Origin of the sequence: Micromonospora rifamycinica (genome assembly GCF_900090265.1) — a bacterium.
Taxonomy (GTDB): Bacteria; Actinomycetota; Actinomycetes; order Mycobacteriales; family Micromonosporaceae; genus Micromonospora; species Micromonospora rifamycinica.
Genome location: NZ_LT607752.1, coordinates 6032944 through 6090614 on the forward strand (window position 1 = coordinate 6032944; position 57671 = coordinate 6090614).

At 73.5% G+C, this 57671-nt stretch carries 48 protein-coding genes and 1 riboswitch (2 of these 49 only partly in view); of the genes, 23 read left to right on the top strand and 25 right to left on the bottom strand.

The genetic code is table 11. The annotated features are described in order from the left end of the window. Nucleotides 1–499 carry the 5' portion of a DsbA family protein gene (locus tag GA0070623_RS25575; RefSeq protein WP_067309392.1) on the bottom strand. 47 nt of this gene lie to the left of the window's left edge, so 499 of the gene's 546 nt are visible here — the first part of the coding sequence; it begins with the start codon at nucleotides 497–499; the stop codon falls past the left edge of the window. Then, nucleotides 496–993 (bottom strand): redoxin domain-containing protein, encoded by a 498-nt coding sequence (locus GA0070623_RS25580; protein WP_067309389.1) that lies wholly within the window; start codon nucleotides 991–993, stop codon nucleotides 496–498. The genes GA0070623_RS25575 and GA0070623_RS25580 overlap by 4 nt, the downstream gene beginning before the upstream one ends. Nucleotides 994–1296: 303 nt before the next feature. Here GA0070623_RS25580 and GA0070623_RS30635 point away from each other — a divergent pair, with 303 nt between their 5' ends. Together GA0070623_RS30635 and GA0070623_RS25595 are read left to right on the top strand one after the other, a co-directional pair. Next, nucleotides 1297–3270, top strand: a complete 1974-nt coding sequence (locus GA0070623_RS30635) for a hypothetical protein (RefSeq protein WP_067309386.1) — start codon at nucleotides 1297–1299, stop codon at nucleotides 3268–3270. A 176-nt stretch (nucleotides 3271–3446) separates the two neighbouring features. Next, nucleotides 3447–6221, top strand: coding sequence for a cellulose-binding domain-containing protein (locus GA0070623_RS25595; RefSeq protein WP_067309383.1), 2775 nt, complete (start codon nucleotides 3447–3449; stop codon nucleotides 6219–6221). 293 nt (nucleotides 6222–6514) lie between these two features. Here the strand turns inward: GA0070623_RS25595 and GA0070623_RS25600 are convergent, their stop codons facing one another. Continuing rightward, nucleotides 6515–6913, bottom strand: coding sequence for a hypothetical protein (locus tag GA0070623_RS25600; RefSeq protein ID WP_067309380.1), 399 nt, complete (start codon nucleotides 6911–6913; stop codon nucleotides 6515–6517). Nucleotides 6914–7058: 145 nt separating this feature from the next. Further along, the gene (locus GA0070623_RS30135) at nucleotides 7059–7202 is read right to left on the bottom strand and encodes a hypothetical protein (protein ID WP_157517555.1); all 144 of its coding nucleotides are present in this window, start codon (nucleotides 7200–7202) and stop codon (nucleotides 7059–7061) included. 343 nt (nucleotides 7203–7545) lie between these two features. Here GA0070623_RS30135 and GA0070623_RS25605 point away from each other — a divergent pair, with 343 nt between their 5' ends. After that, nucleotides 7546–7908 carry an STAS domain-containing protein gene (locus GA0070623_RS25605; RefSeq protein WP_067309377.1) on the top strand — a complete coding sequence of 121 codons (363 nt, stop codon included), beginning with the start codon at nucleotides 7546–7548 and terminating at the stop codon, nucleotides 7906–7908. A gap of 209 nt (nucleotides 7909–8117) precedes the next feature. Further along, nucleotides 8118–8591, top strand: coding sequence for an SRPBCC family protein (locus tag GA0070623_RS25610; protein ID WP_231932546.1), 474 nt, complete (start codon nucleotides 8118–8120; stop codon nucleotides 8589–8591). A 59-nt stretch (nucleotides 8592–8650) separates the two neighbouring features. On the opposite strand, the gene GA0070623_RS25615 is transcribed toward GA0070623_RS25610, so the two are convergent. From GA0070623_RS25615 to GA0070623_RS25630, 4 genes are all read right to left on the bottom strand, one after another. Further along, the gene (locus GA0070623_RS25615; protein WP_067309374.1) at nucleotides 8651–9709 is read right to left on the bottom strand and encodes a coiled-coil domain-containing protein; all 1059 of its coding nucleotides are present in this window, start codon (nucleotides 9707–9709) and stop codon (nucleotides 8651–8653) included. Between the two features lie 3 nt (nucleotides 9710–9712). Beyond that, a riboswitch (cyclic di-AMP (ydaO/yuaA leader) is annotated at nucleotides 9713–9844 on the bottom strand. A 209-nt stretch (nucleotides 9845–10053) separates the two neighbouring features. Next, nucleotides 10054–10968, bottom strand: coding sequence for a cation diffusion facilitator family transporter (locus GA0070623_RS25620; RefSeq protein WP_067309425.1), 915 nt, complete (start codon nucleotides 10966–10968; stop codon nucleotides 10054–10056). A gap of 111 nt (nucleotides 10969–11079) precedes the next feature. Next, a complete protein-coding gene (locus tag GA0070623_RS25625; RefSeq protein WP_067309371.1) occupies nucleotides 11080–13197 on the bottom strand; it encodes a HelD family protein in 2118 nt (705 codons plus the stop codon). 346 nt (nucleotides 13198–13543) lie between these two features. After that, entirely contained in the window at nucleotides 13544–14509 is a 966-nt protein-coding gene (locus GA0070623_RS25630; protein ID WP_067309422.1) for an alpha/beta fold hydrolase, read from the bottom strand. A gap of 135 nt (nucleotides 14510–14644) precedes the next feature. On the opposite strand from GA0070623_RS25630, the gene GA0070623_RS25635 reads away from it, so the two are divergent. Continuing rightward, a complete protein-coding gene (locus GA0070623_RS25635) occupies nucleotides 14645–15259 on the top strand; it encodes a carbonic anhydrase (RefSeq protein ID WP_067309368.1) in 615 nt (204 codons plus the stop codon). 275 nt (nucleotides 15260–15534) lie between these two features. Here the strand turns inward: GA0070623_RS25635 and GA0070623_RS25640 are convergent, their stop codons facing one another. After that, nucleotides 15535–15864 (bottom strand): hypothetical protein, encoded by a 330-nt coding sequence (locus GA0070623_RS25640; RefSeq protein WP_067315918.1) that lies wholly within the window; start codon nucleotides 15862–15864, stop codon nucleotides 15535–15537. Between the two features lie 319 nt (nucleotides 15865–16183). On the opposite strand from GA0070623_RS25640, the gene GA0070623_RS25645 reads away from it, so the two are divergent. Both GA0070623_RS25645 and GA0070623_RS25650 read left to right on the top strand, forming a co-directional pair. Further along, nucleotides 16184–16672, top strand: coding sequence for a DUF3145 domain-containing protein (locus tag GA0070623_RS25645; protein WP_067315921.1), 489 nt, complete (start codon nucleotides 16184–16186; stop codon nucleotides 16670–16672). 656 nt (nucleotides 16673–17328) lie between these two features. Then, entirely contained in the window at nucleotides 17329–19059 is a 1731-nt protein-coding gene (locus GA0070623_RS25650; protein ID WP_067314433.1) for a glycoside hydrolase family 3 protein, read from the top strand. A 69-nt stretch (nucleotides 19060–19128) separates the two neighbouring features. Here GA0070623_RS25650 and GA0070623_RS25655 read toward each other — a convergent pair whose 3' ends face one another. After that, complete coding sequence (locus tag GA0070623_RS25655; protein WP_067314431.1) at nucleotides 19129–21822, bottom strand: sugar-binding protein; 2694 nt, start codon at nucleotides 21820–21822, stop codon at nucleotides 19129–19131. A 418-nt stretch (nucleotides 21823–22240) separates the two neighbouring features. Here GA0070623_RS25655 and GA0070623_RS25660 point away from each other — a divergent pair, with 418 nt between their 5' ends. The 8 genes from GA0070623_RS25660 (at nucleotide 22241) to GA0070623_RS25695 (ending at nucleotide 32035) form a co-directional block, all read left to right on the top strand. Next, on the top strand, nucleotides 22241–23404 hold the full coding sequence (locus GA0070623_RS25660) for an ROK family protein (protein ID WP_067314428.1): 1164 nt from the start codon (nucleotides 22241–22243) through the stop codon (nucleotides 23402–23404). Between the two features lie 42 nt (nucleotides 23405–23446). Further along, nucleotides 23447–24490: an extracellular solute-binding protein gene (locus tag GA0070623_RS25665; protein WP_067314426.1), complete on the top strand. Its 1044-nt coding sequence runs from the start codon at nucleotides 23447–23449 to the stop codon at nucleotides 24488–24490. A gap of 179 nt (nucleotides 24491–24669) precedes the next feature. After that, nucleotides 24670–25743, top strand: coding sequence for an ABC transporter ATP-binding protein (locus GA0070623_RS25670; protein WP_067314423.1), 1074 nt, complete (start codon nucleotides 24670–24672; stop codon nucleotides 25741–25743). Continuing rightward, nucleotides 25740–27506 (top strand): ABC transporter permease, encoded by a 1767-nt coding sequence (locus tag GA0070623_RS25675; RefSeq protein ID WP_231932547.1) that lies wholly within the window; start codon nucleotides 25740–25742, stop codon nucleotides 27504–27506. Before GA0070623_RS25670 ends, GA0070623_RS25675 begins: the two co-directional genes overlap by 4 nt. Further along, a complete protein-coding gene (locus GA0070623_RS25680) occupies nucleotides 27503–28546 on the top strand; it encodes a creatininase family protein (RefSeq protein WP_231932548.1) in 1044 nt (347 codons plus the stop codon). The genes GA0070623_RS25675 and GA0070623_RS25680 overlap by 4 nt, the downstream gene beginning before the upstream one ends. Then, nucleotides 28543–29553 (top strand): amidohydrolase family protein, encoded by a 1011-nt coding sequence (locus GA0070623_RS25685; RefSeq protein WP_084261508.1) that lies wholly within the window; start codon nucleotides 28543–28545, stop codon nucleotides 29551–29553. The genes GA0070623_RS25680 and GA0070623_RS25685 overlap by 4 nt, the downstream gene beginning before the upstream one ends. Before the next feature lie 9 nt (nucleotides 29554–29562). After that, a complete protein-coding gene (locus GA0070623_RS25690) occupies nucleotides 29563–31014 on the top strand; it encodes a lyase family protein (RefSeq protein WP_067313072.1) in 1452 nt (483 codons plus the stop codon). A gap of 103 nt (nucleotides 31015–31117) precedes the next feature. Next, nucleotides 31118–32035 carry an ROK family protein gene (locus GA0070623_RS25695; protein WP_231932549.1) on the top strand — a complete coding sequence of 306 codons (918 nt, stop codon included), beginning with the start codon at nucleotides 31118–31120 and terminating at the stop codon, nucleotides 32033–32035. Nucleotides 32036–32297: 262 nt separating this feature from the next. Here GA0070623_RS25695 and GA0070623_RS30140 read toward each other — a convergent pair whose 3' ends face one another. The 9 genes from GA0070623_RS30140 to GA0070623_RS25735 form a co-directional block, all read right to left on the bottom strand. After that, nucleotides 32298–32453 carry a hypothetical protein gene (locus tag GA0070623_RS30140; protein WP_157517612.1) on the bottom strand — a complete coding sequence of 52 codons (156 nt, stop codon included), beginning with the start codon at nucleotides 32451–32453 and terminating at the stop codon, nucleotides 32298–32300. A 181-nt stretch (nucleotides 32454–32634) separates the two neighbouring features. Further along, nucleotides 32635–33861 carry a beta-ketoacyl-ACP synthase II gene (fabF, locus tag GA0070623_RS25700; protein WP_067313074.1) on the bottom strand — a complete coding sequence of 409 codons (1227 nt, stop codon included), beginning with the start codon at nucleotides 33859–33861 and terminating at the stop codon, nucleotides 32635–32637. Between the two features lies 1 nt (nucleotide 33862). After that, nucleotides 33863–34102 (bottom strand): acyl carrier protein, encoded by a 240-nt coding sequence (locus GA0070623_RS25705; RefSeq protein ID WP_067313076.1) that lies wholly within the window; start codon nucleotides 34100–34102, stop codon nucleotides 33863–33865. A gap of 75 nt (nucleotides 34103–34177) precedes the next feature. Continuing rightward, nucleotides 34178–35122, bottom strand: a complete 945-nt coding sequence (locus tag GA0070623_RS25710) for a beta-ketoacyl-ACP synthase III (protein ID WP_067313078.1) — start codon at nucleotides 35120–35122, stop codon at nucleotides 34178–34180. Further along, nucleotides 35119–36291 (bottom strand): acyltransferase domain-containing protein, encoded by a 1173-nt coding sequence (locus tag GA0070623_RS25715; protein ID WP_067313080.1) that lies wholly within the window; start codon nucleotides 36289–36291, stop codon nucleotides 35119–35121. The genes GA0070623_RS25710 and GA0070623_RS25715 overlap by 4 nt, the downstream gene beginning before the upstream one ends. A gap of 134 nt (nucleotides 36292–36425) precedes the next feature. Then, nucleotides 36426–37616, bottom strand: a complete 1191-nt coding sequence (locus tag GA0070623_RS25720; protein WP_172898560.1) for a PucR family transcriptional regulator — start codon at nucleotides 37614–37616, stop codon at nucleotides 36426–36428. 194 nt (nucleotides 37617–37810) lie between these two features. Next, nucleotides 37811–38890 carry a cellulose binding domain-containing protein gene (locus GA0070623_RS25725; RefSeq protein ID WP_157746993.1) on the bottom strand — a complete coding sequence of 360 codons (1080 nt, stop codon included), beginning with the start codon at nucleotides 38888–38890 and terminating at the stop codon, nucleotides 37811–37813. A 119-nt stretch (nucleotides 38891–39009) separates the two neighbouring features. Then, complete coding sequence (locus tag GA0070623_RS25730; RefSeq protein WP_067313111.1) at nucleotides 39010–39696, bottom strand: response regulator; 687 nt, start codon at nucleotides 39694–39696, stop codon at nucleotides 39010–39012. After that, a complete protein-coding gene (locus GA0070623_RS25735) occupies nucleotides 39693–40889 on the bottom strand; it encodes a sensor histidine kinase (protein ID WP_067313091.1) in 1197 nt (398 codons plus the stop codon). The genes GA0070623_RS25730 and GA0070623_RS25735 overlap by 4 nt, the downstream gene beginning before the upstream one ends. A gap of 190 nt (nucleotides 40890–41079) precedes the next feature. Here GA0070623_RS25735 and GA0070623_RS25740 point away from each other — a divergent pair, with 190 nt between their 5' ends. Further along, nucleotides 41080–41619: a hypothetical protein gene (locus GA0070623_RS25740; protein ID WP_067313095.1), complete on the top strand. Its 540-nt coding sequence runs from the start codon at nucleotides 41080–41082 to the stop codon at nucleotides 41617–41619. A gap of 103 nt (nucleotides 41620–41722) precedes the next feature. Further along, entirely contained in the window at nucleotides 41723–42079 is a 357-nt protein-coding gene (locus tag GA0070623_RS25745; RefSeq protein WP_067313097.1) for a hypothetical protein, read from the top strand. Between the two features lie 53 nt (nucleotides 42080–42132). On the opposite strand, the gene GA0070623_RS25750 is transcribed toward GA0070623_RS25745, so the two are convergent. Next, nucleotides 42133–42792, bottom strand: a complete 660-nt coding sequence (locus tag GA0070623_RS25750; RefSeq protein ID WP_067313099.1) for a hypothetical protein — start codon at nucleotides 42790–42792, stop codon at nucleotides 42133–42135. 223 nt (nucleotides 42793–43015) lie between these two features. On the opposite strand from GA0070623_RS25750, the gene GA0070623_RS25755 reads away from it, so the two are divergent. Continuing rightward, complete coding sequence (locus GA0070623_RS25755) at nucleotides 43016–43624, top strand: copper resistance CopC family protein (RefSeq protein WP_067313102.1); 609 nt, start codon at nucleotides 43016–43018, stop codon at nucleotides 43622–43624. Nucleotides 43625–43669: 45 nt separating this feature from the next. On the opposite strand, the gene gltX is transcribed toward GA0070623_RS25755, so the two are convergent. From gltX to GA0070623_RS25770, 3 genes are all read right to left on the bottom strand, one after another. Further along, complete coding sequence (gene gltX, locus GA0070623_RS25760; RefSeq protein ID WP_067313105.1) at nucleotides 43670–45040, bottom strand: glutamate--tRNA ligase; 1371 nt, start codon at nucleotides 45038–45040, stop codon at nucleotides 43670–43672. A 241-nt stretch (nucleotides 45041–45281) separates the two neighbouring features. Further along, on the bottom strand, nucleotides 45282–46559 hold the full coding sequence (locus GA0070623_RS25765; RefSeq protein WP_089004184.1) for an MFS transporter: 1278 nt from the start codon (nucleotides 46557–46559) through the stop codon (nucleotides 45282–45284). Beyond that, nucleotides 46556–47881 (bottom strand): GH1 family beta-glucosidase, encoded by a 1326-nt coding sequence (locus GA0070623_RS25770; RefSeq protein WP_067314622.1) that lies wholly within the window; start codon nucleotides 47879–47881, stop codon nucleotides 46556–46558. The genes GA0070623_RS25765 and GA0070623_RS25770 overlap by 4 nt, the downstream gene beginning before the upstream one ends. 182 nt (nucleotides 47882–48063) lie before the next feature. On the opposite strand from GA0070623_RS25770, the gene GA0070623_RS25775 reads away from it, so the two are divergent. Then, nucleotides 48064–48510 carry an SRPBCC family protein gene (locus GA0070623_RS25775; protein ID WP_067314624.1) on the top strand — a complete coding sequence of 149 codons (447 nt, stop codon included), beginning with the start codon at nucleotides 48064–48066 and terminating at the stop codon, nucleotides 48508–48510. 187 nt (nucleotides 48511–48697) lie between these two features. Here GA0070623_RS25775 and aceE read toward each other — a convergent pair whose 3' ends face one another. Next, nucleotides 48698–51442 (bottom strand): pyruvate dehydrogenase (acetyl-transferring), homodimeric type, encoded by a 2745-nt coding sequence (aceE, locus tag GA0070623_RS25780; protein ID WP_067314626.1) that lies wholly within the window; start codon nucleotides 51440–51442, stop codon nucleotides 48698–48700. A gap of 173 nt (nucleotides 51443–51615) precedes the next feature. On the opposite strand from aceE, the gene GA0070623_RS25785 reads away from it, so the two are divergent. Beyond that, on the top strand, nucleotides 51616–52020 hold the full coding sequence (locus GA0070623_RS25785) for a YjbQ family protein (protein ID WP_067314628.1): 405 nt from the start codon (nucleotides 51616–51618) through the stop codon (nucleotides 52018–52020). 89 nt (nucleotides 52021–52109) lie between these two features. On the opposite strand, the gene GA0070623_RS25790 is transcribed toward GA0070623_RS25785, so the two are convergent. Continuing rightward, a complete protein-coding gene (locus tag GA0070623_RS25790; protein WP_067314631.1) occupies nucleotides 52110–53777 on the bottom strand; it encodes an alkaline phosphatase D family protein in 1668 nt (555 codons plus the stop codon). A 199-nt stretch (nucleotides 53778–53976) separates the two neighbouring features. On the opposite strand from GA0070623_RS25790, the gene GA0070623_RS25795 reads away from it, so the two are divergent. The 3 genes from GA0070623_RS25795 to GA0070623_RS25805 form a co-directional block, all read left to right on the top strand. Continuing rightward, a complete protein-coding gene (locus GA0070623_RS25795; RefSeq protein WP_089004185.1) occupies nucleotides 53977–56769 on the top strand; it encodes a thiamine pyrophosphate-dependent enzyme in 2793 nt (930 codons plus the stop codon). 113 nt (nucleotides 56770–56882) lie between these two features. After that, nucleotides 56883–57320: a DUF3052 domain-containing protein gene (locus GA0070623_RS25800; protein ID WP_067315614.1), complete on the top strand. Its 438-nt coding sequence runs from the start codon at nucleotides 56883–56885 to the stop codon at nucleotides 57318–57320. A 92-nt stretch (nucleotides 57321–57412) separates the two neighbouring features. Continuing rightward, nucleotides 57413–57671: the 5' portion of a peroxiredoxin gene (locus GA0070623_RS25805; RefSeq protein WP_067315611.1), read on the top strand. Its footprint extends 209 nt past the window's final position; only the first 259 of its 468 coding nucleotides appear in the window; it begins with the start codon at nucleotides 57413–57415; the stop codon falls past the right edge of the window.

Here is a 57671-nt window from a genome sequence, read left to right on the forward strand (position 1 = left end):
AACCGCCCTCGTGGCGGTGGCCGTCGATGAACAGGGTGGGAGTGCCGTTCACCCCGCTGCGGATGCCCCCGGTGAAGTCGTGCCGCACCCGGTCGCCGTAGGCGTTCCGGTCGACCTCCGCGCCGATCTCGTCCGGCGGCAGCCCCACCTGCTCCACGCCGAGCGACAGGTGCACCGGGTCGAGTTGGTCCTGGTGTTCGTAGAGCCAGTCGTGCATCTCCCAGAACCGGTCCCGCCGCCCCGCCGCCTCGGCCACCTCGGCGGCCCGTTCGGCGTACGGGTGGAGGTTGGTGATCGGGAAGTGCCGGTAGACCAGCCGGACCGTGTCCCGGCGCTGCCGCAGCAGCTCCGCCAGGTTCGGATACGCCGCCCCGCAGTACGGGCACTGGAAGTCGCCGTACTGGACCAGGGTGACCGGGGCGTCCACCGGGCCGCGGATGTGGTCGGATTCGGTCACCGGTGTCCGGAGGCGGGCGGTGACCTGCAACGGGGTGCTCATCGGGCCGTCACCTGCCGTTCGGCGCCGAGCCGGTCCAGCGCGTCGAGGATGCCATCGGCCCCGGGGTTCACCTCGGCCGGGGAGAGGTAGCTCCAGGCCACCGTGCCGACCGGGTCGACCACCACCAGTGCCCGGGTGGCCTGCCCCTGCGGGGTGTACGCCCCATAGCTGCGGCTCACCTCGCCCTTGGGTTCGAAGTCGGCAAGCAGCGGAAACCGGATGCCCTTGGCCGCCGCGAAGGCCCGGTGTGACCAGATGCTGTCCACGGAGATGCCCAGCACGGCCGCGCCGTACCGCTCGAACTCGGGCATCGCGGCCTGGTACAGCGCCATCTGGTCGGCGCAGACCGGGGACCAGTCGGCGGGGTAGAAGGCGAGCACCACCGGTCGGCCACGGAACTGCCCGGGTCCGGTCTGTCGCCCGTCCGGGGTGGCCGGCAGGGTGAACGCGGGGGCCGGAGCTCCGGGTCGGATCGGTCCGTCGGATCCAGTCATGCCTCCCACCCTCCGCCGGCCCGGGTGAGGCCGGCTCACCCGGGCCGGGTGGTCCTCGGCCGTCGGCCGTGCCTCCGGGCGGTCAGGGCGGGTGCCAGCCGCGCCTTTCCGGCCGTCACCGCCGGGTGGTCCGTGGCGGGCATCCTCCGGTGTCCGGGCCGCCCCGACGGCCGCCCGGCCGCCCGGTCAGATCGGATTCGGACCGGCGGAGCGGACCCGGCGTCGAAATTCGGGCGGGTCGCGGTGTCGACAACCGGATCGGACTCGGGCAGTCTGACGGACGGCGAAGGGCGGGGTGGAGAGATGGACGTCGATCGGATGCGGATTGTCGGCCGCCGGCTGGCGGGTGTGTCGTGGCGGGTGGCCCGGCACGAGTGGACGCTGGCGGCGGTCGCCGCGCTGGTGCTGGCGGTGGTGCTGACCTGGCCGACCCTGCGCGATCCGGCGAGCACCATCCCGCAGGACACCGGGGATCCGACGCTCCAGGCCTGGCAGGTGGCCTGGGGCGGGCACGCGCTGCTGACCAACCCGTTCCAGGTCTGGCACTCGAACACGTTCTATCCCGAGCCGTACACCTACGCCTACTCCGACACGCTGCTCGGCTACGCCCCGTTCGGCATGATCGGGGACGGTCCGGTGGCCGCCGTGGTGCGCTACAACCTGCTCTACATGCTGACCCATGCGCTGGCCCTGTTCGGCGCGTACGCGCTGGCCCGGCAGTTGGGGGCCGGTCTGGCCGGTTCGGCGGTGGCCGGGGTGTCCTTCGCCTACGCCCCGTGGAAGCTCGCCCAGGCCGGTCACCTGCACGTGCTCAGCATCGGCGGGATCGCCCTCGCACTGGCCATGCTGGCCCGCGGGCACGGCTGGTCGCTGCGGCACGGTCACCGCCCCGACCGGATCCGCCCCGGTTGGGTGGTCGCCGGCTGGGCGACCGCCGCCTGGCAGGTCACCCTCGGCTTCGGCATCGGCCTGCCCTTCGCGTACGTGCTGGGGCTGATCTGCCTCGGCGTCGCGGTGACGTACGGCGTGGTGTGGTGGCGTCGCCGGGCCCGTCCGGCGGTGCCGCGTCGCCTGCTCCTGGCCGACCTGGCCGGGGGGATCGGGTTCGCCGGGGTGACCCTGGCGATGGCCGCGCCGTACTTCGAGGTGGTGGCCCGCAACCCGTCCGGCCGGCGGACGGTGGCGCAGATCGAGATGTTCTCCCCGTCGTGGCGCGGGTTCGTCACCGCGCCGCCGGAGTCCTGGCTGTGGGGGGAGCGGCACGAGGCGGCCCGGGCCACGCTCGGTTTTCCCGGTGAGATGACGCTGCTGCCCGGGGTGGTGCTGCTGTCGGTGGCGATGGCCGGGATCTTCTTCTCCGCGTGGCGGCTGCGGCACCGGCTGATGCTGGCCGGTGCGGCGCTGGTCAGTGTGGCGCTGGCGGCGGGCACCACGTTCGGGGGCGACGGCGACCCGGGCTACGTGACGCTGGTCGAGCACGCCCCCGGCTGGGACGGGGTACGCACCCCGGGCCGGCTGGTGCTGTGGACGACCCTGCTGCTCGGCCTGCTCGCCGCGGGGGCGTTGACGGTGCGCGAGCCGGCGTCCGCTCCGGCCCGTGACCCGCTGCCGGAGCCGGCGTCGGGGACGGAGCCGGCCGGTGAGCAGGCGCCGGAGCCGGCGTCGGGGGCGCGACCGGCCGAGGAACAGGTGCCGGAACCGGTGGGGGCGCGGCCGGCGCTGCGGCCGGCGGCGTGGGCGGACGCGGAGCCCGGGGCGCGGCCGGTGCTGCGGCCGGCGGCCTGGTCCGCAGCGGCGACGCAGGAGGTCGCCCCGGAGCCGGCCCGGAAGCAGGGCGGGCAGCGGTGGCGGCTGGCCCGGCTGGCGCTGCTGCTGCCGCTGGTGCTGGTCCTGCTGGAGGGGGTCAACCGCACCCCGCACGTGCCGGCACCGGAGCAGCCGGCCGTGCTGCGCGGGTTGACCGGTCCGGCGTTGGTGCTGCCCAGCGACGGCATCCGGGAACTGCACGTGATGCTCTGGTCCACCGACGGGTTCCCCAAGGTGGTCAACGGGCTCGCGTCCTTCACCCCGCAGTCCCAGGAGCGGATCCGGGCGGCGAGCATGACCTTCCCGGACGCCACCTCGGTGGCGTACCTGCGGCAGGTCGGGCTGCGCACGGTGGTGCTGCTGCCGGGCTGGGCACCGGGCACCCCGTGGGCGGACGTGGCCGCCCGGCCGGTGGACGGGCTGGGCATCAGTCGCGAGATGGTCGGCGAGGACGTCATCTACCGGCTCTGATGGCCGAGTTAGTTGGGAGCGCTTCCTAATTCGGCGGCGTACCGGTTACTGTTGACTTCTTCTTCGGCAGCGGGAGCCAAGCGTGCCGGCGGGGAGCCAGGGCAGCTCTTCGCACCTGTCGACGTCCCTCGTCGGGCCGTCGCACCCTCACCCTGGCATCCCGAGAGGAACCGCAGATGCGGAGAAGTCTCGTCGGCGCGGTCACCACCGTGCTGGCCGCCGCGACGGCCGTCGTGGCCGTACAGTTCACCATCGCACCGTCCACCGAGGCCGCCGCGGCGGCGGCGGAACCGTACACCTGGAAGAACGTCCGGATCGACGGCGGCGGCTTCGTCCCCGGCATCATCTTCAACCAGACCGAGAAGAACCTGATCTACGCGCGCACCGACATCGGCGGTGCGTACCGGTGGGAGCAGGCCAGCCAGTCCTGGACGCCGCTGCTCGACTGGGTCGGCGCGGACAAGTGGGGCTACAACGGGGTGGTCAGCCTGGCCACCGACCCGGTGCAGACCAACCGGGTGTACGCGGCCGTCGGCATGTACACCAACGACTGGGATCCGAACAACGGCGCGATCCTGCGCTCCTCGGACAAGGGCGCCACCTGGCAGGCCACCGTGCTGCCGTTCAAGAACGGCGGCAACATGCCCGGCCGGGGCATGGGGGAGCGGCTCGCCGTCGACCCCAACAAGAACAGCGTCATCTACTACGGCGCGGAGGGCGGCAACGGCCTGTGGCGCAGCACAGACTACGGGGCCACCTGGGCCAAGGTGGCGAACTTCCCGAACGTCGGCAACTACCGGGCCGACCCCAACGACACCACCGGCTACCAGAGCCAGAACCAGGGTCTGACCTGGGTCACCTTCGACAAGAGCACCGGTACGGCCGGTAACGCCACCCAGACCATCTACGTCGGGGTGGCCGACAAGGCGAACCCGGTGTACCGCTCGACGAACGGTGGCACGAGCTGGGAGCGGATCGCCGGCCAGCCCACCGGCTACCTGGCCCACAAGGGCGTGGTCGACCCGGTCGGCGGCTTCCTCTACATCGCCACCAGCGACACCGGCGGCCCGTACGACGGCGGCAAGGGTGACGTCTGGAAGTTCAACCGGGCCACCGGCGCGTGGACGCAGATCAGCCCGATCCCGTCGTCCAGCAGCGACGCCTACTTCGGCTATTCGGGGCTGACCATCGACCGGCAGAAGCCGAACACCCTGATGGTCGCCACCCAGATCTCCTGGTGGCCGGACGCGATCTTCTGGCGCAGCACCGACGGCGGCGCGACCTGGAGCCGGATCTGGGAGTTCGGCAGCTACCCGGAGCGCACCAAGAAGTTCACGATGGACATCAGCTCGGTGCCGTGGCTGACCTTCGGGGCCAACCCGGCCCCGCCGGAGGAGTCCCCGAAGCTGGGCTGGATGAACGAGTCGGTGGAGATCGACCCGTTCGACTCCAACCGCTTCATGTACGGCACCGGCGCGACCATCTACGGCAGCAACGACCTCACCAAGTGGGACACCGGCGGCAAGCTCACCATCAAGCCGATGGTCAAGGGCCTGGAGGAGACCGCCGTACAGGACCTGATCAGCCCGCCCACCGGGGCGCCGCTGATCAGCGGGCTCGGTGACATCGGCGGCTTCCGGCACACCGACCTCGACGCGGTGCCGCCGATGCTGTTCACCCAGCCGGTCTTCACCACCACCACCAGCCTCGACTACGCCGAGGCGAACCCGGCGACGATGGTCCGGGCCGGCAACTTCACCGACGCCGACCGCCCCAACGACAGCCACGTCGCGTTCTCCACCGACGGCGGGGCGAACTGGTTCCAGGGCAGCGAGCCCGGCGGGGTCAACAACGGCGGCACGGTCGCCGCCGCCGCCGACGGCAGCCAGTTCGTCTGGGCCCCGGGTGACCCCGGGCAGCAGGTGATCCGCTCGGTCGGGTTCGGCAACTCGTGGACCGCCGCCACCGGCATCCCGGCCAACGCCGTGGTCGAGTCCGACCGGGTCAACAAGAACAAGTTCTACGGCTTCAGCGCCGGCAAGTTCTACGTCAGCAGCAACGGTGGGGCCAGCTTCACCGCGTCCGCCGCCACCGGCCTGCCGGCCACCGGCAACGTCAAGTTCAAGGCGGTACCCGGCAAGGAGGGCGACATCTGGCTGGCCGGTGAGGGCGGGCTGTGGCGCTCCACCGACTCCGGGGCCACCTTCACCAAGCTGGCCGGGGTGTCGGCGGCGGTGAACGTCGGCTTCGGCAAGGCGGCCCCCGGGCAGACGTACCCGGCGGTGTTCACCTTCGGTACCGTCGACGGCAAGAGCGGGGTCTACCGTTCCGACAACGCCGGCGCGGCCTGGGTGCGGATCAACGACGACCAGCACCAGTACGGCAACGCGGGCGAGGCGCTGACCGGTGACCCGAGGGTCTACGGTCGGGTCTACCTGGGCACCAACGGCCGGGGCATCCTGGTCGCCGACCGGCTCGGTGGCACGCCCCCGCCGACGACGCCTCCGCCGACGACGCCTCCGCCCACCACGCCTCCGCCGACGACGCCGCCGCCCACCACGCCTCCGCCGACCACGCCCCCGCCCACCACGCCGCCGCCCACCACGCCCCCGCCGACCACGCCGCCCCCGACCACGCCGCCGCCGACCGGCGGTTGCGCGGCGACGTACAAGGTGACCGGATCGTGGCCCGGTGGTTTCCAGGGTGAGGTGACGGTGCGTAACGCCGGTACCAGCGCGATCACCGGCTGGACGCTGGGCTGGACGTTCGCGAACGGCCAGACGATCAATTCGCTCTGGGGTGGCACGTACACCCAGACCGGGGCGACCGTCTCGGTGCGTGACGCCGGGTGGAACGGTGCGCTCGGCGCCGGTGCCACCACCAGCATCGGCTTCACCGCCAACGTCACCGGCAGCAACGCCGTCCCGGCGGTCACCTGCACCAGTCGCTGACGACTGTCCGACACCCGCCGGCTCTCCCGGTCCACCCGGGGGAGCCGGCGGCCTGTCCGGCCCGCGCTGACGACCTTGATCGACTCGTTGGTGGCGAGGTAGCGGCATAGCTCGTGGTTGATGCCGCTAGATCGGCCCGACGGAGTGGATCATGGGCTTGTCCGAGAGGGGAGTCGGCGGCGGGCGGCGCAGCCGGTCGGGGTGACGTCGGGTCGGGGTGGTGGAACGGCGCAGGCCCCGGTCGACGCCGAGGGGCGCGACCGGGGCCTGCCGTGCAACAGGGCCGGGCTGGGTCAGTCGTCCAGGCCGACCGGGGAGTTCGGCCGGTCCACGTCGACGAACTCGATGTCGTCGGCGGCCCGGTCGCTCTGGCTGCCGGCGGCCCGCGCGGCGGTGCCGGCGGCCCAGCCGATCGCCGCGCCGACCAGCGCGGCGCTGATCAGCAACGCCCAGGGCAGGGCCGGACGACGACCGGCGAGCGCGTCGAAGGCGAGGGTCGCCCGCCGACGTGCCTCGTCGGCGGTCGAGCCGACCAGGTCGCCGGCGTCGGTCAGCCCGGAGTCCCGGACCGACCGGGCGGCGTCCCGGACGCTGTCACCGGCCGAGTCGACCGCGGAGAGCAGCTGGTGCCAGGCCTGGTCGGCGATGCGCTCGGGCCTGCTGCGGCGCTCCAGAAGGTTGCTGCCGAACATCGTGGTTACCTCCTCGGGTGCCGAAGTCTGCGGCCACTTCGGACTTCGACGTCTCTGCGGCGCGTGGCGGTTCGCTCGCCGGCCGGTGCTCCGGCCGGTCACCGACCCAGTGCCCCGACCGGCCGGAGCGCAAACCCCGGTGCTGCTAGCGGACCGTGACCACGGACGTGGCGCGGGCGAAATCGTCCCCGTCGTCGTCATCGTCGTCGTCTCCACCGCCGAAGCCGCAGGCGAGCACGAGAGCGAGCAGCACGCCGACCCCGGCCAGACCGAGTAGTCTCCTGATCATCGATCGTCTCCTCCGTCGTGGTGACCCATCTCTCGCCCACGTTAGGTACCTGGCACAACCAGCGCCGCCACGTCCGGCGGGGCTCGCCCGACCTGCGGGATTCGGGTCGTGGTGGACCCGGGCCGCTACTCTGGGACGGTTGGAACGGCCGGGGCGTGCGGGCCGTCCAAGGGAAGTCCAAGAGAACAGGACCAGCAACGGTGCGGAGAGGGACGGTCCGGTCCGTCCGGATCCGCGAATTGCTCATCCCGAGGGGTGGCGACCGAGGCCATCGGAGGAATACTCTCGGTCGCGGCCCGCGTACTGATGAGGCGCCCGGAGACGGGCGAGTGGAGGTGCTCGCGTGAGCCTGTCGATCGTGAAGTCGGTCCTGCCGGCCGGTGTCATCGAGATCGCCCCCCGTGGCGAGATCGACGTCGACACCGCATACGAGGTACGTGAGGCGATCGCCGAGGTGCTGGCCAAGGGGCGGCCGGCGCGGATCGAGCTGAACATGCGGCTGGTCACCTTCATCGACTCCGTCGGCATCAGCGCGATGGTCGCCGGCTTCCAGACGGCCGAGGTCAGCGGGGTCAAGCTGATCGTCACCGAGCCGAGCCGGTTCGTGCACCGGCAGCTCTGGGTCACCGGCCTGCTCGGCCTCTTCGGTGCCCCGGAGCCGTACTTCGCCGGTGCCGCCACCCCCGAGGTGCTGCCGGGGGCCTGAGCCGGGCCGCGGGTAGGCCGGCGGCCTGAGCCGGAGCGCGGGCCCGCCGCCGGCCTGAGCCAGGCTGCGGGCACACTGCCGGCCGGGTGCCGGCGGGCCGGTGTGAACACCCCCTGTCACCGTCGGTGTCGTCGCCGCCCGGCCGGAACGTTGCCAGCCGGTCTCCGGTACGGCACGATCGGGCGACCGACGACAGGTCAGGAGGCCCGGTGGTGGTCCGGCGGGAGAGCTTCAGCTACACGGTGCAGGCGCACTGCTCACGGGCGGACGCGGTGGCGCTGCTGAGCGATCTGTCCCGGCAGGAGGAGCTGCATCCCCTGATCGTCCGGGTGCGCCGGTTGCCGGCCCGACCGGGCGCCGTGGCCAGCTATGCGATCACCGACCGGCTGGAGTTGGGGCCGCTGCGGTTCCCCGTCACCTACCAGGCCGACGTCCTGCTGGTCGGGCAGGACGAGATCGTGACGGTGGCCCGGCAGCAGCCCGCCACCACGGTCCGCAACCACACCCGGCTCCGGATGGAGGGTGACCTGCTGCGGATCGACGTGGAGATCACCCTCGCCGCGCCGGCACCGTTGTTCGGCTACGCCTTCCGGCAGGCCCGTGCCGCTCACCTGGGGCTGGCCAGCCGGCTCGGCGCGGTGCTGGACGGCCGGTCCGGCGGCGACGCTCCGGCTGCTGCCTGACCGTCGGCGGGGTGGTGGGGGTGGCCCGCCCGCCGTGCACGGGCCACCCGAGGTGGTGCTCAGATCATCGACAGGTGAACGTGGTTGGTGTGGTCGCTGGACGGGTCGCCGTTGCCCCCGCTGTACGACTTCCAGCCGCTGCTCGGCAGCCAGATCCGCTTGAACCAGATCACGTAGAGCACACCGAGCCGGTCGGCGTTGCGGATGAAGTACGCGGCCAGGTTGTTGCCGTACGTCCGGTCGCCGCCACTGGCCACCCCGCCGAAGCCGTTCTTCTGGGCGGCGAAGTCGCATGCCCGCCCCTTGGGGTGCTCGCCGGACCCGCTGGGCCGGTGGCAGGAGACGTACCGGGTGAAGCCGGCGGCCTTGGCCTGGTTCAGGGCGTTGAGGGTGCGCGGGGTGATGCAGCCGTTGGCCGGCGTCGGGTCGTTGACGCTGCACGACTCGGACGGCCAGGAGCCGTCGGAGTTGCGGGGCGCTCCCTTGGCGTTGCTGCTGGACGTGCCGTCCGAGCTGCCGGAGTCCCGGGAGGTGGGGGCCGGCTTGTCGGCGGCGGCCACCGCCAACGCGCGTTCGGCCTGATCCTTGCGCTTGCCCATGGTGGCGACCTGCTTGCGCTGCTCGGTGATCTCGCGGCTGACCGCCGCCCGGGTCCGGGTGGCCTGGTCCCGGGTCTCGATCATCGTGCGCAGTTCCTGGTCCTCCCGGGCCGCGACCGTCTCCAGCGCCGCCGCGCGGTCCAGGAAGCCGCCCGGGCTGTTGCTGTTGAGCAGGGCGGACATCGGTCCGAGGCGGCCGGTGCGGTAGGCCGCTCCGGCGATCTGGCCGACCTTTCCGGTCTGCACGACCAGTTGGGCCTCGATGCTCTTGAGCTGGCCGTCGAGTTCCTGCTGGCGCTTGGTGGAGCGCTCCAGGGCGGCCTTCGCCTCGACCCAACCCTTGCTGGCCGCGTCGAGCTGCTCGCGGAGGGCCGGTGTGCCGCCCTCGTCGTCGTCGCCGGGAGCGGCGAGCCGGGTGACGGGCGCGGCGACGGCCGGGGTGAACGGCGCGGACGACACGCCGAGCGCGAGGGTCGTGACGACTGCGGCCAACAGCCGTGTGGTGGTTCCTACCCGCATACAGAGTCCTTCCGTCAGCCGCCGACCGGGTTAGCTGACGGGTTCGGGACGGAAGATCCCTACCGCTGACGCGGATGCACCCCAGGAACATGGTTCCCCGGTTCGCCCTGGTGGGCGATTAGGCGGCGGCCACCGCCGGCGCCGGTGGGCGCCGCCTGGCGGAGGCCGGAGCCGAGCCTACCGGTACGGGTGGGACACCCGTCCACCTCGTGACTGAGGGTACGGGAGTGAATACCCCTTTATGGGGTAAACAGGACAAAAGCTAGCGTGATCGCCGCACTCACAGAGGTTCCGTGACGCTCCGGTGGTGTCGCGCCCGCCCGCAGGGCGGTTGGCCTCCGTGGTCACCAGTGCGTCGGGCCGCAGGCGCCGGGGGCGCTGCCCGGCTCGATCTGGAGGGTGGCGTGCTCGATGTGGAAGTCGTCCCGCAGGGCGCCGCGGGCGGCGGCCAGCACCGCGCCGACCTCGGCCCCGGTGGCCAGGGTGAGGTGCGCGGAGGCGACGTCCATGCCCGAGGTGAGCGTCCAGACGTGCAGGTCGTGCACCTCGGTGACGCCGGGCACGGCGGTCAGCCGGTCGTGCACGGCGGTCACCTGGAGGTGCTCCGGGGCGGCCTGCACCAGGATCCGCACCGCCGCCCGCCCGAGTCGCCAGGTACGCGGCAGGATGAACACGCCGATCGCCACGGCCACCACCGGGTCGGCCCACCACCAGCCGGTGCCGGCGATCAGCAGTGCGGCCACGATCACGCCGAGGGAGCCGAGCAGGTCGCCGACCACCTCCAGGTACGCCCCGCGCAGGTTGATGCTCTCCTTCGCGCCCTCGCGCAGCAGCGCGAACGCGACCAGGTTGGCGAGCAGGCCGAGCACCGCCACCACCAGCATCGGGGTGGCCAGCACCTCGGGTGGCTCGCCGAACCGGCGGACCGCCTCGATCAGCACGTAGACCGCCACCCCGCTGAGCAGCAGGGCGTTGGCCAGCGCGGCGAGCACCTCCAGCCGGTAGAGGCCGAAGGTGCGCTGCGGGTCCTGCGCGGCCCGTCGGGTCGCGGTGATCGCGGCCAGGGCCATCCCGATGCCGAGCACGTCGGTGAACATGTGCCCGGCGTCGGAGAGCAGGGCCAGTGAGCCGGTACCGAACGCGGCCACCGCCTCGACCACCATGAACACGGTGAGCAGCCCGAACGCCGCCCAGAGCCGACCGCGGTGCCGGTGCGCGGCGTTGCTGATCGTCGCGCTGTGGTCATGACCTGCGCCCACCTGCACACCCTCCGTCGCCGCCGCGAACCCGGTCCAATCTATGCTCACATCGCTATGTATGCAAGTGAGGATCGGACCTCCGGCCGGCTCGGGCCGCTCGGGACCGGTGGTTCAGCCGAGGGGATCGACGGTGGTCAGGCGCTGGGTGGCCCGGGACAGCGCCACGTAGAGCGTCCGCACCCCGGAGCCCGGCTCGGCCCGGATCTCGCCCGGACAGACCAGCACCACCCCGTCGTACTCCATGCCCTTGGCCTGGAGGCTGTCCACCACCTGGAGTCGCGTCCCGCCACGGTCGCCCAGCCAGCCGGCGACCTCGTCCCGGCGGGGCACCGGCGTGATCACGCCGACCGTCCCCGCCACCTCGGCGAGCACCGTTTCCACCGCGTCCACCGTCGCCGGGGCCAGCTCCGCCGCCGGCACGGTCAGCGCCACCGGATCCACCCCGGTGGACCGCACCGCGCTGGGCAGCTCCAGGTCGGGGTGGATCCGGCGGATCTCGGCTGCCGCCACCGCGAAGATCTCGGCCGGATTGCGGTAGTTGGTGGTGAGCGTGAACCGGTGCCGCCGTCGCCGGCCCAGCGCCTGGTCCCGTGCCCGGTCCAGCTCCTCCTGGTCGCCGGTCCAGGCGGTCTGCGCCGGGTCGCCCACCACCGTCCAGGAGGCGATCCGGCCGCGGCGGCCGATCATCCGCCACTGCATCGGCGAGACGTCCTGCGACTCGTCCACTACCACGTGCGCGTAGTCCCGGTAGTCCTCCGGCCGCTCCCGGGCCGCGGCACGGGCCGCGCGCTCCCGGTCACCGAACGTGCTCAGCTCCCGGACCCCACCGGCGAGCTGGAACGGATCCCGGCTCGCCCTCTTCGGGCGTACCGGCTTGCCCAGCAGCGCGTCCAGCTCGTCGAGCAGGGCGATGTCGGCCACCGTCAGCCCCTCGGTGTCCAACGACCGGTACGCCCCGGCCAGCAGCGCGGTCTCCGCCCGGGAGAGGACGCCGGCCGCGTACCGGTGCAGCCGCTCCGGTCGGGCCAGCCAGCCCAGCACGTGCCGGGGGTGCAGCCGGGGCCACCAGGCCTTGAGGAACTCCCGGAACTCCGGCCGGTCGATGATCTCGTCCTCGAAGGTGGGCTGCTCGGGCAGCCCGGTGACGGCCAGCCGGCGGGCCTGTGTGTACAGCGCGGCGAGCACCCCGTCGAAGCCGACCCGGCGGACCTCGTTGCGGCGGGCACCCCGGTGCAACGCCCGGTCCCGGATCCGGTCCAACTCGCGCGGCTCCAGCCGCAGCAGCGTCCCCCGGTAGAGCAGCCGCAGCTCCCGCGGACCGTCCGGCACCGCGTCCCGGGCCGCCCGTTCCAGCACCCGCCGCATCCGCAGCGACCCCTTCACCGCGGCCACCTCGGGGCCGTCGGTGCGGGTCGCCGACAGGCCGGGGAAGAGCGAGCCCAGCGAGTGCAGGGTGGCGGTCTCCTCGCCCAGCGAGGGCAGCACCGACGCGATGTACTCGACGAAGACCGCCGACGGACCGACCACCAGGATGCCGCCGCCGGCGTACCGGCTGCGGTCGGCATAGAGCAGGTACGCCGCCCGGTGCAGGGCCACCGCCGTCTTCCCGGTGCCCGGCCCGCCGGAGACGATCGTGACTCCCGTGCCGGGGGAGCGGATCACCTCGTCCTGCTCCCGCTGGATGGTGGCGATGATGTCCCGCATCCCCCGCCCGGTCGCCCTGGACAGGGTCGCCAGCAACGCGCCGTCGCCGACCACCGGCATGTCCGGCGGTGCCGACGCCGGGTCTAGCAGCTCGTCCTCGATCCGGGTGACCTTCTCACCCGACGAGCTGATGGTGCGTCGCCGTACCACCCCCAGCGGCTCCGCCGGGGTGCCCCGGTAGAAGGCGGCGGCGGCCGGGGCCCGCCAGTCGACCACCAGCGTCTCGGCGTTCTCGCCGCGGATCCCGAGCCGGCCGACGTGCAGCACCTGACGGTCACGCAGATCGAGCCGGCCGAAGACCAGCCCCTCGTGCTCGGCGTCCAGCAGGTGCCGACGCTGGGCGGCGTGGAAGACCATGGCGTCCCGCTCCACCAGCGCGCCGAAGTTGCCGACCCGCGCCAGCCGGTAACCGTCCCGCTCGGCGCGGACGGCCGCCCGGCGCAGTTCGGCGAGCCGGGCGTACACCCGGTCGAGATGCCGTTGTTCGGCGGCGATCTCCTGTTCCAGGGTGGTCTGGTCGGTCAACGTACCGGCTCCTGTGCGACGGCGACGCCGGGCACGGGTGCATGCCAGGCGGAATGAGGGTACGGGCAGCCGCCCACCCCGCGTCGGGCCGATACCCGTCCGGCGACCTCCGCCACCTCCGGGCGACGTCGGCACCGGCCCTGCCCACGGGTGCGCGGTGCCGACTTCGGGTCATTCCAGATGGTGGACCAGTCGTCCGCCCCTGCCCCGCCCACGCCTGCGCGGGGCCGACGACGACCCCCGTTTCGACTGGCAGGCCGCCGAAGCCCCGCCCACGCGTGCGCGGGGCCGACGGCCGGGCGTGGACCGGCGCGGGGCGGGGGTTGTGCGGTGCCCGCCGGGTGGCTCAGGCGGCGGCCGTGCGGTGGCCCGGGGCGTCGGCGGGGCGGCGGGCGGACGTCCGACCGGCGGGGACGGCGGTCAGCACCCGGTGGAGCACCCCGGCGAGGGCGGCGTTCACCTCGTCCGGACGCTCCATCATCAGCATGTGTCCGGCCCCCGGGCAGACGGTCAGCTCGGTGGCCGGCAGCGCTGCCGCGATCGACTCGGCGCACGGCGGCGGGGTGAGCCGGTCCCGGTCGCCGACCAGCGCCGCCGCCGGCAGGTGCGCCAGCGCGGCGAGGGTGTCGAGCCGGTGCTGGGCGCCGATCGAGGCGCGGAAACCGCCGATCGAACGCAGCGAGGCGCGGGCCACCGCCGAGGTGACCAGGCGGATGTCGGAGCCGGAGCAGTGGTCGCCGAAGAGCATCCACCGGATGCTCGGGGCCAGGGCGCGCAGCAAGGGGCGGGGTGGCCGCCATGAGCCGCACCGGGCCAGCACCCCGGCCCCGGTGGTCTCGGCGACCCGGATCAGCCGGGCGATCCGGGGCGACAGGCCGTACGCGGTGTGCGTGTGCCCCTCGGCGGTGGTGGAGACGAACACCAGACCGGCCGTACGGGCGGCGAAGTCGGCCGGGTGCCGGTGGGCGTACTCCATCACCGTCATCCCGCCCATCGAGTGCCCGACGAGCACCACCGGCCCGGTCGGGGCCACCTCGTCGACCACCGCCGCGAGGTCGTCGCCGAGCTGGGCCAGGGTCGCCGTACGCAGCGCCATGCAGCTCGACCGGCCGTGCCCACGGGCGTCGTAGCTGACCACCCGGACCCGGTCGCCGAACCGGTCAAGCAGGTCGGCGCGCTGCCGGTGCCAGGCCCGACCGTCCAGCGTCCAGCCGTGCAGCAGGATCACGGTGGCCTCCGCGTCGGCCGGGCCGCTCACCTCGACGTGCAGGCGTACCCCGTCGGGCAGCCGCAGCTCCCGTTGATCCGGCATCGCCACCTCCTCAGGCACCCCGGAACCCATCGACCGGCATGACCCGGCTACCCGCCCGGAGTGCGCGCCAACCGTGCCGGTGCGAAGATTCCCGACCCGGCTGCGCGCGGCCGGCGCGGCGACCAGGCTGGGGGCATGCCCCGTTCACCCGCCCGACCTGCCCGGACGCCCCGGGCGGCGCTGGCCGAGCTGCTCACCGGCAACCGTCGTTTCGTCAGTGGCCGTCCCGTCCACGGCCACGACGTCACCGCCGCCGCGGCGGTCGCCTCGGGCGACCAGCAGCCGTACGCGGTGCTGCTCGGCTGCATCGACTCGCGGGTGCCGCTGGAGGCGATCTTCGACCAGACCTTCGGGTCGATCTGCGTGATCCGCACCGGGGCGCACGTGCTGGACCGGGCCGTGCGGGGATCGATCGAGTTCGTGGTGGAGCAGCTCGGGGTGACCCTGGTGATGGTGCTCGGGCACGAGCGGTGCGGGGCGGTCGCCTCGACCGTGGAGAGCCTGCGCACCGGGCGGCGGCCGGACGGCGACCTGGGGTACGTGGTCGACCGGATCACCCCGGCGGTGACCGACGTGGGTCCGTACCATCCGGCCGTGCACCCCCTGGCGGTCCGCCGGCACGTGCGCCGCACGGTGCGGGCGCTGCGCACCGACGAGCTGCTGACCGGCCCGGTCGCGGCGGGGACTCTCGACATCGTCGGCGCCCTCTACGACCTGGACACCGGCGAGGTCACCCTGCTCGACCCCTGACACGGGCACCGCACCGCGCCGCTCTGCTGCCCGGGGACCGCGTGCCGGGCATGATCGTCCTGGATCCAGGTTGTAGTGGTCTCCTGCGTGATGGAGGGGACTACAACCTGGATCCAGGACGATCTTCACGGCGCGATCATGGCGGCGCGAATCGTCGGGGCGCGATGGTGGCGGGGGTGGGGGTGCGGGGGTGCGGGGGGTGGGGGGTGGGGGGAAGCAGGAACCGCCCGCCGGGGTGACCCGGCGGGCGGTTCCTGAGGTGGCTCGGGAGGGACTCAGCCCTCGAAGACGCCGGCCTCGACGAGACGCTTCTCGGTCTTGTCCCAGCCGTCGCCCGGGTGGGCGGCGGCGAGGTTGTTGATCTCGGCACGGATCTTGGCGGCGTGACCGGCGCCGGCCAGCACCCGGATCTCCTCGACGAAGGCGTCGGAGTCGGTACGCAGGTGCGCGGTCTTGCCGTTGGTCAGGTTCCGCACGTAGGCGTGCTTGCCGCCGTTGAGCGGGATGAGGTACTTGAACTCGCCCAGCACGCTGAGGGCGCCACCCTGGCCAGCCTGGCCGGCCCGGACTGACGCGCGCGCGGTCTTAGAGGTGTTGCTCGCCACGGAGATGCTCCTTGCAAGACGTACGGGAGGACGGAAACGTCCGGGGGCTGTAGCGGGCGACGCCCGGGTCGGGCCTCGGCCCCGCGAAGTGGTGCGACGGCGCAGAACCGCCCAGAGAAATATACACGACCACGATGCCTGGCAGCTCATCGTGCCCGTCGGAGAGCACAACCGGAGTCACCGGTCCGGGTATTTCCCGGCGGCGAATTTTCCGATTCCCTGGCGCACCATCCGTCACAGCAGTCATCATGTGTGGCAACAGCCACTCGGGTGGTCGAGGTCGTAGGGGAAGACGCACCTCGCTCTCCGGGAGGTCACCGTGCCAACGCGTGGCGTCGTATACGTCCACTCGACCCCGCTCGCCGTGTGCTCACACGTCGAGTGGGCGATCGCGCGCGTTCTCGCCGCGCCGGTCAACCTGCACTGGACGGCCCAGCCCGTCGATCCCGGCGCCCGCCGGGCCGAGTGCGGATGGACCGGTCGCCCGGGGACGGGTGCCGAGCTGGCTGCTGCCCTGAGGCAGTGGCCCATGATCCGTTTCGAGGTGACCGAGGAACCCAGCGCGGGCGCGGACGGCGAGCGCTTCATGCACGTGCCCGGCCGGGGTCTGTTCCGGGCCACGGTGGGCGTAGCCGGGGACATCCAGCTCGGCGAGGACCGGCTGCGCAGCATCATGGCCTCGGTCCGCCCGGAGGCGCTGGCGCACGCTCTCGACAAGGCGATGGGCACCGCCTGGGACGCCGAGCTGGAGCCCTACCGCTACGCCGGGGACGGCGCGCCGGTGACCCTGCTCACCCGGGTCGGCTGACCGCAGCCCCGTCGGTCTCACCCCCCCACCGGTCTCACCCCCCACCGGTCTCACCCCCCTGGTCTCACCCCGTCGGTCTCACCCCCGGCACCAGTGCCGATGACGATCCGGCTGACCGCGCCGACGACTGGGTTCCGTGCCGGTTGCTCCGCCTGGGCGCAATGTCTCCGCGGAGAGCGTTATGCCTGCCCGTCATATTTATGACGGGCAGGCATAACGCTCTCCAGGAAGTCGTACCCCCGAGCACGCCACGGCCGGTGGAATGGCCCGGTGACCGTGTCCCGGTTGGCGGCACCGACGCCGAGGCGGCGGCCGGGACGACGCCGACGTGGAGCCCGGTTACCATGTCCCGGGTTGGCGGGGCATGTCCGTCACACGAGCGGCCGAACTCGAGGTGGGCATCCTGGACCACCGACCCGGGTGAGGGTGGCCGTCGACCGAGCGGCCGGGTGGCCGCCGACCGAGCGGCCGGGTGGCCGCCGACCGAGCGGCCGGGTGGCCGCCGACCGAGCGGCCGGTCCGGGTGAATCCGCTCACCCTGCCCGGCCGCGTCCCGCCCGGGGCACGCCGGGGAGCCGGACACCCGGTCGGGGACAGGCACGCCGCCCCCACCGCCTGACCTGGCCGGGTTGCCGCTGATCTTCGGCGGGGGTTGGATGGGCCGGGTGCCGATCTCCCCGCGACGTGCCGGCGTCGCCGTCGCCGCCCTGACCGCGCTGCTCGCCTCCGGATGTGCGGGGGAGGGGCAGCTTCCCGCGCCGGTCCTGTCCGGGGCCGCCCCCACAGCCAGCCCGACCGCCGCCGCGCCCACCGCCGACGACCCGGCCGGTCGGGCCGCCGCGCTGGCCGGCGCGCTCGGCGACGAGGACCTCGTCGGCCAGGTGCTGATGCCGTACGCCTACGGCAGCTCGGCGACCACGGTGACGCCCGGCTCGGCCGCCGGCAACCAGGCCCTCGCCGGGGTCGACACCCCCGCCGAGATGATCGCGAAGTACCGGCTCGGCGGGTTGATCCTGGTCGGCTTCAGCGCCGACGACCCCACCTCCGGCAACCAGTCCACCACCAACGTCGACAACCCGGCCCAGGTGAAGAAGCTGACCACCGGGCTACGCGAGGCCGCCGGCAAGCTGGCCGCCGGCCCGGCGCCGTTCCTGGTCGGCACCGACCAGGAGTACGGCGTGGTCACCCGGATCACCGACGGGGTGACCGCGCTGCCCAGCGCGCTCGCCGCCGGGGCAGCCGACGACCCGGCCCGGACCGAGGCAGCCTGGAAGGCCGCCGGCACCGAGCTGGCCGCAATGGGGGTGAACCTGGACTTCGCGCCGGTCGCCGACGTCCTCGCCACCCGCAGCACGGTGATCGGCTCGCGGTCCTTCGGCGCCGACCCGAAGCGGGCCGCCGCGCAGGTCGCGGGCGCGGTCCAGGGGCTGCAGAGCGCCGGGGTGGCGGCCAGCGTCAAGCACTTCCCCGGGCACGGGCTCAGCGCCGCCGACTCGCACCAGGAGGTCCCGGTGGTGGCGCAGCCCCGGGCCGAGTTGGACAGTGTCGCCTTCCCGCCGTTCCGGGCCGGGATCGACGCCGGGGCGATGGCGGTCATGTCGGCGCACCTCGACGTCACCGCTGTCGACCCGGGCACCCCGGCCACCTTCTCCCGCAAGCTGCTCACCGACGTGCTGCGGGGCGAGCTGGGCTTCCAGGGGGTGGTGATCACCGACGGGATGAACATGCCGCCGGCCAAGCGGTACCCGCCGGGGGAGGCGGCGGTGAAGGCCCTGCTCGCCGGCAACGACCTGATCCTGATGACCCCGAACGTCGGCCAGGCGTACGACGGGCTGCTGGCCGCGCTCCGCGACGGCTCGCTGCCCCGGGAGCGGCTGGTGACGGCGGTCACCCGGGTGTTGACCATGAAGTTCCGGCTCGCCGACCGGCCGACGCCGGCCATGACCACGCTCGACAGCGCCCCGCACCGGGCCGCCGCCGCCGAGCTGGCTGCCGCGGCGGTCACCCAGCTGCGCGGGAAGTGCGGCGCGGCGGTGTCCGGCCCGGTCAGCGTCACCACCTCCGACGGGCGGGACAAGACCCGGGCGGCGCTCACCGCGGCGTTGACCGCCGCGGGCGTACGGGTGGTGTCGAAGGGCGGCACCCGGGTCCACCTGGTCGGCTACGGGGACGGGCCGAAGGACCTGGCGGCCGGCGCGGCGGTGACGGTGGCGATGGACACCCCGTACGTGCTGGAGAAGGCGACCTCGCCGACCCTGCTGGCCACCTACTCGTCCAGCCGGGCGTCGATGACCGCGCTCGCCGCGGTGCTGGCCGGCAAGGCGAAGCCGACCGGGCGTTCCCCGGTGCCGCTGACCGGGCTGCCCGCCACGAGTTGCGCGAGCTGACCCCCTGACACCGGTGTGGCCGGCCGCCGACGGAGGTCGACGACCGGCCACGGCCGGTGCGGTGGTGGGTCAGTTCAGCGGGACCTGCTGGGCCACGGCGGCACCGCCGGACTCGAAGGCGGCCAGCAGCGACGTCGGGCTGCCCCCGCTGGTCGGGACCGTCACGGTGACCCGGTCACCGGCGGCCAGCCGGACGGTGTGCTCACCCCGGGCCGTGTCGCCGTCCCAGGCGTACAGGTAGGCGGTGCCGGCCCGGTCGGCACGCAGGGTGACCCGCACGCCGTCGGTGACCCGCTGGGCCGAGGTCAGCCGCAGCGCCGAGTTCTTCAGCCGGGGTACGGCGGCCGGGGCCACCCCGTCCACGGCCGACTGGGCGATGGTCTGCGGGCTGTGCACGCTGCGCGCCGAGGTGTCCGGGAACACCGGCGTGCTGGGCTGCCGGGCCGTCGGCTGGTAGCCGGGCAGGGTGGTCAGGCCGTAGCGGTACGGGTCGGCCCGGACGCCGGTGAAGGTGGACCAGCCCAGCCGGGACTGCGAGCTGAGGTCCTGGGTGTCCGAGTCGTAGACCAGCACGTTGAAGCCCATCCGGGCCGGGTCCACCGCGTCGGGCAGCACCGCGAACGGGATCATCGTCTCGATGGTGTACCCGGTGTACGGGGAGCTGACCTTGCTGACCACTGTCATCCCGGGTGCGGTGGTCGCCCCCGGCCCCTGCCGGTTGTCGGCGTCACGCTGCCAGCACGGCGGGTCGCCGTTGGCCGGGTCGTCGGTGATCGGGAAGATGCCGGCCTTGAACACGGTGGAGGTGTCCGTCGAGTTCCCCTTCGGGTCGACGATGATCTCCACGCTGTCGGTGCGGCGCTGCCGCTTGCAGTCCTGCGGGACCACCTTCTTGCCCAGTACGTCGTCGGTGACCTGGACGATCACCTTCAGCCCGTCGGCGGTCCAGGCGATCCGGCCGGTCGCCGAGGCGTCCTGCGGGGTCGTGGCCTGACCCTCCCAGATCCGGGAGAAGTCCAGCTCCGGGCCGGGGTACTCACCGGGCGAGGCCACCCCGTCGACGGTGCCGTCGCCGGCCCGCGGGACCTCGGTGGTCGGCACGATCTCCAGTGCGCCGGTCTCCACGGTGCTGCCGGCGGCGCTGGTGGTGGTGATGGTGATGCCGTAGTCCCCGTCCGTGCCGCCCTCGTTGGCGGTCGGCAGGGTGGCGTCGGTGTTGGTGACGGTGAAGGTGACCGCCCCGGACGCGCCGGGGGCCAGCGCGGGGTAGCTCTTGGTGGCCGCGTCGGCGGTGAAGCCGGCCGGCAGGCCGAGGGTGACGGTGCCGCTGCGGCTGACCCGGCCGTGGTTGCGCAGGTCGATCCGGACCGACCGCTGCTGGCCGGAGCCGATGGTGAGCACCGGCTTGATCAGGGTGTCCAGCTGCGGGTATCCGCCCTCACCGGCCCAGGTGCGGAACGTGCCCACCTCGGGCAGCGGCTCCAGGGTGCCCCGGACGTCGGCGACCACCCGGACGGCCCGGTCGGTGCGCCCGACGCCCTGGCGGGTGGTCAGAGTGGCTCCGATGAGCTGCTGCTGGTTGGTGTCGGCGTCGGCCGGCACGGTGACGGTGAACGTACGGGTCCGCTCCTTGCCCGACGGCACGTCGTTGTTGAGCACGCCGGAGCCCTTGGCCTTCCAGCCGCCCGGCAGCCGCAGGTCGATCCGGGGCTTGACCAGGGCGCGGTTCTGCGGGGCGCGCAGGTGCGCGGTGACCTCGACGGTCGCGCCGGGGGCCAGGTCGAACCGGTCGGTGGTGAGGTACAGCTCGGTGCCCTTGGGTAGGCCACCGGTCGCCGGCGGCAGCACCGAGCCGCGCAGGATCGCCTCCGGCGAGGTGTCCGCCGGGTCGTACGGGACGCGGCTGTCGATCAGGGTGTAGAAGTCGCACCGGATCTTCGTCGGGTCGGTGGGGGCGGCGGCGGTGCCGGCCCAGCCCTGGGTGACGTACTCCCGGCGGGCGTCGACCTCGATCTCGGCCCAGGTCTTCCCGCTGGCGCTGGGAGTGCCCTCCCAGACGCCGAAAACCTGGTCGGTGGGGACGGTGGGGGTGAAGCTGGTCGCGCACTGGGGCCCGGCGGCGGAGCTGCCGGTGCCGCCACTGCGCAGGAACTTCGCGGCCCGGAACGGGCTGAGCCCCTCGGCGCTGAGCTGCTCCGGGAAGGCGTTCGGGTCGGCGGCGGCGGTGAACGCCTCGGCGGCGAACCGGGCGGCCTGCTGGTGGTTGCCGTGGTTGCCCGGGGTCGGCGACGGGTTCATCGTCATGATGATCTCGGGCCGGGTGGTCCGGATGACCCGGACGATCTGGGCCAGGGTGTCGTCGTGTCCCCAGATCTGCTCGGACAGCGGGGCGGACGCGGTGTACCAGAAGTCGACCCGGTCGAGGTTGTAGAGGTTCTCCACCCCGGCCTTGCCGATCGCGGTGCGTTCCTCGCGTTCGCGGATGATGCCCAGCGGCGGCCCCTCCTCCAGACCGACGGCGTTTCCGCCGCCCTCACCCCGGGTGATGGTGACGACGCCGGCCTTGGCGCCGTACTTCTCCTTCCACTGGCCGAGGGTGGCGAGGCTGCCGGCCTCGTCGTCGGGGTGGGCGCTGACGAAGAGCACGTCCAGGTCGACGGCCTTGGCGGGGCGGGTGTCGGCGGGGGCGGCGACGGCGGTGGCGGGTGCCCCGGCCACGGCCAGGGCGAGTGCGGTGGGTAGCAGGAAACCCTTGATACGCATGCAGATCCTTCCGGAACCACGGCGTCCGGGCGGCGACCGTCCGCATCGGACGCGGGGCGTCGGACGCGGGGTCGTCAACGGACGGTGAGGCGGCGGGAACGGGGAACGGTGGGCGTCGTCGGACGCGGTGCACCGGGTGGGGCAGCGGTACGGGTTCCGTACACACTGGAAGGCCTTCGTCCGGTGACGCTAGGGACCGGCCCGGTGCTACGTCAATCCCCTGGAGGGTATTTCTTTCTTTGAAGAAGAAATAAAGTACCCGCCGTCCGGGATGTCCGGTGCCGTGTCGCCGCGGTCGCCCGGTCCCGGTCCACCGCCCGCTATTGGTGACGTTCCTGCTGCTCCGGTGCCTCACGGTGAGCGGCCCGAGACGCACTTGTTACTTGACTCTTTAATTCGTTCGCCGTAGGAAGGAAGTGTGACAGACGTGGTGACGCCACCGACGAGCCCGGTGAGCCGGGAGCGGTCCAAGGAGATCAAGCGGCTTTCCGTGATCTCCACGGCCCGCCAGGTCCGGGTGCTCTCCCGGGCCGAGTTGACCGAGCTCACCGGCCTGAGCCCCGCCACCCTCACCCCGCTGGTACGCGACCTGATCGCCGAGGGCTACCTGATCGAGCGCGGGCCGGGCGCGTCCCGGGCCGGCCGGCCCCGGGCCATGCTGGAGTTCAACCCCCGGGCCGAACTGGTCGCCGCCGTCTCGCTGGAGCCGTCCCGGATCAGCTGCGAGATCGCCGACAGCGACGGTGCGGTGGTCGCCCACCGCGCGGTCCGGCTGACCGGCGACATCGTCGACACCATCTGCCGGTCGGTGCCCGAACTGGCCGGCGACGGGCTGCCCGCGCTGCGGGGGGTGGCCATCGCCGCGCCCGGCGTCATCTCCGGCGGCGCGGTCCGGCTCGCCCCCTCGGTCGGCCTGGTCGAGGGCCGCCCGATAGGGGAGTCGGTCCAGCGGACCCTGGGCGTCCCGGTGGTGGTGGACAACGACGTCAACCTGATGGCGGCCGGCGAGCACGCCGCGGGTGCCGGCACCGACGTCGCCGACCTGTTGCTGCTCCACGTCGCCGACGGCATCGGCGCGGGCCTGGTGCTCGACGGCCAGGTCCGCCGCGGCGCCCGGGGCGCGGCCGGCGAGGTCGGTTTCCTGCCGCTGGACCCGGCCGACCGGGGGCACGACGGGATCGGCCCGTTCGAGGCGCGCTGGTCGGAGAACGCGATCGCCGAACGGGTGGTCGCGCTGGCCCCCGGCCGCCGTCCCGACTCGCCGGTACGCGCGCTGGTCGAGCTGGCCGCCGCCGATCCGCGCGCCGCCGGCTACCTCGACGACCTGCTGCACGCCTGGTCCCGGCTGATCGTCTCCTGCGTCTGCGTGATCGACCCGGGCCGGGTGCTGCTCAGCGGTGCCGCCGCCGATCTCGACGACGCCGCCGTCGACCGGCTCCAGGGCCTGGTCACCGCCGCCGCGCCCAGCACCACCGAGGTGCGCCGGGCCGTGCTCGGCGACCGCGCGGTGCTGCACGGCGCGGTCAGCTACGCCCTCTCGGCCGCCGCCGCCGGGCTGCCCACCCTGTTACCGACCCCCTGACCTGCCCTGCCTCAGTTCTCCCCAACCCCTCGGAGGTACCCCATGAGACGTCGACTTCTGCTCGCCGGAGCGCTCGCCACCGTCCTCGCCGCCGGCACCGCCTGCGGCGGCGGCTCGGACGACACCGCCGCCGGTGAGACGGAGAAGCTGACGATCTACACCGCCCGCGACAAGAAGGTCTCCACCTTCGTCGTGGACAAGTTCACCGCCAAGTACCCCGAGTACAAGGGGAAGGTGGAGATCCTCAACCTGGGCGCCCAGGAGATCCTGGAGCGGGTCCGGGCCGAGAAGGCCAACCCGCAGGCCGACGTCTGGTGGGGCGGCACCCAGCAGGGGCTGGCCGCCGGCGCCGGCGAGGACCTGCTCACCGCCTGGCAGCCCGCGTTCGCCGGCAAGATGGACGCCAAGTACAAGGACGCCGAGGGCCGCTGGTTCGGGGAGATCCTGCTGCCCGAGGTCATCATGTACAACAACAAGGCGCTCACCCCGGAGCAGGCCCCGAAGGACTGGGACGACCTGCTGAAGCCGGAGTGGAAGGACAAGATCGTCATCCGGGACGTGGCCGCCTCGGGCACCATGCGGTCGATCTACGCGGCGATGATCATGCGGCAGTCGCCGGACGGCAGCAACCCGCAGCCCGGCTACGACTGGCTCAAGAAGCTCGACGCCAACACCGGCGCGTACGCGGCCAACCCGGCCGACCTCTACCTGAAGCTCTCCCGCCAGCAGGGCACCCTGAGCGCCTGGAACCTCCAGGACATCCTGCTCCAGGCCAACCAGTCCAACATGCCGTTCGGCTACGTGATGCCGGCCTCCGGCGCCCCGGTGCTGGTCGACGGGCTGGCCGCGGTCAAGGGCGGCAACAGCACCGGCGCACAGAAGTTCATCGAGTTCCTCTTCGACGACACGCTCCGCGCCGACCTGGCCAAGGACTATTACCAGATCCCGGCCGTGGAGATCGCCCAGCAGCCGGAGTGGCTGGCCCAGCTCAACCTCAAGCCGCTCGACGTCAACTGGGACATCATCGGCAAGAACGAGACCGAGTGGATCAACCACTGGAACAGCCAGATCAAGAACAAGGGCTGACCGCGCGGGTGCCGGGGGCGCGACGTGCGTCCCCGGCACCGCCGCCCGCCCACGCCGCGGCGGCCCGACCGCGAACCGCCCGGTCCCTGCGGCGGCCGTACCCCGTGCCCCACCGGTCCGTCCCCGTACCACCGCCCGCCCGCCCGGCCAGGCCGGTACCGCATGAAGGAGAGGACATCATGATCGATGTCACGCTGGAGTCGGTGAGCAAGCGCTTCGCGCGTGCCGGCGACACCGCTGCCGTCGACGACGTCGACATCAGCATCGCCGCCGGGGAGTTCTTCACCCTGCTCGGCCCGAGCGGCTGCGGCAAGACCACCACCCTGCGGATGGTGGCCGGGTTCTACTTCCCCACCTCGGGGCGGATCCGGTTCGGCGCGGAGGACGTCACCCACCGGCCGCCGAACAAGCGCGACACCGGCATGGTGTTCCAGAACTACGCCCTCTTCCCGCACATGTCCGTCGCGCAGAACGTCGCGTACGGGCTGAAGATCCGCAAGGTGGGGCGGGCCGAGTCCGCCCGGCGGATCGAGGAGGCCCTCGGCCAGGTCCACCTCGCCGGCTACGGCGACCGCCGGATCGACCAGCTCTCCGGCGGCCAGCAGCAGCGGGTGGCGTTGGCCCGCGCCCTGGTCATCCGGCCGCGTACCCTGCTGCTCGACGAGCCGCTGTCCAACCTCGACGCCAAGCTGCGCGAGGAGACCCGGGTGGAGATCCGGCGGATCCAGCAGGAGGCCGGCACCACCGCCATCTACGTCACCCACGACCAGGCCGAGGCGATGGCGATGTCCGACCGGATCGCCGTCATGGAGTCCGGCCGGGTCCGGCAGATCGGTGCCCCGCAGGAGATCTACCACCGGCCGGCGACCGCCTTCGTGGCCCGGTTCATCGGCCGCAGCAACGTGCTCGACCTGCCGGTGGTCGCCGCCACCGCCGGGACGGTCACGGTGGGGCTGCCCGACGGCAGCGAGACCGCCGTCACCGCCCCCGCCGACCACGGCCTGCGCGCCGGGGACACCGCCGGTGTCTCGGTGCGCCCCGAGCACCTCGGCCTCACCTCGGTCAGCGAGCCCGGCGCGCTCACCGGCCGGGTGACCGAGCTGGAGTTCACCGGGATGGCCACCAACCTGGTCGTCGAGGTGGCCGGCGAGCCGGTGCAGGTCGCCGCCATCGACGTGCCGACCGGGATCACCGTCGGCGACCAGGTAGGGCTGCGGCTGAACCGGGAACGGATGTGGGTGGTGCGCCCGTGAGCGCGAGCCCGGCCACCGTGCCGCCGGTCACCCAGGACCCCGCCCCGCCGAAGGCCGAGCGGCCCCGGCGCGGCCTCAACGCCAACTCGCCCTGGTTCCCGTACCTGCTGGTCTTTCCGCTGGCGCTGATCCTGTTCGGCTACGTGGTGCAGCCGATGTTCGCCACCTTCGCCGAGAGCGTCGGGGTGGACGGGGTGGCCAACTACACCGAGTTCGTCACCGGCACCGGGGTGGCCCGGTCGGCGCTGCTCACCTCGCTGATGATCTCGGCGGCCAGCGTGCTGCTCTGCGGGATCGTCGGGGTGGCGATGGCGTTCCTGCTCAAGCGCTTCTCGTTCCCCGGGCGTCGGCTGATCGAGGCGATCATCCTGGTGCCGGCGGCGCTGCCGCCGCTGATCGGGGCGATCTCGTTCCAGCTGCTCTACAGCGAGACCGGCATCCTGCCGCGCGGGCTGCAACAGCTGCTGGGCACCGAGAACCCGGTGCTGCCGTTCACCGGTATCGCCGGGGTGCTGGTGGTGCACACCTTCACCATGTACCCGTTCTTCTACCTCGCCGCGTCCGCCGCCCTGGTCGGGATGGACCCGTCGGTGGAGGAGGCGGCCTACAACCTGGGCGCGAGCCGGATCCGGGTGTGGCGGACCGTGCTGCTGCCGATGCTCACCCCGGCGCTGGTCTCGGCGTCGCTGCTGGTCTTCATGACGTCGCTGGCGTCGTACACCGCGCCGTTGCTGTTCGGGGTGGACCGGACGATGACCATGCAGATCTACATCAACCGCACCAACGGCGACCTGCCGATGGCCTCCACCTACGCGTCGGTGCTGGCGGTGTCCTCGGTGCTGTTCCTGCTCGGGATGCGCTGGTACGAGGGGCGGCGCAGCTACCGCTCCCAGTCCAAGGGTGTCGCCTCACACCGCCGGGAGATCACCAACCCGTTCGGCAAGTGGCTGGCGCTGCTGGCCTCGGTGCTGGCCACCATGGTGCTGCTCGCCCCGGTGGCGACGATCGCCCTGGTCGCCTTCTCCCGGGACGGCTCGTGGACCACCGAGGTGATCCCGGCGGAGTACACGATGCAGAACTTCGTCACGATCTTCTCGGACCCGGGGGCGTACCGGCCGATCCTCAACTCGTTGCAGATGAGCCTGCTCGCCACGGTGGGCTGCGTGGTGGTCGGCGTGCTGATCGCGTACGCGGTGCGCCGGCTGGACTTCCGCGGCCGGGGGCTGCTCGACGTGGCGGTCATGCTGGCCTGGGCGCTGCCCGGCACGGTGGTGGCGATCAACCTGATCTCGGCGTTCAGCACCGGCAACGCGTTCAGCTTCGGCCAGGTGCTGATCGGCACCTTCTGGATCATGCCGCTGGCGTACTTCGTGCGGTTCCTGCCGCTGGTGTTCCGGTCGAGTTCGGCGACGCTGGCCCAGATCGACCCGTCGCTGGAGGAGGCGGCCCGTAACCTCGGCGCCCCCTGGTGGCGGGCGTTCGGCACGGTCACCCTGCGGCTGATGCTGCCCGGCGTGCTGGCCGGCGCGCTGCTCGCGTTCGTCAACGGGGTGGGCGAGTTCGTCGCCTCGGTGCTGATCTACACCTCGGAGACGGCACCCATCTCGGTCGAGATCAACAACCGGATGTACTCGTTCGAGGTCGGCACCGCCGCCGCGTACGGCATGCTCCAGGTGGTGTTGATCTTCATCGTGATGGTGTTCTCCGGCCGCCTGCAGAACGGCGGCCGGGCCACCCGGGAGGCGGCGAAGTGGACGGCGTGACCTGGCCGACCGGGGGCGGGCTGCTGCCCGCCACCCGGATCCCCGGCGGCGAGCTGGCCGCCGTCGCAGCGGCGGCCGACTACGCGGTGCTGCCCGTCGGCGCCGTCGAGTGGCACGGCCCGCACCTGCCGCTCGGCACCGACCTGATCCTCGCCGAGGGCTTCGCCGCCGAGGCCGGCGGCGCAGGTGGCCTGGCCGCCGAGGCCGGCGGCGCAGGTGGCCTGGCCGCCGAGGCCGGCGGCGCAGGTGGTTCGGCCGCCGAGGCCGGCGGCGCGTCCGTTCCGGCCGCCGAGGCCGGCGGCGCGTCCGTTCCGGCCGCCGAGGCCGGTGGCGGGTCCGGCGCGGTCGGGCCGCGGGGGGTGCTCTTTCCGGCGGTGCCGTACGCGGCCTGCCCGGGGCAGACCCGGCCCTGGCCGGGGACGGTGTCGATCCGGCCGGAGATCGCCGTCGGCTACCTCGCCGACGTGATCGAGGGGATCGTCGCCGCCGGCTTCCCCCGGCTGCTGATCGTCAACGGCCACGACGCCAACATGTCCACCGTCCGGGCCGCGATGGAGTGGGTCTCCGGCCGGCGTACCGCCAGCCTGCTGCTGGTCAACTGGTTCCAGCTGGTCACCCCGGCGGAGACCACCGAGCTGTACGGGCCGCTGACCGCCCGGGGGCACGGGGGCGCGTACGAGACCTCCGGGGTGCTCGGGTTCGACCCCGGCGCGGTCCGGCTCGACGCGGTGACCGACCTGCCGCCGAAGCCGAAGCTGCCGGTCGGCCACCCGTACGTGCTGGTCGAGTCCCGGCCCGACCCGTGGCAGGGCTGGTCCGGGCACATCTCGCTGGCCTCCGAGGCGGCCGGTCGGCAGGTCCGCGCCACGGCCGGCGCGCGACTGCGGGAGATCGTCGCCGCCTGGGTGGCCGCCCCACCGCCCGCCCCACCCACCGCCGACCCGCTGCCGACGCCCGCCGACCCGGCTCCGACGGCTGGTGACCCGCCGGCCGGGCCGGCCCCGACGGCGGCGGACGGGGCGACCGGGGCAGAGCGATGAGCGTGGACCGGGGACTCGACATCGTCGACTTCCACCTGCACTTCCGGATCGGCACCGACGAGACCATCCACGCCTGCGAGGACGCCGCCGGGATGCACCCGGGCGGGGAGCACGAGCGGGCCGTCCGGGCCGCCGGCTCCGCCCCGTACGCGAAGGCGTGGCGGCAGGCGTGGAGCTTCCCCGACCCCGAACCACCCGCCGTCCGCTGGCAGGACGAGGCCGACCGGTGGGCCGACGAGCTGCGCGCGGTACGGGTACGCCGGGCCGTCTTCGTCACCGGCGGCGGCAACGACACCGTCGCGGACGTGGTCGACCGGCACCCGGACCTGCTGCTCGGCTTCGCCCACCACGACCCGTACTCGCCGGGGGCCGCGGCCGAGCTGGAGCGTGCGGTGACCGAACGGGGCCTGCGCGGGCTGAAGCTGTTCGCCCCGCTGCTGCGCGGCCCGCTGGACCACGCCGACCTGGACCCGCTCTGGGCCACCGCGCAGCGCCTCGGCGTGCCGGTGCTGATCCACATCGGCCACTACGGCAGCGCCGGGGGCCTCTCCTTCGGCCGGTACGGCGGCCCCGACGAGCTGGCCCGGATGGCCCGCCGCTTCCCCGAGCTGACCGTGGTGGTGCCGCACTTCGGCGTCCAGCACGTGCAGGACCTCCTCTTCGCCGCCTGGGGCTGCCCCAACATCCACGTCGACACCTCCGGCTCCAACCAGTGGGTGCGCTGGATGCCGTACAAGCTGACGTTGGAGGACCTGTTCCGCCGCTGCTACGAGACGATCGGCCCGCAGCGCATCGTGTACGGCAGCGACTCGTCGTGGTTCCCGCGCGGCTACGTCACCCGCTACCTCGACGACCAGCTGCGGGTCTGCCGCGAGCTGGGGATGCCCGACGACCACCTCCGCGCGATCTTCGCCGGTAACGCCGAACGGCTGCTGGGCCTGACCGACCGACCAGCCGAGAACCCGGGAAGCGGCCCCCGTGCCGCGCCCCGGCCCGGAAGGAAGTAAGGAACCGCCATGAGCGAGCTGACCACCTACCAGCGGCACCACCTGGCCCCGACCTACGACCACCACGTCGGGCACCTCTACCCGGCGATGGTGCGCGCCAGCCAGGCGCACGTGGTGATGCTGACCGAGCAGGGGCTCGTCCCGGCCGAGCGGGGAGCCCGGCTGCTGCGCGGGCTGGCCGCGCTGCGCGCCGACGGCAGCCCCGCGCCGGCGTTCGACGGCAGCTTCGAGGACACCTACTACCTGCTGGAGAAGACCCTCGCGCAGGCGTGCGGGATGCCCGCGTCCGAGCTGGACGTGCAGATGGCGCGCAGCCGCAACGACCTGGACGCCGGGGTGTTCCGGATGCTGCTGCGCGACCAGTTGCTCGGCGTGCTGGAGAGGGTACTGGCCACCGGAACGACCGCGCTGGACGTCGCCGACCGGTACGCCGACGTGGTGATCACCGGGTACACCCACCGCCGACCGGCCCAGCCCACCACCATCGGGCACGCCCTGGCCGGCTACGCCGAGGCGCTGGCCGGTGAGGCCGCCGGGTACGCCGACGTGATCGACCAGCTCAACGTCTCCCCGCTGGGGTCCTGCGCGTTCGCCGGCACCGACCTGGACATCGCCCCGGCCCGGGTGGCCGAACTGCTCGGCTTCGACGGCCTGGTGACCAACTCGTACGAGGCGGTCGCCGGAGCCGACCACCTGGTCCGCGTCGGCACCCTCAACGCGCAGGCCCTGGCCACCGGCGCCCGGCTGGCCCGCACCCTGATGGACTGGCTGACCTGGCAGTGGGTGGCCACGCCCGGCGACTTCACCCAGGGCAGCAGCATCATGCCGCAGAAGCGCAACCCGGTGGTGCTGGAGCACCTGGTGTCGATGGCCGGCGCGAGCGCCGCCGACGCCGCCTCGGTGCTCAACAACGTCGGGGCCGCCTGGTGGGAGGACTCCAACAACGCGACCACCGACGTGCAGGTCCGGCTCTGGGACAGCAACGACCGGGCGGACCGGTTCTTCGCCCTGGTCGGCGGCTTCCTCGCCGAGTTGGAACCGCTGCACCCGCCCACCCGGGAGGAGATCGTCGCGTCCGGGGCCACGACCACCGCCGCGGCCGACGCGCTGACCCGGCACGGGGTGCCGTTCCGGGCCGCCCACTCGGTGGTCGGCCGGCTGGTCCGGGCCGGTGCGCCGGACACCTGGACCGCCGACGGGGTCCGGGCCGCCGCCGACGGGCTCACCGACCGGTTGACCGACGACGCCGTCGCCGACCTGATCGCCGCCGCCGTCCACCCCGACCTGGTGCTGGACCGGGTGCAGGTGGACGGGCCGGGAGCCGCCGCCGTCCGCGCCCAGGTCGCCACCCTGCGGGTCGCGTTCACCGGCGTCGCCGACCGCCTCGCCGCGACCCGCGACCGGCTGGCCCGTGCCGACGCGGCGCTGGACACGGTCGCCGCCGAGGTGGCTGGCCGGTGAGCGCGTCGAGGGGACGACCCGGTGCCGATCCGGCCGCCGGGCCGGGGGCAACCGCGTCGTGGGCGCGACCGGCGGGCACGGCGGTGACGGGGCGGTGGAGCAGGTGAGCGTACGGCTGGCCGGTGTTCCCGCCGACACCCGCACCGACGGGCTGCTGCTCGGCATCGACTTCGGTGGCACCAAGATGGCGGTCGGGGTGGCCGACGGGAGCGGCCGGTTGCTGGCCCACCGGCGGATCGCCACGCACGCCGAGCGGGGTGCCCCGCAGGCGTTGGACCGGGCTCTGGCGCTCGCCGCCGAACTGGTCGCCGGAGCCGGTGGGCCCCTCGTGGCGGCCGGTGTCGCCTCGCCCGGCGTGGTGCGTCCGGACGGCATCGACCTGGCCCCCAACGTGCCCGGCTGGGAGCGGTTGCGGCTGGCCGACGCGGTGTCCGACGCCCTCGGGGTGGCCCGGGTGGCGGTGGACAACGACCTGAACGCCGCCGCCCTGGCCGAGCTACGGCTCGGCGCGCTGCGCGACGCCGACCCCGGCCTGGTGGTGGGGATCGGCACCGGCGTGGCGGCGGCGGTCACCGTCGGCGGCCGGGTCCTCGCCGGGCACCGGGGGGCGGCCGGCGAGATCGGGTACGCGGTGGCCGGCGGCCCCTGGCCGGGCACCATGCTGGAGCTGGACTTCTCCGGCCGGGCGCTGGACCGGTTGGCCGACGAGCTGGGGGTGGCCGGGCAGGCGGCCGGGCTGGCCGCCGCCGCCGAACTGCCCGGTGCGGCCCGCGACGCGCTCACCGCCCGGGTCGACGAGCTGGCCCGGCACCTGGTCACCTGCTGCCTGCTGCTGGATCCGCAGCGGGTGGTGCTGGTCGGCGGGGTGGCCGGCAGCACGCTGGTCCGGGGGCTGCTGGTCGACCGGCTGGCCGAGGTGCTGCCGCACCGTCCCGACGTGGTGCTGTCCCGGTTCGCCGACGACGCGGCGCTGCTCGGCGCGGTCACCCTGGCCCGGGAAGCGGTGCCGGCAGCCCGCTGACCGGGTCACCCGGGCGTCCGGGCCGGGTGGGGCGGACCGGTCGGGCCGCGTGGGGCGGACCGGTCGGGCCGCGTGTCCGACCCGCGAAAGGGGGGCGGGCCGGTCGGGCCGCGTGGGGCGGACCGGTCGGGCCGCGTGGGGCGGGCCGGTCGGGCCGCGTGTCCCACCCGCGAAAGGGGGGCGGGCCGGACAGGCGGTGCGGGGCGGACAGGCGGTGCCGGCCGGACACGCGGTGCGGGGCGGACACGCGGTGCGGGGCGGGTCAGAAGGTGGGTGGGGTGGGGCTGGTCGGGGTGAGCACCCCACCGGCCCGGGTCCGGACGGCGTGGGCCGACGCCGCCGCGTTGCGGACCACCTTGGCGGTGTCGTGGCTGACCATGGTCCGGTCCTGCTTCACGATCCGGCCGTCGATGAGCACGGTGTCGATGGTGGCGGGGTGGCCGAGCGGAACAGTGTCGGGTGGTGGGGGCGCCCATGATCAGATTGCGATTTTGGGCACTCGCCCCGGCGTGTCGTCTCAGTTTCGGCAATCCGATCATGAGGCCCAACACCGCCAGCCCACCAGTCCGGGTGCAGGGCTGGTGGGCTGGCGGTGTTGGTCAGGGGCGGGTGAAGACCAGGGCGACGTTGTGGCCGCCGAAGCCGAAGGAGTTGTTCAGCGCGGCGGGCACGTCCAGGTGGCGGACCTTGTTCGCGGCGACCTCCAGGTCGAGCCCGTCGTCCGGGTCGTCCAGGTTGATCGTCGGCGGGATGACACCGTCGCGGATGGTCAGGATGGTGGCGATCGACTCCAGCGCGCCGGCCGCGCCGAGCAGGTGCCCGGTCATCGACTTGGTGGCGGTCAGCACCGGATGGTCGCCGAGCGCCCGGTGCAGCGCCTTGATCTCGGCGAGGTCGCCCACCGGGGTGGAGGTGGCGTGCGCGTTGACGTGCACGATGTCCGCCTTCGCCACGTCCGCGTCGGCGATCGCCTTGGCGATGGCCCGGATCGCGCCGGCCCCCTCCGGGTGCGGCTGGACGATGTCGTACCCGTCCGAGGTGATGCCCGCACCGGCGAGCCGGGCGTACACGTGGGCACCGCGGGCGGCGGCGTGGTCGGCCCGCTCCAGCACCAGGATGCCGGCGCCCTCACCGAGGACGAAGCCGTCCCGGCCCTTGTCCCAGGGGCGGGAGGCCAGCTCGGGCTCGTCGTTGCGGGTCGACATGGCCCGCATGGAGCTGAAACCGGCGATCGGCAGCGGGTGGATCACCGCCTCGGTGCCGCCGGCCACCACCACGTCGGCCCGGCCGGCGCGGATCATGTCCAGGCCGAGCGCGATCGCCTCCGCACCCGTCGCACAGGCGCTCGCCACCGAGTGCACCCCGGCCTGCGCGCCCAGCTCCAACCCCACCCAGGCGGCGGGGCCGTTGGGCATCAGCATCGGAATGGTGTGCGGGGAGACCCGGCGCGGGCCGGACGCCTCCAGGATGTCGTCCTGGGCGAGCAGGGTGAGGGCGCCGCCGATGCCCGAGCCGACGCTGGCGCCCAGCCGCTCCGGGTCCAGCCCGGAGTCGGCGAGCCCGGAGTCCGCCCAGGCCTGCTGCGCCGCGATCAGCGCGATCGCCTCGGAGCGGTCCAGCCGGCGTAGCTTGACCCGGTCCAGCACCTCGGACGGGTCCACCGCGAGCTGGGCGGCGATCCGGACCGGGAGCTGGCCGGCCCACTCCTGGGTGAGCGGACCCACCCCGGAGCGGCCGGCGAGCATGGCGTCCCAGGTCGACGCGACGTCCCCGCCCAGCGGGGTGGTCGCGCCGAGCCCGGTGACGACGACGTCGACGTGACTCATCTCAGGACTGCGCCTCGATGAAGCTGACGGCGTCCCCGACGGTCTTCAGGTTCTGTACCTCGTTGTCCGGGATCTTGACGCCGAACTTCTCCTCGGCGGCGACCACGACCTCCACCATGGAGAGCGAGTCGACATCGAGGTCGTCGGTGAAGGACTTCCCCTCGGCCACGTCGTCCGGGTTCACCCCGGCGACCTCTTCGAGGATCTCGGCGAGGCCGGAGGTGATCTCGTCACGGGTCATTGCGGTGGGTTCCTCTCATCGGGTTTGTTCTCCGCCGGATGGCGGTGCGCCGCGGTCGCCGACCGGGGCGGGTCTTCAGGGGCAGCGGACGACCTGGCCGGCGTAGGTCAGCCCGCCGCCGAAGCCGAACAGCAGCACCGGGGCGCCCGAGGGCACCTCCCGCCGCTCGACCAGCTTGGACAGGGCCAGCGGCACGCTCGCCGCCGAGGTGTTGCCGGACTCGACGATGTCCTTGGCGATGATCGCCTGGGGGATGTTCAGCCGCTTGGCGATGCCGTCGATGATCCGCGAGTTGGCCTGGTGCGGCACGAACGCGGCCAGCTCCGACGGGTCGACGCCGGCCCGCTCGCAGGCCTGGAGGGCCAGCGGGGCCAGCGCGGTGGTGGCCCAGCGGAACACCGACTGGCCCTCCTGCGCGATGTACGGCCGCCAGCCCTCGATGCGTACCGCGTCGCTCTTGTCCGGTGCGGAACCCCACACCACCGGTCCGATCCCGGCCGGCTCGTCGTCGGCGGTGGCGGTGACCACCGCCGCGCCCGCGCCGTCGGCGAAGATGATGCAGGTGGAACGGTCGGTCCAGTCGGTGAAGTCGGAGAGCTTCTCGGCGCCGATGACCAGCGCGTTGCGCGACGCGCCGGCCCGGATGGCGTGGTCGACGGTGCCCAGGGCGTAGGCGAAGCCGGAGCACGCGGTGTTCAGGTCGAACGCGCCGGGCGCGGTGATGCCCAGCTTGGCGGCGACCCGGCAGGCGACGTTGGGGCTGCGGTCGATCGAGGTGCAGGTGGCGACCACCACCAGGTCGATGTCGGCGGCGGTGAGGCCCGAGTTGGCCAGGGCCTTGTCCGCCGCGGCGGTGGCCATGTCGGCCACCGACTCGCCGTCGGCGATCCGCCGGCTGGCGATGCCGACGCGGTCCCTGATCCACTCGTCGTTGGTGTCGACGAACTGGGCGATGTCGTCGTTGGTCACCACCCGGGACGGCTGGTAGTGCCCGAGGGCGACGATCCGACTGCCGCTCATGCGTGGCCTCCGATACGGGCGATGGGTCGGCCCGGCGCGACCGGGTCGTCGTGGTGGGCGAGCCATTCGGTGAGCGGGCCGCTGTCGTGCGCGGTCACCTCGACCGGCCCCTGCCGGGTGGCCACCTGCCCGAGCACCTGACCGGTGCTCAGCCGGGCGCCCTCGACGAGGCCCTCGGCCGGGGTGAACGAGCCGACGGCGGGGGCGACGACCACCCGGGACGGGGCCGGTGCCGGCCGGTCGGCGGGCGGGCCGCTGTGCCGGGCGATCAGGTCGCGGGCGGCGGGCAGGTCACGGGGGGTGTTCAGGGTGACGATCTCCGGCACACCGGTGGCCTTGAGTTCCCGCTTGGCCAGCCCGGCGAGGGTGCCGGCCGGGGGGAGTTCGAGCAGGCCGGTGACGCCCAGCTCGGCCAGTGTGTGCATGCACAGGTCCCACCGCACCGGTGCGGTGACCTGTCGGACCAGCCGGTGGACGAATTCCCTGCCCCGCGAGACGACCGCGCCGTCGAGGTCGGACAGGAGCAACCGGGCCGGGGCCGACGGGGTGATCCCGGCGGCGACGGCGGCCAGGGCCTGCTCGGCGGTCGCCATGTACGGGGTGTGGAACGCCCCGGCGACCTTGAGCCGGACGACCTTCGCCTTGGCCGGGGGCTCGGCGGCGAGCTTGTCCAGGGCGTCGAGCGCCCCGGCGGCGACCACCTGGCCGGCGCCGTTGCGGTTGGCCGGGTGCAGGCCGTGCGTGGCCAGGGCGGCGAGCACCTCGTCCGGGTCGCCGCCGAGCACGGCGGCCATCCCGGTCGGCTCCAGGGCACAGGCGTCGGCCATCTCCCGGCCGCGTACCCCGGCGAGGGTGATCACCGTCTCGGCGGAGAGCACCCCGGCCAGCGCGGCGGCGGCCAGCTCCCCGACGCTGTGCCCGGCGACCAGGTCGACGTCGTGCAGGGGGAGCTGTTCGGCGGCCAGCAGGGCCGAGGCCACCAGCAGCGGCTGGGTGCGGGCGGTGTCCCGGATCTCGTCGGCGTCCGCCTCGGTGCCGAGCCGTACCAGGTCCACCCCGGCCGACGCCGACCACCAGCGCAGCCGTGACTCGGCACCGCGCAGGTCGAGCCAGGGCGTCAGGAAGCCGGGCTTCTGGGAACCCTGGCCGGGAGAGAGGACGGCGAGCACGTCTATGACTCTCCCCGATACCCCGGGGTAGCGCTGTGCGGCCTGACACCAAACCACACTAGAAGTCTTGGAGGTTTCCTACAAAAATCGGCGGGGATCGTCTGCTATCGGGCTTGTCCATCGGTCACCCGGCGTCATCGTAGGGCCGGGCCGGTCACGCCGGCCGGGACGATCGGGTCGAGCCGGCCCACCGTGAGTGCCACCTGGAGCGCGAACGCGTCCCGGGGCGTCAGCGGGGAGAAGCCGGTCACTTCGGCGATTCGTCGCAGACGGTAACGGACCGTGTTCGGATGCACGAACAGCGCCCGGGCCGCGCTCTCCAGCGTCCCGCCGGCGGCGAAGAAGGCGTCCAGCGTCTCCAGCAGCTCCCCACCGGCGCGCAGCAGGGTGGCGTACACGTCGTGCCGCAGCCGGCGGCGGGCCTCGGCGTCCCCGGCCAGCGCCCGCTCGGGCAGCAGGTCGGCCGCCGGCACCGGGCGGGGCGCGGTGGGCCAGGCCGGGGCCGCCCGGTATCCGGCCAGCGCGGCCCGCGCCGAGTCCGTCGCCTCGTCCAGACTGGGTACGGCCGGACCGACCACCACCGGCCCCTCACCGAACGCGGGAAGCAGCTTCTCGGTGGCGGTCACCGGATCGGTCGCGCCCCCGAGCACGATGACCAGCCGGTCGCCGTGCACGCCCCCGATCACCTCCACCCCGATCCGGCGGGCGTGCCGGTAGACGGTGTGCAGCACGGCGGCCACCTCCCCGCCGGGGGACCGGCCCACCGCGACCGCCACCGGTGGCGCGTCCGCCCAGCCCAGCGCGGCGGCCCGGCTGGCCAGCACGTCGGGGGAGTCGCCGCGGAGCAGGGCGTCGACCAGCAGCGCCTGCAACCGGGCGTCCCAGGAGCCGCGGGACTCGGCGGCGCGGGCGTAGACCCGGGCGGCGGCGAAGGCGATCTCCCGGGAGAAGCGCAGCACCGCCTCGCGGAGCTGCTGCTCCTCGCCGGGCGCGGCCAGGTGCGACACCTGCTCCTCGACCACGTCGATGGTCACCTTGATCAACGCCACCGTCTGCTGGAGGCTGATCGACCGGGCCAGGGCCAGCGGCGCGGCGTCGAACACCTCGTCGGACACCTCCTGGGTGCTGTCCGTGGTGCCGCCGCCGGAGCCCAGCCACTCGACCAGGGACCGGGCGCCGGCCTGGGCCACCAGCATCACCCAGGAGCGCTGGTCGGCCGGCAGCTCACGGAACCAGGGCAGGCTCTCGTCCATCCGGGCCACGCTGGCGGTGGCCAGCGCCCCCGCCGCCCGTTCGATCCGGCGCAGGGTGGCCGTCAGTTCCATCCCACCCGGTTCGTTCACCGCACCAGCCTGACACGCCCTGAGCAGGGCCTCGACGCCGGCTCCGGTGCACCGGTCACGAACCGGCCCGGGGCACCGGGTCGCGCGGGCGACGAGCTGCGCTCCGGGCCGGTCGGGCCGGCCCGGAGCGCGGGGCCGCCCACCGCGCGACGAGCGGGGGCGGCCGGGGCGCGGGGTCAGGCCGTGACGGTGAGGTGGACGACCCAGCGCACCTGCGGGGAGGGGCACGGCGTGGGCGCGTGCCGGCAGACGTTGTCGGTGATGGTGGCGACGTCGACCCGCCCCGGGGCGGTCGCCAGGTAGCTGGCGACGAGCGGCTGGCCGGTCGGGTACCCGCCGGTCACCTCGCGGGCCACGACCACCCCGGCGGGGGTGACGGTGGGCGGCAGGTAGTTGCTGGCCAGGCTCACCACCAGGGTGTCACCGACGCGCAGGGTGAGATCCCGCTGGTTGTCGGGGGCGGTGACCACGACGGTCTGTCCGGTGCCGGTCGGTGGCAACTCGATGACCGAGACGTGCAGCGTCCACAGGACGGCGGGCAGGGCGCACGGCGGGGTGGCGTACCGGCAGGCGTGGTCGGTCCGGGTGGTCAGGTCGGCGGTGCCCGGGGTCACCGCGCGGAACGTCGCCGCCAGGGGCTGCCCGGTCGGGTAGCCGCCGCTGCTCGAGAGGGGGGAGAGCGCGCCGCCGGTGACCGTGGGCGGCAGGTAGTCGGCGGCGAGGGCCACGCCCAGCGTCTGCCCGACGAACAGGGTGACGGTGCGCTGGTTGTCGGCCTCCTGCACGGTGACGTCCGCGCCGCTCGGCGGGCTGACGGTGGTCGGTGGGGCGGCGTCGTTGGTGCAGCTCGGCGTCGGCGTCGAGGTGGGGCCGGCGAGCTGGACCCCGAAGGTGGTCGACGCGCCCGGGGCGAGCACCCCGTTGTACGACGCGTTGGTCGCGGTCGCGGTGCCGCCGGTCGCGGCGATCGAGGTGTTCCAGGACGACACGATCCGCTGGCTGTCGGCGAGCGGCCAGCTGACCGTCCACCGGTGGGCGGTCGCCGACGCGGTGTTGACGACGGTGAAGGTGGTGATCTGGCCGCCGTTGGCCCCGCTGCCCCACTGGGAGTCGACCCGGACCGTGGCGGTGCACCCGCCGACCGTGGTGGCCGTGGCGGGTGCGCCCCCGGCGACAGTGGTCATGCCGAGGGCCACGACGGTGGTGGCGGCGACGATGCCGCACGCCGTCAGGACGGACCTCCTGGAAGCGATCATGTCCATTCCTCCGATCCGGCGGATCTCCGGCCGGGCGGCGTCGGACGACAGGTGCCGGCCTGGTTGCGTTCCGCACCGCACCCTACGACCGGCCGAAAAGGGCGGTCAATAGATTTACGTCAATGTTGCCGGAGATCGGACCGCGGTGCCGGGACGGGCAGGGCCAACTCCTGGGCGAGGATCGCCGCCTGTACCCGGCTGCGCAGCGCCAGCTTGGCCAGAATCCGGCTGACATGGGTCTTGGCGGTGCTCTCCGCCACCGCCAACCGGTCCGCGATCTGCTGGTTGGACAGGCCGACGCCCAGACAGGCCAGCACGTCGCGCTCCCGGGGCGTCAACGCGGCCACCGCCTCCCGCTCCGCGTCGCCGACGCCCGGCGCGGTCGCCGCGAAGGCCGAGATCAGCCGCCGGGTCAGGGTCGGGGCGATCACCCCCTCGCCCCGGGCCACCGCGCGCACCGCCGCCACCAGCCCGGCCGCGTCGGTGTCCTTGAGCAGGAAGCCGGCCGCCCCCGCCCGCAGCGCGCCGAAGACGTACTCGTCGAGGTCGAAGGTGGTCAGTACCAGCACCTCGGCGGTACCGGCGGCGACGATCTCCCGGGTCGCGGACACCCCGTCCAGCCGGGGCATCCGGACGTCCAGCACCGCCACGTCGGGGAGCAGCTCCCGGCAGAGCCGGACCGCCGCCACCCCGTCGGCCGCCTCACCCACCACCTCGATCTCCGGCGCCCCGGCCAGGATCAGCGCCAGCCCGGCCCGCACCGCGTCCTGGTCGTCGGCCAGCACCACCCGCACCGGGGCGGTCACGCCGACGCCCTGGTGGGCAGCGCCGCCCGGACCCGCCAGCACCCGTCCCGGAGACCGCCGGTGAACTCCCCGTCGAGCAGGGTGGCCCGCTCCCGCATCCCGATCAGCCCCGCGCCGCCGCCCGGCAGCCCCGCACCGGCCGTCGCCACCGCACCGGGCCGGTCGGACCGCACCGGATTCTCCACCGTCACCACCACCTCCGCCGGCCCGTACGCCACGGTCAACTCCGCCGTGCCCCGGCCGTGGCGCAGCGCGTTGGTCAACGACTCCTGCACGATCCGGTACGCCGCCAGGTCGACCCCGACCGGCAGCGGCCGGGGTCGGCCCTCGACCGTCGTCCGGACCCGCAGACCGGCCGCGGCCATCCGGGCCAGCAGCTGGTCCAGCTCGGCCAGGCGGACCCGGGTGGCCTCCCGTACCGGATCGGTGGACGGCTCCCGCAGCAGCCCGACGAGCTGCCGCATCTCCGTCATCCCCTGCACGCTGCTCTCCCGGATCACCCGCAGCGCCGCCTCGACCCGGAGCCGGTCCAGCCCGGGGGCGGCGAGCACGGCGGTGGCGTGCAGGGCCACCGCGCTGAGATGGTTCGCCACCACGTCGTGCAGCTCACGGGCCATCCGGGCGCGCTCGGCCAGCACCGCCTGCCGCCGGTCCAGCTCGACCAGCCGGGCGGTCTGCTCGGCGCGGGTCCGTTCGGCCGCCGCCTGGTCGCGGTACTGCCGCACGCTGACCCCGGTGACCACCGGCAGCACCCCGAGCAGGGCGAACGGCACCCCCACCCCGGCACCCCGCCAGCCCCAGACCAGCATGCCGAGGGCGGTGCTGCCGACACCCAGGCCGACGGTGACCCGCAGCAGCCAGCGCCGCAACCGGGGCGGGCCGTACACGCACGTGTCGTACAACACCTGGGTGTAGATCACGGTGCTGCCCACCGAGACGCCGAGTGCGGCGTCGGCCAGCACCGCCACGGTGCCCACCGCCAGACCGGTGCGGGTCGCCACCCGGCGCAGCCCGACGGCCACGCTCACCGCCAGCAGCGGCAGCAGGAAGCACGCCCTCGGCACGTCCGGTGCCCAGGGGAACTGGGGCTGCAGGCCGACGCCGTAGACCGCCAGGCCGCCGCCGAGGGACGCTCCGGCCAGCGCCAGGTCGCGCCCGGGCCGACCGGAGCCGGCCCAGCCCGGCATCCGCATGGTCCCGATCCCATCACACCCCGGGGCCGGTCCCCTCCGACCTGGGCAGGACACCGCCCGCCCGGCCGTCCGTCGAAGGAGGTACGCCGGCCGGCGGTCCGTCGAACGATGGACCCGCAACTCGTCCCCGCCGGTGAGGTGGGGGCCGGCCCGCCCCGGCACGCTGGAGAGCACGACGGGGAGGTTGGACATGCTGCTGGCGGTCATCATCGGCTGCGAGGTCGGGTTCTGGGTGCTGCTGGTCGCCGGGCTGGTCGCCCGGTACCCGCTGCGCCGGCCCCGGGTGGGCGCGGCGCTGCTGGTCTGCGTCCCACTGGTCGACCTGGTGCTGCTGGTCGCGGCCGGGGTGGACCTGCGGCGAGGGGCCACCGCGGACGCCACCCACGGGCTGGCCGCCATCTACCTCGGCTTCTCGGTGGCGTTCGGGCACTCCCTGATCCGCTGGGCGGACCAGCGCTTCGCCCACCGGTTCGCGGGCGGGCCGCCGCCGGTGAAGCCACCCCGTTACGGCTGGGCGCGGGCCCGGCACGAGTGGCGGGAGTGGGGGAAGGCGCTGCTCGGCTGGGCCGTCGCGTGTGCCCTGCTGGCCACCGCGATCGTCGTCGTCGGCGACGCCGAGCGCACCCGGGAGCTGGCGAACTGGATTCGCAACCTCACCGTCGGGCTGCTGATCTGGCTGGTCGCGTTCCCGGTCTGGGAGACGATCTTCCCGCGCCGACCCAGGCCCTGACACCGGGGTACGCGCTGCACGGCGTGTCGGTGCCGGCCAGTACGGTGGCACTGCCGCGCCGGGATGTCGTCCCGGTGCGCGACGCGAGTGTGAGGAGACCGGGATGGCGCACGGGGAGGCCGAACAAGGCTGCGCCCAGGGCGAGCCCTGCCGGCCGGGCCACCACGACCAGCCGGGGGTGGCGCGACCGCACCGCCGGCTGGCGACGGAGCAGGTCTGTCGGGCGGCTGAGCGGGCCGACGACGAGCTGGCGCTGCCCCGCCAGCGGGGCACCGAGCCGGCCGACGGGCCGGTGTCCCGACCGGCGGCGGTGGAACCCGGTCCGGTGGGTCAGCCCGACGCACCGACCCGGGCCTGCCGCAGTGACCTGGCCGGGTGGGCCGGTGCCCACCGGCACGGGCCGGTGCGTCCGGTGCGGCGTCCGCAGCGCCTCCAGCGCCCACCGCAGCGCTGGTGCTGACCGGCCTGCCCCGGCGCTGGTGCTGACCGGCCGCTGCCGCGCCGGCTGACGGATCAGCGGGTGCGGCGGCGGACCAGCAGGGCGATACCGGCCAGGCCGAGGGTGATCACCAGCATCACCCCGACGTTGAGCAGCAGCAACCGCTGGAGTTCGGCGAGCGCGTCGTCGATGTCCCGGCCCGGGTTCAGGGCGTCCTCCGGGAGCACCCGTTCGCCGCCGCCGACGCCACCGGTCACCGTGTCGAGTCGGCGTTCCAACGGCACCCCGGCGGCCCGCAGCGTCTCGGACATGTTGAGCCGCCCGAGGAACCACCCGGCGGTGGTCTTGCGCTGGTCGGGCTGCTTGGCCGGGCGGTAGGCCCGGGGGCCGCCCTTGGCCAGCGGATAGAGGTCGTACGTCTGCTTGGGAACGTCCCCGGCGAGCACGACGATCGTGTACTTCGGACCGAGGTCCGCCGGCTTGGGCCCCTTGGCCTCACCGGTGCGGCCGAACCAGCTGACCTGGTCGATGACCGCGACCACCTGGGTCGGCGCGGTGTCCGTCCGCAGCCGCAACGGTGCGCTCAGCCCGACGCCGGTGATGTCCACCCCGGCCGGGGGCGTCTTCGGCGCGGCCCGGTGCGCGTCGGCCGCCTGTGCCGCCGGACCGGTGGTCAGGACCACCGTCACCACCATGGCGACCACTGCGAGCAGCCGCCTCACCTTCTCGGCCATCGCCGCCTCCTCGCCCCGTTCGATGGATGGCTGTGCTGCGGGTCACGTGCGGATCGGTCGACGACGGTGGTCGACCGGGCAGCGCCGGCCCCACCTCATAGACTCCATGGAACATCGCGCGGATGCAGCTCTGGGAACAATAAGTGGAACTATCTGCGATCCCCGAACGACCACAAGACAGCCACGTGATCAGTGGGCGGATCTTACCTTTGCGGAGGGCTTCATGGGGGGCAGGGTCGCACGGCTGGTACGGGCGGTGCCAGTGCTCGTCGGCGTGGTGCTCGCGGTCGCGCTGTCGTCCGCGTCGCCGGCGTACGCGCACAACTCGCTGACCGGCAGCAATCCGGCCAATGGTGCCCGGATCGCCACCGCGCCGACCACGGTGGAGCTGCGCTTCCTGGCCAAGCTCGACCCGGCCAGGACGAAGATCACAGTGACCGGGCCGGACAACATCCCGGCCGCCGGTGGTGCGCCGGCCTTCTCCGGCAGCCGGGTCAGCGTGCCGTTCACCCCCGGAGCGGCGGGCCTCTACATCGTCGAGTACCGACTGCCCTCCAGCGACGGGCACCCGGTCAAGGGCGAGGTGCGGTTCACCCTCACCACCGGCACCGCCGCCGTGCCCCCGTCACCGTCGGCCACCCCATCGGCCAGTGCCACCCCGACGCCGACGGAGAGCAGCAGCCCGGCACCGGCCGCGTCGTCGGCGGACCCGGTCCCCACCGCCGGCACCGACGACGCCGGCCGGGGCTGGCTCTGGGCGGCCGGCGGCCTGGCGCTGCTCGCCGCGCTCGTCACCGGGCTGTTCCTGCGCCGCCGTTCGACCCGCCCCTGACCGGCGGGCCGGGGCGGCGGTGCGGACCGGTCGGCGGCGCGGGGCTCAGATCAGCCGGAGCCGGGCGGCCCGCAGCCGGGTCAGCGTGCGCTCCCGGCCGAGCACCTCCAGCGACTCGAACAGCGGCAGCCCGACGGTACGGCCGGTGACCGCCACCCGGACGGGAGCCTGGGCCTTGCCGAGCTTCAGGCCACGGTCCGCGCCGACCGCCTCCAGCGTCGACTTCAGCGACTCCGCGTCCCACGCCGTCAACGCCGTGTAGCCGGCGACGGCCGCGTCGAGCAGGTCGGCCGCCCCCTCCTTCATCGCCTTCGTCCAGGCCGCCTCGTCGATCGACGGCTCGGCGAGGAAGAGGAAGTCGACGTTGGGCACGATCTCGCTGAGCACCGCGATCCGGGTCTGCGCCAGCGGGGCCACCGCGGCGAACGCGTCGGCGTCGAACTCCGCCGGCTGCCACGGCGGCGGCGCGATGGTGCCGGTGCCGGTCAGCCACGGCTGGCAGGCGGCCACGAACTCGTCGACCGGCAACGCCCGGATGTACTCGCCGTTGAACGCGCGCAGCTTCTTCTCGTCGAAGAAGGCGGGGGAGGGGTTGACCTCGGTCAACCGGAACTCCTCCTCGATCACCGACCAGGGCACGATCTCCCGGTCGCCCGACGGCGCCCAGCCGAGCAGCATCAGGTAGTTGCGCATCGCGGCGGCGAGGTAGCCCTCGTCCCGGTACGCCTCCAGGGCCACCTTGTCGCGGCGCTTGGAGAGCTTCTGCCGCTTCTCGTTGACCACCACCGGCACGTGTGCCCAGACCGGCGGCTCGACCCCCAGCGCCTCCCAGAGGAGCTGCTGCTTGGGGGTGTTCGGCAGGTGCTCCTCGGCCCGGATCACGTGGGTGATCCCCATCGTCATGTCGTCCACGACGTTGGCGAGCAGGAACACCGGGGAGCCGTCACCCCGGGCGATGACGAAGTCCTCGATCAGCTTGTTCTCGAAGGTCGGCTCACCCCGGATCAGGTCGATCACCACCGTGCTGCCCTCGTCCGGGGTGCGGAAACGCAGCGCCCGTCCGTCGCCCGCCGCCAGCCCCCGGTCCCGGCAGAAGCCGTCGTAGCCCTGGTACTGCGAGCCGGTGCGGGTCTGCACCGCCTCCCGGGTGCAGTCGCAGTAGTAGGCCCGCCCGGCGTCGCGCAGCCGCTGGGCGGCGGCCCGGTGCTCACCGGCGTACGACGACTGGAAGTAGGGGCCTTCGTAGCTGCCCCGGGCGATGCCGATCCAGTCCAGCGCGGACAGGATGCCCTCGGTCCATTCGGGCCTGTTGCGGGCGGCGTCGGTGTCCTCGACGCGCAGCACGAACACCCCGCCCTGCTGCTTGGCGTAGATCCAGTTCTGCAGCGCCGAGCGGGCACCGCCGACGTGGAACATACCGGTCGGGGAGGGGGCGAAGCGCACACGTACCGTCACGTCGCCCAGCCTACGGCCGGGCTCGACCAGGCTCCGCCAGGGGGCCGGGACACCGCCGCCCCCGCGCGCGTCGGCGGCGGCTCCCGGTCCGCCGGCTCCTCCAGCACCAGCCGCCGCCCCCGCGCGCGTCGGCGGCGGACCGGACCGCCGGCCGCGGGACCGGACCGGTCGGCGGCGGCCCCGGCCGGCACCCGGCCGGGGCTCAGCGGACGCCCCGGATCTTGAGCACCAGGGCGCTGCCGAGCAGGGTGACCACCGCGGTCACCGCGTACAGCGTCGGGTAGCCGCCCAGGTGGACCACGATCGGGGCGGAGAGCGCCGGGCCGAGCACCTGGGGCGCGGAGTTGGCGATGTTGATCACGCCGAGGTCCTTGCCCCGGTCGGTGGCGCGGGGCAGCACCTCGGTGATCAACGCCGCGTCGACCGACAGGTAGACGCCGTAGCCGGCACCGAGCAGTACCGCGGCGACCAGCGCCGCCGGCCAGGTCGGGGCGACCGCCAGCAGCAGCGCGGCCACCGCCATCACCACCCCGGAGACGATCACGTAGACCTTGCGCCGGCCGGACCGGTCGGACAGCATCCCGGCGACCACGGCGGTGAGCATCATGCCCAGGGTGTAGAGCAGGATCAGCACCAGCAGCCCGCCCTCGGGGTCGGGGTAGCGCACCCCGTCGGTGAGGAAGTACAGCAGGTAGAGGGTGCCCAGGGCGTTGCCGATCTGCACCAGGAACCGGGTGATCCAGGCCCAGGCGAAGTCCGGGTGCCGGCGCGGGTCGATCCACATCGAGGCGACCAGCGCCCGTAGCCGCAGCGGCGGACGGTGCTGCCGGGGCAGCGGGTCGTCGGGGGTGAGGAACGCGAACGGCAGCGCCAGCAGCAGCACCGCCAGCGCCATCGCCGTGTAGCCGGGCACCGTGCCGCTGACCAGGGCGGTGACCAGCACCGCGCCGAGCACCAGGCCGAGCGCCTGCGGGATGCCCACCCAGCCGGAGACGCCGCCGCGCTGCACCACCGGCACCCGGTCGGGGATGGCGGCGGTGAGGCTGGCCAGCATCGCGTTGAAGCAGACCTGGGCGGCCACCCAGCCCAGCGCCACCCCGGCGATGGTCTGCTGCCGGGCCAGCAGCACCAGCGCCAGCGCGCCGAGCACCGCGCCGCCGGCCGTCCAGACGTGCCGGCGGCCGAACTCCCGCCCGCCGACGCGCAGGCAGGTGCGGTCCGACAGCGCCCCGGCGAGGGGGTTGGCCAGCACCGCCGCGAGCGCGCCCAGCCCGGTGACGACGGCCAGCATCGCCTCCTTGTGGTCCGGCGAGATCCGCTCCACCTGCTGGGGCAGCAGCACCTGGATGGGGGTGAAGAAGGCCATCCACACCCCGAGGTTGGCCGCGAAGACCAGCGCGATCCAGCTCCGCCGGACCGGGACCACCGGGTCGGCGAGCGCCGCCGGCAGCGAGGCCGGCGTCGGGTCGACGGTGGTCACCCCCGGCCGACCTGGGACCGGTACCAGGCGTACGAAGACTTCGGCGTCCGGGTTCCGGTGGGGAAGTCCACGTGCACCAGGCCGAAGCGCTTGGTGAAGCCCTCGGCCCACTCCCAGTTGTCCAGCAGCGACCAGACGAAGTACCCGGTCACGTCGACGCCCTCGTCGATCGCCGCCCGGACGGCCCGCAGGTGCCCGTCGAGGTAGGCGATCCGGTCGGGGTCGTGCACCCGGCCGTCGGCGTCCGGGACGTCGTCCCAGGCGCAGCCGCCCTCGGTGACCTGGATCGTCGGCAGTGCGTCGCCGTACCGGTCCCGCAGGCCGACGAGCAGGTCGCGCAGCCCGTCCGGGACCACCGGCCAGTCGAACGCGGTCCGTGGGTAACCCTCCAGCGGGACCAGCGTGAACGGCACCGGCGAGCCCTCCTCGGGGGCGCGGACCCCGGTCGGGTTGTAGTAGTTGACCCCGAGCACGTCCAGCGGCGCGGCGATCACCGCGAGGTCGCCGTCGCGCACCACACCCGGGTCGAGGCCGTCCGGGTAGCCCCGGCCCAGCAGCGGGTCGGTGAACAGGTGGTTGTGCAGGTCGTCGTACGCCGCCGCGGCGGCCCGGTCGGCGTCGGTGTCGCCGTGCCGGACCACCGGTGAGTAGTTGTTGGCGATGGCCACCGGCGCGGTGCTGTGGGCGCGTAGCGCGGCGACCGCCAGCCCGTGCCCGAGCAGCTGGTGGTGGGCGGCCGGGAGGGAATCGAAGAGCAGGGTCCGGCCGGGGGCGTGCTCGCCGGTGCCGTGGCCGAGGCTCAGGTGGATGAACGGCTCGTTGAGGGTGATCCAGAGCTTCACCCGGTCGCCGAGGCGGGCGGCGGTCAGCTCGGCGTACTCGGCGAAGTGGGCGGCGGTGTCCCGGTTCAGCCAGCCGCCGGCGTCCTCCAGGGGCTGGGGCAGGTCCCAGTGGAACAGGGTGGCGACCGGGTCGATGCCGGCAGCCAGCAGGTCGTCGACGAGCCGGTCGTAGAAGTCCAGGCCGGCGGCGTTGACCGGGCCGGTGCCGGCGGGGCGTACCCGGGGCCAGGCGATCGAGAACCGGTAGGCCGAGACCCCGAGCCCGGCGAGCAGCGCGACGTCCTCCCGGTACCGGTGGTAGTGGTCGCAGGCCACGTCGCCGGTGCTGCCGTCGAGGATCCGGCCGGGGGTGTGGGCGAAGGTGTCCCAGATGGACGGTCCCCGGCCGTCGGCGGTGGCGCCCCCCTCGATCTGGTACGCGGAGGTGGACACCCCCCAACGGAAGCCGGCGGGGAAACCGGGGATCGGTGCGGTCGTCATCCACCCTCCCAGAACGCGAAACGTGTTCGCACTCTAGGGCGCGCAGCCCGGGAGCGCCATAGGTGCGGGGCAATGCGGGTGCCGGGGATTTCGGCGTGTCTTTACCAAACACATCCCGGTAAGTCCGATTTGACGCTTAGAGTGCTTAATATCGCGGATGTCCTCAGTGGGGGAAGAACAGAATGATCCTCGTCGAACGCAGTGCACACGTGCTGGCACCGGTGGAAGCGGTCTGGGAAGTCGTCCAGCGGGCCGAGCAGTTGCCCGCCTGGCTGGCCGGGGTCCGGGCCGCCGAGGTGCTCTCGGGGGAGGGCTTCGGCCGCCGGCAACTCGTCCAGGCCGGGCGCGGCTCGGCGCACGAGGCCGAGGTGATCGCCTACCAGGAGCCCACCCTGATCGGCTGGCGGGAACGCGCCCGGGGGGCCGGTGCCCGCGCCGAGGCGCGCACCGAGATCTACGTGCAGCTCACCGCCGATGAGGAGGAGGGCGGCACGATCGTCCGGCTGATCGTGGTCCGCTGGCCGGCCGGCCCGGTCAAGGGCGCCCTGCTGCGCCTCGGACTGCGTCGGGTCGGCGCCGACCTGGAGGACTCGCTGGCCCGCCTGACCGACCTGGCCGCGGTGGGCTGACCCGACACCCGGCCGCCGCCACCTGCGGGCACGGTCAAGATCACGCTCGAACGTGGTTGTAGTGGCCTCGGAGCTTCGGGATGCCCCTACAACCAGGTTCGAGCACGATCATGCAGGGGTGCGGAGCGGGTGAGGACACGAAAAGGGCCCGGCGCGACGCGCCGGGCCCCTCGTCGTACCCGGGGAACTAGCTGTCGCCGCCGGTCTCGCCGACCGGGGCGGAGTTGACGTCGTCGATGGCGTACTTCTTGGCCGCCTCGGCCGGCACGGTGGCCGGCACCGCGCCGCGCAGGGCGAGCTGGCGCAGCGTCGCCACCGCCACCGACTCGGCGTCGACGTGGAAGTGCCGGCGCAGCGCGTGCCGGGTGTCCGACATGCCGAAACCGTCGGTGCCGAGCGAGGTGTAGTCGCCCGGTACCCAGCGGGAGATCAGGTCCGGTACCGCGCGCATCCAGTCGCTGACCGCGACCTTCGGCCCGTCGGCGTCGGCCAGCTTCTCCTGGATGTACGGCACCCGCTGTTCCGCCCCCGGGTTGAGCAGGTTGTGTTCCTCGCAGAGCACCGCGTCGCGGCGCAGCTCGGTCCAGGAGGTCACCGACCAGACGTCGGCGGCCACCCCCCAGTCCTGGGCGAGCAGCTGCTGTGCCTTGAGCGCCCACTGCATGCCGGTGCCGGAGGCCAGGATGTTCGCCTTCGGCGCGTCCCCGTCGACCTGCGGAGCCCCGGCGTACCGGTAGATGCCCCGGAGCAGCCCCTCGACGTCCAGCTCGGACGGCTCCACCGGCTGGTGGATCGGCTCGTTGTAGACGGTGAGGTAGTAGAAGATGTTCTCCTGGTCCTCGCCGTACATCCGGTGCAGGCCGCGCTCCACGATGTGCGCCAGCTCGAACCCGAACGCCGCGTCGTAGGCGACCACCGCCGGGTTGGTGGCGGCCAGCAGCAGCGAGTGGCCGTCCTCGTGCTGGAGGCCTTCACCGTTGAGCGTGGTACGGCCGGCGGTCGCGCCGAGGACGAAGCCGCGGGCCATCTGGTCGGCCGCCGCCCAGAAGCCGTCACCGGTGCGCTGGAACCCGAACATCGAGTAGAAGATGTACATCGGGATCATCGGCTCGTCGTGGGTGGCGTACGAGGTGCCGGCGGCGGTGAACGAGGCGACCGAACCGGCCTCGTTGATCCCCTCGTGCAGGATCTGCCCGGTGGTCGACTCCTTGTAGGACAGGAAGAGGTCCCGGTCGACCGAGGTGTACCGCTGGCCGTGCGGCGAGTAGATCTTCGCGGTCGGGAAGATCGAGTCCAGACCGAAGGTGCGGGCCTCGTCCGGGATGATCGGCACCCAGCGCTTGCCGAACTCCTTGTCCTTCATGATGTCCTTGAGCAGGCGGACGAAGGCCATCGTGGTGGCCACCTTCTGCTTGCCCGAGCCGCGCTTGACGTCGGCGAACCGCTCCGACCCCGGAATGGCCAGCTTCTTGTGGCTGGTCCGCCGGGACGGCAGGTAACCGCCGAGCTGCTCCCGCCGCTCCCGCAGGTACGCCAGCTCGTCAGAGGACTCGCCCGGGGTGTAGTACGGCGGCAGGTACGGGTTCTCCTCCAGCGCCTTGTCCGGGATGTCCAGGTAGAGCCGGTCGCGGAACAGTTTCAGGTCGTCCAGCGTCAGCTTCTTCATCTGGTGCGTGGCGTTGCGGCCCTCGAAGTGCGAGCCCAGCGTCCAGCCCTTGATGGTCTTGGCCAGGATGACGGTCGGCTGCCCGGTGTGCTCGGTGGCCGCCTTGTAGGCCGCGTAGAGCTTGCGGTAGTCGTGCCCGCCCCGCTTGAGGTTCCAGATCTCGTCGTCGGACAGGTGCTCGACCATCTTGCGGGTCCGCTGGTCCCGGCCGAAGAAGTGCTCCCGGACGTACGCCCCGGACTCCGCCTTGTAGGTCTGGTAGTCACCGTCGGGGGTGGTGTTCATCAGGTTGACCAGCGCGCCGTCGGTGTCCGCGGCGAGCAGCGGATCCCACTCCCGACCCCAGACCACCTTGATCACGTTCCAGCCGGCGCCCCGGAAGAACGCCTCCAGCTCCTGCATCACCTTGCCGTTGCCGCGGACCGGGCCGTCCAGCCGCTGGAGGTTGCAGTTGATCACGAAGGTGAGGTTGTCCAGCTCCTCGCGGGCGGCCACGCCGATCGCGCCGAGCGACTCCACCTCGTCCATCTCGCCGTCACCGAGGAACGCCCAGACGTGCTGCTGGGAGGTGTCCTTGATGCCCCGGTGCTGCAGGTAGCGGTTGAACCGGGCCTGGTAGATCGCGTTGAGCGGACCCAGACCCATGGAGACCGTGGGGAACTCCCAGAAGTCCGGCATCAGCCGCGGGTGCGGGTACGACGGCAGCCCGCCGCCCGGGTGGGACAGCTCCTGCCGGAACCCGTCGAGCTGGTCCTCGGAGAGCCGGCCCTCCAGGAACGCCCGCCCGTACATGCCGGGGGAGGCGTGACCCTGGTAGAAGATGTGGTCGCCGCCACCCGGGTGGTTCTTGCCCCGGAAGAAGTGGTTGAAGCCCACCTCGTAGAGGGAGGCGGAGCTGGCGAAGGTGGAGATGTGCCCGCCGACGCCGATCTCCGGCCGCTGCGCCCGGTGCACCAGCATCGCCGCGTTCCACCGCACGTACGCCCGGATCCGCCGCTCGATGTGCTCGTCACCCGGGAACCAGGGTTCCTGCTCCGGGGCGATGGTGTTGATGTAGTCGGTGGTGGTCAGGGACGGAACCCCGACCTGCCGCTCGCGGGCCCGCTCCAGCAGGCTCAGCATGACGTACCGGGCGCGTTTGGTTCCGCGCTCGTCGATGACACCGTCGAGCGACTCGACCCATTCGCCGGTCTCTTCAGGGTCGATGTCCGGAAGCTGGCTCGGCAGACCAGCGGTGATCACCGGGCGCTTGCGTTCCGTAGCCACAGGCGTTCCCTCGGTTGTGTGTGGGATAGGTCTCTAGCGCCATCCTGCCCTCTGGTGGCACCCGTCGTCACGTGTAGCTCCCCCAGACGCGACGCTGAACACAGGTACCCGTCGGTAACTTGGCGCTGTCGACCTACCGGGCGACGGTCGGGCCGGTGCGGCAGAATGCGCCCATGCGCAGTGAGGTGATCACCGTCCGGACCGGCTCCCGTCCCACCGTCGCGGACATCACGGCCGAGGCCGAACGGTTCGTCTCCGGGCAGGGCGACGGGCTGCTGCACGTCTTCGTGCCGCACGCCACCGCCGGCGTGGCGGTCATCGAGACCGGCGCCGGCTCCGACGACGACCTGCTGCGGGCGCTCGACGACCTGCTGCCCACCGACGACCGCTGGCGGCACCGGCACGGCTCACCCGGCCACGGCCGGGACCACGTGCTGCCCGCCTTCGTCCCGCCGTACGCGACGCTGCCGGTGCTCGGCGGCCGGCTCCAGCTCGGCACCTGGCAGTCGGTCTGCCTGGTCGACCCGAACGGCGACAACCCGACCCGCCAGGTCCGCTTCTCCTTCCTCCCCGGCTGACCCGGCCCGGGCCGCTTCCCTGGTCGACCCGGCCGGGCCGCTCCTGGTTGAGCCAGCCGGCCCGCTCCCGGCTGACCCGGCCGGGGCGCTCAGCGCAGCCCGGTCTCCGTCTCGACGGTGTACCGGTCCCGGTCCACCCCCGGCGGCAGCGCGCGGGCGGTGGTCGGCGGCCGGTCGTAGGTCTGGTGCAGGCCGGGCACCCGGTCCTCGACCACGAACGACGCCCGGGGGTACGCCGGGGCGCCCGGCCGGCTCACGTACGGCAGCACCATGAAGTCCGCGCTGAGCTGGGCCGGGGTGATCGTGGTCCGGACGAAACCGCGCAGGTCGTTCTGGAACCGCAGGTGCGGGTTGGTGCGCAGCCAGGGGTGCGAGCCGCTGGCCGAGTCGAACCCGTCCCCGCCCGAGGTGACCGACGAACAGACCAGCTCGGTGCCGACCGTCCGCGCCGCCGGGTCGAGGTAGTCCAGCTTCAGGTCGGCGGCCCAGTGCGCGTGCACGTCGCCGGTGAGCACCACCGGGTTGCGCACCCCGGCCGCCACCCAGCCCCGGGTGATCCGGTCCCGGGAGGCCAGGTAGCCGTCCCAGGCGTCCATGCTGGTCAACCTGGTCGGCCCCGGGTCGCGGTCCCGGGCGGCGAAGAACACCTGCTGGGCGAGGAGGTCCCAGCGGGAGTCGGACCGGAGGAACCCGTCCAGCAACCACGCCTCCTGCGCCGCCCCGGTGAGGGTGCGCCCCGGGTCGGCCGCCGCCGGGCAGTCCCGGTAGCCGTCCCCGCACGCCTGGTCGTCCCGGTACTGCCGGGTGTCGAGCAGGTGGAAGGTGGCCAGCCGACCCCAGCGCAGCCGCCGGTACAGCGCCATGTCCGGACCGCACGGCACCGAGCCCCGCCGCAACGGCATGTTCTCGTGGTACGCCTGGAAGGCGGCGGCCCGTCGGGCCAGGAAGTTCGGATCCGGCTCCTCCGGCACCGCGCCGGCCCAGTTGTTCTCCACCTCGTGGTCGTCGAAGACCACCGCCCAGGGGGCCACCGCGTGCGCCGCCTGGAGATCCGGGTCGGTCTTGTACTGGGCGTGCCGCTGCCGGTAGTTGGCCAGCGTCCGGGTCTCCGGCCCCTCGTGCCCGCGCGGTCGTTCGGGGCCGTACTCCCGGGCGTACTCGTACTGGTAGTCGCCGAGGTGCAGGATCAGCTCCGGCGCGCTCTCGGCCAACCGCCGGTACGCGGTGAAGTACCCCTGCTCGTAGTGGGAACAGGAGACGAAACCCATGGCCAGCGCGGCGGGCAGGGCGGCCGGATCGGGCGCGGTACGGGTCCGCGCGGTCGGCGAGAGGTGACCCTCGGCCCGGAACCGGTAGAAGTACTCCCGTCCCGGCAGCAACCCGGTCAGCTCGACGTGCACGCTGTGCGCCGACTCGGGTCGGGCGGTCTGGGTACCCCGCTGGACGACGTGCCGGAACAGCTCGTCGACGGCCACCTCCCACTGCACCTCGACCGTCCGGGCGGGCATGCCGCCCAACCCGTCCTCGGCCAGCGGCACCGGAGCCAGCCGGGTCCACAGCACCATCCCCTGGTGGTCGGGGTCGCCGGAGGCCACTCCCAGGGTGAACGGCCAGACCAGCGGCCGGTGGCTGGCGGTGCCCACCGGGCGGGCCGGGCGTCCACCGGCGGCGTCGGCGGGTGTCGGCAGGCCGGCGGTCGCACCGGCCGCGCCGACGGCCGCACCGGAGAGCAGGACGGTACGTCGGGACAGTGCCACGGGAACCTCCCAGGGTCCGCTTCGTTCCTGACCCCGGCAGCGTCGCGACCCACGGTGACCGTCAGGTGGCCGTCGGAGGCCGTCGTCGTCTCCGGCAGCCGAACAGCGGCCGGCGGCGGTGGTGGTCGCGCGGACCGAGTCACCCCGCCCGGTCGTGTCTGAGTGGGCGACCGTGGCCTCCGTCGGTAATGCTGATCGCGTGACCACCCCGCAAGATCTCGACGACCGGTTCCGGGAGACCCTGGGCGCACTGCCCGAGCCCGAGCGGCGGTGTGACCCGGCGCAACCGGTACGGCCCGGCGCGGCGCTGACCGGGCGACAGCTGCTCGCCCTCTTCGACGCCCAGGTGACCAGCCGGCAGCTCGACCTGGCCGGCCGCTGGCTGCGGAGCTTCGACGAGGGCTTCTACACCATCGGCTCGGCCGGGCACGAGGCCAACGCGGCGGTCGCCGCCGCCCTGCGGCCCACCGACCCCGCCCTGCTGCACTACCGCTCCGGCGCGTTCTACTGCCTGCGCGCCGCCCAGGCCTCCGGGAGCTTCCCCGGCGGCGGCACCCCGGCCGAGGGCGTCCCGGACCGGGACGCCGACGCGGACCCGGCGACGACCGCGCCGCATCCCGACGGCGTGCCGGTGGCCGGGCACTTCTCCGACGGCGTGGCCGTGTCGCCGCCCCCGGCCGGTCCGGTCACCTACCGGGTGGGTGCCGACGGCACCGCCGAACCGGTACCCCGCCACCGGCCCACCCCCACCGCTCCCGGCCCGGTACCCGCCGTGACCGACCCCGCCCAGACCTCCGCCTCCACCGACCCCACGTCCGCCTCCGCCGACCCCGCCGACCCCGCCTCCACCGATCCCGACCTCACCGATCCCGCCTCGACCGGCCCCGGGCACACCGGCCCCGGGGACGTCACCCCGGCCGGTGCCGCCGACCGGGGGGCGGCGGCCGGCACGCCGTCGGCGCCGGCTGACCGGCCGGTCCCGGCGCCGGCGACCGGCCCGGCCGAGCGGCCGCCGGGGGACCGGGACGAGTGGGAGCAGGCGTACGCCGAAGCGGCCCGGGACGTGCTGAGCGGGATGGTCGCCTCGGCCCGGGATCCGATCGCCGGCGGCCGGCACAAGGTCTTCGGCCGGGCCGACCTGGCCGTGGTGCCGACCACCTCCACCATCGCCTCGCACCTGCCCCGGGCGGTCGGGCTGGGGCTGGCCGTGGAACGGCTGCGCCGGATCGACACCGCCGGCCGGCGCGACGATCCGGCCGGTCCGCCACGCTCGCCGTGGCCCCGCGACGCCATCGTGGTCTGCTCGTTCGGCGACGCCTCGGTCAACCACGCCAGCGCCACCGCCGCGTTCAACACCGCCGGCTGGTACGACCACACCGGCCTGCGGATCCCGGTGCTCTTCGTCTGCGAGGACAACGGCCTCGGCATCAGCGTCCGGTCGCCCGACGGCTGGGTGGAACGCACCCTGCGGGCCCGACCGGGGGTGCGCTACTTCACCGTCGACGGCACCGACCCGGTGGCCGCGTACACGGTGGCCGCCGAGGCCGCCGGCTGGGTGCGGCGGCACCGTCGTCCGGCGGTGCTGCACCTGCGCACGGTGCGGCTGCTCGGGCACGCCGGTGCGGACGCCGAGCGGGCGTACCGCAGCACCGCCGAGATCGCCGCCGACGAGGCGCGCGACCCGGTGCTGGCCACCGCCCGGCTGCTCGTCGAGGCGGGGGTGGCCACCGGGGAGGAGTTGCTGGCCCGCTACGACGAGCAGGGCTGGCAGGTACGCCGTACCGCCGAGGAGGTGCTCGACGAGCCGAAGCTGGCCACCCCGGCCGAGGTGGTGGCCCCGCTGTCGCCCCGCCGGCCGCTGCGGGTCGCCACCGCGGTGGCACGGGCGGCGGAGCGGGCCGCCGGGCCGGACGCGGCCAGCCGGGCGGAGGCGTTCGGGGGCAAACCGCCGGAGCTGGCCGGGCCGCTGACCCTGGCGCAGAGCATCAACGCCGCCCTCGCCGACGGGATGCTCAGCCACCCCCAGCTGGCCGTCTTCGGGGAGGACGTCGCCGCCAAGGGCGGGGTGTACGGGGTGACCAAGGGGCTGCGGGAGAGGTTCGGCGCGGCCCGGGTCTTCGACACCCTGCTCGACGAGACGTCGGTGCTGGGGCTGGGGCTGGGTGCCGGGCTGGCCGGGATGCTGCCGGTGCCCGAGATCCAGTACCTGGCGTACCTGCACAACGCGGAGGACCAGCTGCGGGGCGAGGCGGCCACCATGCAGTTCTTCTCGCAGGGGGCGTTCCGCAACCCGATGGTGGTGCGGGTGCCGGGGCTGGCGTACCAGGAGGGGTTCGGCGGACACTTCCACAACGACAACTCGGTGGCCGTACTGCGGGACGTGCCGGGTCTGGTGGTCGCGGTGCCGGCGCGGCCCGACGACGCCGCGCCGCTGCTGCGGACCTGCCTGGCCGCCGCCGTGGTGGACGGCACGGTCTCGGTGTTCCTGGAGCCGATCGCGCTCTACCACACCCGGGACCTGTACGAGCCGGGTGACGGTGAGTGGATGGGGCCGTACACCGAGCCGGGTGCCTGGGCGGCCGGTCACGTGCCGATCGGCCGGGCCAGGGTGTACGGCGTCGGATCGGCCGAGGACATCACCATCGTCACCTTCGGTAACGGGGTACGGATGTCGTTGCGGGCGGCCTCGACGCTGGCCGACGAGGGGATCGGCAGCCGGGTGGTGGACCTGCGGTGGTTGGCCCCGCTGCCGGTGGCGGACCTGATCCGGGAGGCGTCCGCCACGGGCCGGGTGCTGGTGGTCGACGAGACACGGCGCTCCGGCGGAGTCGGGGAGGGGATCCTCGCCACGCTGGTGGACGCCGGATACGTGGGGGCGGCGCGGCGGGTGGCGGCAGTCGACTCGTTTGTACCATTAGGTCCGGCTGCCCGTCAGGTGCTGGTCTCCGAGGATGCCATTACCCAGGGTGCCCGTACGCTGCTGGCACGGTAAATTCCGTTCCACCCGGTGCGCCACTTGCGCGACGGACCACAACTGTGTGGACTCTGCCTGACGGCGTCGCCGCGACGCCACCGAGCAGGGACGAGATGAGGAGGCACGCGACAGTGAGCGCGACCGCTGGTCAGGCCGCCGACGGGGTACGTCTCCTGGCGGACCGGTTCGGGATCGAACCGGGGATGGTCGTCATGGAGATGGGGTACGACGAGGACGTCGACCAGGATCTCCGGGACGCCCTGACCGACCGCTGTGGAGAACTGGTCGACGAGGACACCGACGAGGTGGTCGACGCGGTGCTCGTCTGGTACCGCGACGGCGACGGTGACCTCTTCGAGCTCCTCGTCGACGCCCTCGGCCCGCTGGCCGACGCCGGAGTCGTGTGGCTGTTGACGCCGAAGGCGGGACGGGACGGCCACGTCGAGCCGAGTGAGGTCGCCGAGTCGGCGCAGACCGCGGGCCTCCAGCAGACCTCGACCCTCAACGCCGGCAAGGACTGGAGCGGCGCCCGGCTCGTGCTGCGCCGCGGGTCCAAGGGCCGCAAGTAGGTCGTACCCGGCTGAGCGGTCCCACACCCCGGGTGTCGCCCGCGGGTGTGGCAGGCTGAAACCACCCCCCAGACTCGACCCGAGGAGTTCGCATGCCGATCGAGGTTGGTGCCGAGGCACCCGACTTCCTGCTGAAGGACCAGAACAACCAGGAGGTACGGCTCTCGGACTACCGGGGCAACCGCACCGTGCTGCTGGTCTTCTACCCGCTCGCGTTCACCGGCATCTGCCAGGGTGAGCTGTGCGAGGTGCGGGACAACCTCAACGACTACGTCAACGACGACGTGCAGGTGCTCACCGTCAGCGTCGACTCGGTGTACGCCCACAAGATCTGGGCCGAGAAGGAGAGCT

What these genes read in the sequence shown, in the direction of transcription:
- GA0070623_RS25580 (WP_067309389.1), bottom strand. Translation starts at nt 993, where the DNA reads ATGACTGGATCCGACGGACCGATCCGACCCGGAGCTCCGGCCCCCGCG.
- GA0070623_RS30635 (WP_067309386.1), top strand. Translation starts at nt 1,297, where the DNA reads ATGGACGTCGATCGGATGCGGATTGTCGGCCGCCGGCTGGCGGGTGTG.
- GA0070623_RS25595 (WP_067309383.1), top strand. Translation starts at nt 3,447, where the DNA reads ATGCGGAGAAGTCTCGTCGGCGCGGTCACCACCGTGCTGGCCGCCGCG.
- GA0070623_RS25600 (WP_067309380.1), bottom strand. Translation starts at nt 6,913, where the DNA reads ATGTTCGGCAGCAACCTTCTGGAGCGCCGCAGCAGGCCCGAGCGCATC.
- GA0070623_RS30135 (WP_157517555.1), bottom strand. Translation starts at nt 7,202, where the DNA reads ATGATCAGGAGACTACTCGGTCTGGCCGGGGTCGGCGTGCTGCTCGCT.
- GA0070623_RS25615 (WP_067309374.1), bottom strand. Translation starts at nt 9,709, where the DNA reads ATGCGGGTAGGAACCACCACACGGCTGTTGGCCGCAGTCGTCACGACC.
- GA0070623_RS25630 (WP_067309422.1), bottom strand. Translation starts at nt 14,509, where the DNA reads ATGCCGGATCAACGGGAGCTGCGGCTGCCCGACGGGGTACGCCTGCAC.
- GA0070623_RS25635 (WP_067309368.1), top strand. Translation starts at nt 14,645, where the DNA reads ATGCCCCGTTCACCCGCCCGACCTGCCCGGACGCCCCGGGCGGCGCTG.
- GA0070623_RS25650 (WP_067314433.1), top strand. Translation starts at nt 17,329, where the DNA reads ATGGGCCGGGTGCCGATCTCCCCGCGACGTGCCGGCGTCGCCGTCGCC.
- GA0070623_RS25655 (WP_067314431.1), bottom strand. Translation starts at nt 21,822, where the DNA reads ATGCGTATCAAGGGTTTCCTGCTACCCACCGCACTCGCCCTGGCCGTG.
- GA0070623_RS25665 (WP_067314426.1), top strand. Translation starts at nt 23,447, where the DNA reads ATGAGACGTCGACTTCTGCTCGCCGGAGCGCTCGCCACCGTCCTCGCC.
- GA0070623_RS25670 (WP_067314423.1), top strand. Translation starts at nt 24,670, where the DNA reads ATGATCGATGTCACGCTGGAGTCGGTGAGCAAGCGCTTCGCGCGTGCC.
- GA0070623_RS25685 (WP_084261508.1), top strand. Translation starts at nt 28,543, where the DNA reads ATGAGCGTGGACCGGGGACTCGACATCGTCGACTTCCACCTGCACTTC.
- GA0070623_RS25690 (WP_067313072.1), top strand. Translation starts at nt 29,563, where the DNA reads ATGAGCGAGCTGACCACCTACCAGCGGCACCACCTGGCCCCGACCTAC.
- fabF (WP_067313074.1), bottom strand. Translation starts at nt 33,861, where the DNA reads ATGAGTCACGTCGACGTCGTCGTCACCGGGCTCGGCGCGACCACCCCG.
- GA0070623_RS25705 (WP_067313076.1), bottom strand. Translation starts at nt 34,102, where the DNA reads ATGACCCGTGACGAGATCACCTCCGGCCTCGCCGAGATCCTCGAAGAG.
- GA0070623_RS25710 (WP_067313078.1), bottom strand. Translation starts at nt 35,122, where the DNA reads ATGAGCGGCAGTCGGATCGTCGCCCTCGGGCACTACCAGCCGTCCCGG.
- GA0070623_RS25720 (WP_172898560.1), bottom strand. Translation starts at nt 37,616, where the DNA reads ATGGAACTGACGGCCACCCTGCGCCGGATCGAACGGGCGGCGGGGGCG.
- GA0070623_RS25725 (WP_157746993.1), bottom strand. Translation starts at nt 38,890, where the DNA reads ATGATCGCTTCCAGGAGGTCCGTCCTGACGGCGTGCGGCATCGTCGCC.
- GA0070623_RS25735 (WP_067313091.1), bottom strand. Translation starts at nt 40,889, where the DNA reads ATGCGGATGCCGGGCTGGGCCGGCTCCGGTCGGCCCGGGCGCGACCTG.
- GA0070623_RS25740 (WP_067313095.1), top strand. Translation starts at nt 41,080, where the DNA reads ATGCTGCTGGCGGTCATCATCGGCTGCGAGGTCGGGTTCTGGGTGCTG.
- GA0070623_RS25745 (WP_067313097.1), top strand. Translation starts at nt 41,723, where the DNA reads ATGGCGCACGGGGAGGCCGAACAAGGCTGCGCCCAGGGCGAGCCCTGC.
- GA0070623_RS25750 (WP_067313099.1), bottom strand. Translation starts at nt 42,792, where the DNA reads ATGGCCGAGAAGGTGAGGCGGCTGCTCGCAGTGGTCGCCATGGTGGTG.
- GA0070623_RS25755 (WP_067313102.1), top strand. Translation starts at nt 43,016, where the DNA reads ATGGGGGGCAGGGTCGCACGGCTGGTACGGGCGGTGCCAGTGCTCGTC.
- gltX (WP_067313105.1), bottom strand. Translation starts at nt 45,040, where the DNA reads ATGTTCCACGTCGGCGGTGCCCGCTCGGCGCTGCAGAACTGGATCTAC.
- GA0070623_RS25770 (WP_067314622.1), bottom strand. Translation starts at nt 47,881, where the DNA reads ATGACGACCGCACCGATCCCCGGTTTCCCCGCCGGCTTCCGTTGGGGG.
- GA0070623_RS25775 (WP_067314624.1), top strand. Translation starts at nt 48,064, where the DNA reads ATGATCCTCGTCGAACGCAGTGCACACGTGCTGGCACCGGTGGAAGCG.
- GA0070623_RS25785 (WP_067314628.1), top strand. Translation starts at nt 51,616, where the DNA reads ATGCGCAGTGAGGTGATCACCGTCCGGACCGGCTCCCGTCCCACCGTC.